Origin of the sequence: Bacillus infantis, from assembly GCF_020171945.1 — a bacterium.
Classification (GTDB): Bacteria; Bacillota; Bacilli; order Bacillales; family Cytobacillaceae; genus Bacillus_AB; species Bacillus_AB infantis_A.
In genome coordinates, this window is the sequence record NZ_JAIVAP010000001.1 from 511,912 (window position 1) to 567,219 (window position 55,308).

Genomic DNA, 55,308 nt, shown 5'->3' on the forward strand with positions numbered 1-55,308 from the left:
TTGTAAAAGGCACCCCACTTCCCCGGTTATTGTATCTCCCTTTGATTCTAACGTTCTTACAAATACCCCTGCCTTTGTCTCAATCCTTAACGTCTTCAGTCTTTCGCTTATTTCAAACATTTCCTCTTGAAAAGGATGAAATGTCCTTGGGACAGTGCGCCGGAACCAGATGAAGAAGCTGTCCCCCTCCCATTTAACGAGGTGCAGATGCCGCTCTTCAGCATCCATGGAGTTCAAGTACTGTTTAGCGATATTCATGGAAACAAGCTTTTCCTCTAATTCCCTCTTCCATCCGGATATCCAATTCATCTTCTCTTCTTCTTCACCCTGCAAATAGGATTGTATTTCTTCTATTTTTATATCAGCCTGCCGGAGAGAATGGATGACCATTGCCTTGTGTATCTGTTCTTCTGTATAAATACGATAGCCTTTTTCACTGCGGCCTGCTGGCTCAATCAATTTTTTCCGGTCATAAAAACGGAGAGTGCTCGGAGGAAGCCCAGTACGCTCAGCAAACTTCTGTATATTCATTTCCATTGCAGTACCTGCTTTCTTTTACGAAGGATATGACCAGACATTGATCATGTTCCCATCAGGGTCATAGAAATGGAAACCGCCCCACCCTGCGGTTGGATTGCCCGCAATTTCTGATGGACTCAAACCATTTTTCGACAAAAGCTCATATGTTTGATAAAATTCATCAGGCCTAAGATCAAAATAATTCCTCGCTGAAGGGCTCCCTTTTTCAAAAGCATCGATATCAGCCTTTTCCAGCCATACACTGTCAAGGAATACTTGTTTATGCTGAATCCAATCGTAAGCATCTTCCAGCTGCATATGAGCAAACTCGCTCCCAAAGCGTTTGGCCAGTTTAAATCCTAAGTGTTCCTCATACCAGGAGATTGCATCATCCAGATTTCTCACGGCAATTCTTGCATTAACAGGACCGAATCCCGTGATTCTCGCATCCGGAAATTGACCTGCTTCATCGGGATTATACACAGCTGTGATTCTCGCCTTTTCAAAGGCAATTATATCAAAACTCTTAAGTCCTCCTGGGAGCTCAGCTATCGGAGTTACTTCAATCCCCTCATTCTTAAAATAAGTGAGGGACCTGTCAATATCCAATATTTCAAAACATAGCCTCAATTGACCTTCAATGCCGCTCCCCTTTTGAAAGTGCTCAAAATTCCCTTCAAAAGATTTCAGTGTGACAACCCCCAGTCTTGGCATCTTCATAAAGGCTTTTTTGCCGACCGGCGAAATCACCTTATCCAGGCAGCTCCAGCCAAAATGCTTTGTGTACCACTCCACCCCTTCCTCGAATCCATCCCATGAAACCATAATAAAGCCGCCATCCCAACGAAATGTCATTTTGCAGACCTCCTCCATTAAAATACGGAAAGTTCTTCCATACCTAATACTAAAGCTTAAAGTTAGTTTAAGGTCAAACATAATTTTGAAAAATCTTAAAATGTTTGTTTGCTATTTTAAAATTCTTGCATTAGAATACAAATAGTAATCATTACGTTTTAATATGATGCGCAGCTATTTTTTATCGGTTAAATCGGAATGATTTCTACTTACATTACATAATTGGTTTAGAGAATAGGAGATAAAACGATGAAAATGAAAAAATGGAAAAATGTCCTGCTCGGCACTATGCTTGTCTCCTCTGCTTTCCTGGCAGCCTGTTCAGGTGCAGATAATGAAGGCAAGTCCGGTGAGGGAAATACCGGAGAGAAACTTCAAGTTTTCACCACAATTTTCCCTCTTGAGGATTTTGCAAAAAAAATCGGCGGGGATGAAGTTGAAGTTGAGAGCATTTATCCGCCGAATATTGATGCCCACTCTTATGAGCCGGATATTAAAACGATGACAAATATAGCAGACGCAGACCTGTTCATCTATACAGGTGCCGGTGTTGAAGGATTTGCAGAAAAGGCTGAAAAAACACTGCAAGGCGAAAAAGTGAAAATTATAAAAGCGGCTGAGGGAATTGAACTTTTAAAAACGGCGGATGAGCATAGCCATGATGAAGAAGAACACTCTCATGATGAGGAAGACCATAAGCACTCTGAAGAAGGGCATTCTTATGAAGAAGAAGAACACGGCCACTCTGAAATGGGCCACTCCTATGAAGGAGAAGGCCATGAGCATTCTGAAGAGAGCCACTCCCATGAAGAAGAAGACCATGGCCACTCCCAGGATGACGGGCACCACCACGGCGATCATGACCCTCACGTTTGGCTTGATCCATTAAAGGCTATAACACTGGCGGAAAATATAAAGAACAGTATGACTGAATTAAAACCTGAAGCAAAAGAACAGTTTGAGGATAACTTTAAGGTTCTGAAAGAACAGCTTACTTCATTGGATGCTGAGTTTAAACAAACGATAGCAGAAAGCAATACAAAATATATTCTTGTATCCCATGCGGCTTATGGCTACTGGCAGGAGAGGTATGGTCTTGAACAAATCGCGATCGCAGGCCTTTCCCCTACACAGGAGCCCAGCCAGCAGCAGCTTGCAAAGATTATAGAAGAATCCCGGAAGCATGAACTGAATTATATCCTGTTTGAACAGAATGTTGAATCTCGTGTTGCAAAAGTCATTCAGGATGAAATCGGTGCGGAAAGTATGACTCTTCATAATCTTGAAGCGGTCACCGAGGAAGATATTAAAAATAAAGAAGACTATTTCTCCATCATGGAGCAGAATTTAGAAACCCTTAAAACAGTTTTGAACTAACAGACCACCTTTTGATCACAGTTTTATTCTCCCAGAAACACTGCTATAGCTCCCCTCCCTTTTAGGTGCGGGGATTTTTCATTTTATTCATTCCAGCAGATTGTTTGTACCGCTTTTCCATCCACAGAAAAAAATTCGTAACAATCTTTGCAGTCAAAAGGACAATTAAATACCCTGCAAACAAATGAAGATAATGTGTGTTTCCATACATGCGAAAAAGGCCAACTGCAATTAAGAATGGCTTGAAGACAAACGCTAAAAATACTGCTGTGAGGATGGTATACACATAATAGTTCTTTCCTTTGTTTAAAGTCCACTGATAGACAAGCATAAAAACGACAGGTATTAAGCTCGAATCAATGGATATTCCAGGCGTCACTGGAATCAATGGAAACGGGTAATTCCAAAAGCCGCTGTTTTTGCCGTACCAGTCTGTATAATTGAAAAACACATGAATGCTGTAACCATAAAAACCAAGCAGAAAAATCTTGCTTCGATCTATTTTGAAATAAAGCACAATGAGCGGAACAAAGAAAAATGCCGCCATCAGCCAGTACTCAAAGGATGTATACAGCGAATAATCCATCCAATACGAATTAAGGGCGTCCTGCCCTTTTTCGTTAAGCTCGACAATTTTATCAAATTCCTTTACCCTTTTATTCTCCATTACTTATCATCCTTATGAGTTGCTTAATGAATATTTTTTTGAAGGCTGTTTTAAAATTAATTATTCTGTTCTCCATAACTATAATATCAATCAATTTTTTCAAAAATATTCCTCGAACAGTTTGGTATCCAGTACTATGGCATATGGGGGCACCATGTTAAGCAGTGCCCTCTTATCTGGCAGAAAAAAGGCCACATGCATCTGTATTAGTCAGATGACATGTTTAAATACATTTAATTAGAGAAAAATTAGAGAGTACACATAAATAAGTCAAATTTCTTCATACAGCAAGGAGGAAGATTCATGAGCAGCAATAAAACAGCTATCATAACAGGTGCGGGAAGCGGAATAGGACAATCCACTGCCGTTCGTTTAGCAAAAGAAGGTGTCGATATAGCAGTTGTCGATATTAGTGAAAAAGGCGGAAATGAAACAGTCGAGATGGTTAAAGGACTGGGTGCTGCTGCTATCTTTATTAAAGCAGATGTCTCCAGGAAAGAAGAAGTTAAGAATTATGTAGACAAGACCCTTGAAGAATTCGGCAAGATAGATTACTTCTTTAATAATGCCGGTATTTCCGGAAGCGGACAATTTTTTCTTAACACAAGCGTAGAGGAAATTGAGCAAATTGTTGGCATTAATTTAATGGGAGCGCTGTATGGTGTACGCTATGTTGCCGAAGCGATGCTCAGGAACGGCGGAGGTTCAATCGTAAATACAGCTTCAAGCGCAGGTGTGATCGGGCAGGATTCTGTTGTAACATATTCGGCTACCAAGCATGGAATTGTCGGCCTCACGAAGAGTATGGTCGCAGAGTATGCAAAAGATGGCTTGAGAGTGAATGCCATTGCCCCAGGACCCACGGAAACTCCCATGGTGAAAGAATTTTATGCAGCAAATCCCGAAATGAAGGTGAATGCCACCGGCGGCATACCGCAAAAAAGATTAGGAACACCGGAAGAAGTCGCAGAGCTTGTTGTTTTCTTATTAACTTCAAAAGCAGAATATATTAATGGTGAAGTGATCCGTATTGACGGTGGCTTTACAAATACTAAATAGCACCAGGACTATTAGATAGATGCAAAATGAGCAGGGGGATTCCCTCTGCACTTTTTTGTCCGATTATGGAATATCCCATTCAACTGTCACCAGCTCTTTTCGAATACTGCCGGTCTGCTTCCCCTGCACTTCAATCTCTTCGCAAAATGAGGAAAGTTTGGCCTTGTGAGTATCCTTGCTGGTGCAAATGCCTTAATGAGAGTCACAGTCCCTAATTGATATGCATGGCAAAAAGACCGGCTGCCCCTCGGAGCAGCCGGTCTTTCCTATGTCGCACCGTTATCGGCAGCCATCTTCCCGATTAACAAGTCCGACTATATCTTTAATCGTATAATCTTTCAGATATAACCCAAGATGCTCTTCTGCACCGATGAAAATGCTGAAGAGAACTTTTTGCATGTTGGCTCCTACAATGCACTGCTCGTTGGATTCCGGACATTTGGGCTGCAATGCGCCCTCAGAGGTTATTTTATAGATATCCCATAAATTGACATCATCCAGCTCTTTTGCAAAAATAAATCCGCCTCCGGTGCCTTCCTTGGACTTGATGAAGCCATTCCTTTTTAACAGGCTCAATACTTTGCGGATTCGTACAGGATGGACCCCGGCGCTCTTGGAAATTGCCTCGCTTGTAGACATCCGGTCCAGCTGCAGCGCAAGATAGGCTAAGCTGTGAATGGCTAGGGTAAAGTCGCTGTTCATGGATAGCCTCCTAACTAAGCAGTGTTCCCGGCCCTTCTGCTCTTTTGAATTTCAGTAGATCAATTGGCCAATTGCTGCTTTTGCATGAAAGAGAAAGTGCGCAGCTTCCTTGGAAGAAAACTTCGGATTTCTTCATCATTATATCCCACCTGCAGCCTTTTTTCATCCATGATGATCGGCCTTCTCAGCATCTGAGGATTGTCGGCAATTAACTGGTACAGCTCTTTCAGTGGAAGAGAATCGATTTCCATATCCAGCTGCTGATAAGCTTTTGATTTAGTTGAGATGATTTCTTCTGTCCCATTTTCTGTCATGCGCAGAATGGATTTAATTTCTTCAACAGTAAGGGGTTCGTTAATGATATTCCTCTCAGTATACTCAATTTGATGCTCTTCAAGCCATGCCTTAGCTTTGCGGCAGGATGTACAGCTGGATGATACATATAGATTGACCATTAATCATGCACTCCTTTTATGAAGATTTAATGTTATATTGTGATTTTTATTTATCCATATTAAAGTGTAAAATAAAATGTTACAGTTATAGCAGAAAAATAAGGAATATTTCTGATTCCTTACTGTAATTTTAATATTTACAGTTGAAAAAGTCAACCTGTTTCTTGCTTAGGGAGCTGGTTATTTATTCATTAAATTCAGCCCCCCGGCCTTTAGATTGCTGCAAAAGACGGTTTCATGAATACTACTTCATTACTCCTTAGCCAAGGCTTCATGGTCTGCTGCTGCCGGAGGAGCCTCAAACCAGCCATTTCTAATCATAAGCTGCATGCCATCCTCGGCAATTAAAGCAATTTCTACATTCATTCTGGTATATGCAGAAACAATGTCCCTTCTTTGACTGAGGGCGGCTGCTTCGCCATAATAACTGATCGCTGCCGACAAAAGGCCGGTAATATGGAAAAGCATCAGCTTATCGGAAAATGGTGAAACAGCTGAATCAGTCACCTCCGATTCAAAGACTTTGGGGACATGCAGATTCTCTTCTTTCAGTAATGAAGCAAGTATTTCAAAATGCTTTACACAAAGCCCTCTTGCCCTTTCCATATATGTTCTTATTTCTTTGGATTTGCATACCTGGCTGAAGCCAAGTTCCAGCACCATCTTTACCATTGTTTTCTGCATATTGAGAAAGACACCACTGATTTCAATCGCGTTGATGGGCCTCCGCTTCCCAAGCCAGCCCGTCAAATAGCCTTTTTTAATAAAATGCACTGTCTGTCTATTATGGAGGGTTGGTGCTTTATCAATGATTCCTTTTTGCAGCGCAATTTCTGTAGTCCGATCATACAGATCTAAGCCCTCTGACGTACAGCGCATAAAATATTGCCTGATATCCTTTCGTGAGCAAACTGACGTTGCCCCGGCATATCTGGTCAGTCCATGTAGTGACATGATATGTAAATAAACGATTTTGAAAGTATCAGTGAACAATCCTGGTACATCTGCTTTAACATCTTCCTCAGAAAAGCCAACAGGTACTGGCTGGTTTTCATTTTTCAAAAGTAGTTTAATTTTTTCAAGGTGCCTCTCTGATAATTTCAGGGCGAAAGCAAATACTTCCCGGATATTTTCATCCTTGGCATCTTGCAGAAAATGCTTCAGCACACATCTTGATAAACTGTCATTCATGTATTGTGACCATACCACTGCATATTCTGAAGCATTCATCTTTGTATCATGCTGAATCTGTTTAATGATAATCCCCCCCGCCTTAATATCTTTATTTTTAGCATTTTTGCTATAATTATTTTTCTGATTTAAAAAACAGGTTGATTTTTCATCCTCATTTGCTTACTGCATAGAAAAAAGCCAAACCCTCAGATTTGGCCCTGCCATTTGTCATACCATATTCCCTGCTAAAAGTGCATCCAATTTTTTCAGCTGGGAAGAGAATCCCTCTGCCGCCCCCATATCAATGATCTGCCTGATAGCTGCTTTGGAAGGAAATTCAGTGACGGACACATACTTCGTTATCCCATCTTCTTCACTAAAGGTTGCCGTTATTAATGTTTTAGGCAAAGATTCGTTTATATTCCCTTCTTCATCTGAGAATGCATCTGTATGGACAATTTTCTCAGGCGCAGAAATTTCCTTAAAGACTGCAAGCCCCCACGACTCCATCCCATAAAAGTCCCCCTGGCTTTTGTCTTTGCAGGTCATAGCATAATGCCATATTCCGCCTGGTTCAAATTCGAATTTTTTATTCTTCGTTTCCCAGCCCTCTGGCCCCCACCAGCTTTCCAGCAGTTTGGAATCTGAGAATGCTTTAAATACTTCCTCCCTCGGTGCATCAAAATTCCACTCCATTACCAGATTATTGCCCTCTTCCCTCATAACCAGTTTTCCGCTCATTTCTTGCGCCTCCCTTTTCGAATGTTCCGCGCTGTCTTTAACTTCTGTCCGTTTTTATATTCAACAGACAGGAAACAATTCCTTTCAGACAGGCTTCAATACATTTCGACAATCTGCTGTCAGAGTGGCACCTGCACAAACAGTGCGTTCATACTCCAAAAGGATTATGAATACATCCAATGGTATAAATGCGATCCTAATAAAAGTTAATCATTAAAAAATGCCGCTTTCATAAATAATAAGCGGCGTAAAGCTTGGACGAATTAAGATTAGTATTTCTCATAGTTGGGTTCTCTGCTTTTTGCTTTTGCTATACTTCACCGCGCCTCCAGAAATGAAGAATACAGTGACCATGATGCAGGAAAAAGTATAGATTCTCTCGTCTTCTATTGGTACAAGCTCAGTAAGAAACAGCCATAAGGCAAAAGGGACAATGATTGCCAATGCCCCGGCTGCCACCGGGTCCAATCTGATGAAAAGATTTTCGCGTATTTTAAAAGACGGCTCTAATGCAAACTCCAAAATAATGCCAAGAGCCAATGGAATGATTATAAACATCTGATTTTCCTTTCCATATTTCCAGAGATCCGGCCCCTTATTAGCAATCCGGATACAAAGGTCCTTTTTTCTTGGCTGTAAGGATCAAAACTCCGGCGGATATAAGAAGGCCTGAAATAATTAATGTGGGCAGACTCAAAACACCAATAACAATAAAATTGATCCCTGAGCTTTCGGATTCTTATATAGAGTTAGAATGCCTGCCAGGTTAAGGAACAGCATAAGGAGCCAAAAAACGAGAAATATAATAAGCACTGCCTCGACAAAATTCATAGTCCCGCCCGCTATCTCCCGGGCTGCAGCAGTTCCATCCTGCCCTGCCACTTCCCGCACTTGTGGTTATCGTTGTGACAGACAAATTGAGTTATATAGAATAACCATTGCCTTTAAATAAGCGGGCCTTTATAAGGAATTTTAGGCATATTGATAAAGTCATATGCGGCAATCTCATCTGCCCTGGTCAGGTAAGCATGCAGGCTTTCCACCAGCATTAAATTCGGAATGCTCGCTTCTTTTTCTTTTATCAGTATTATCGGCTTTTGCATTGCATACGCATAGCCCAGTTCAAAGGCAGTTCCGCTGTCCACAGAGTTTTCTTCATAGTCGTGAATGGCAACTACCACGTCAGAACGCCGCAAAAACCTTAAATCATTTTGGAAAACAGTCTTCCTCCAAGTATCAGATGCAAAAGTCAGCTGCGGGAACTGATAAAATCTCGCCGAGAAGAAATCAGCCACATAAGGATTCTTCTTCAGCGCATTCTCCAGCCTCCCGATTCTTTCCAGCTGCTCCTCATTAAAAAAGGGGCTGGCGATAAAAACCCTTATCGTCCTGAAAAACTGATTTTTTTCCATCGTTATTCCTCCGCATTTTTTGTATATATATGTTCAGGAGGACTGTGATTATGTTAAATCCTTTTATTCGTCTTCCTCATCATGCAAATCTGCCTGTTTCAGCCGCAGCCTGTAAATGTAAAAGGAAGGTATTCCTCCGCACACAGCGGCAATAAAACCGAAGAGCAGACCATCACCCCATCCATAGCCCGGTGTTATACTGATCAGATAAGAAATGATGGCAGCCACTGCCAGGATGGCTGTTAGGCTTACAATGAATGGCTTTTTCGGATCTTTTCCCTGTCTTTCATGCTCCACACTCACACTCATGGATAGATAAGCAAATACAACCGAGGTTCCGATAAAAACAAGCCAAAGCGGATTTTCACGCATAGCTTCCATGCCGCCTTGCAATAAATCGTATGCAAGAATGCAAAGGATCCCCAGCGTCTGGATGATATAGACTATCCGTACATGCTCTAAATTCCTCTGCTTCAAACGTTCATCCGTAATTTTTTTCATTAAAGGTCCTCCTCTTCCACCCAGAATAATTCGTCCAGCTTTGACTGGACTGCATAGCAGATCTGGAGGCACAGCTTTAAAGAAGGATTATACTTACCCTTTTCAATTAAGCTCACCGTCTGCCTGGTAATCCCCACCCGGTCCGCCAGCTCCTGCTGGGTCAGCTCTGCCTGCAGCCGGGCCAGCTTCACATTATTTTTCATATATTCTTCCTCCAAACAGAATGTAACATATATATTCCTTTTTGTAAAATATATATTCCATCTCCAGATAATACGTGCTGCCAAAAAAAGAGACAGGCTCGCCCTGTCTCTTCATACTTCTGCTATTCTTCTTCTCCACGGTATTCGAGAATATCGCCCGGCTGGCAGTCCAGCGCCCTGCAGATACTGTCAAGTGTGGAAAGCCGCACTGCCTTTGCTTTGCCGTTCTTCAGTATTGAGAGATTGGCCATGGTGATTCCCACCCGCTCGGACAGCTCTGTAACACTCATTTTCCTTTTTGCCAGCATAACATCGATGTTAATGATAATCGCCATTCCTTCACCTCAGATAGTCAGTTCATTTTCATTTTTCATAGTAAGCGCGCTCCGCAGCAGCTCCTTCAGGACAGCTGCAAATACACTGATGACAAAAGAACAGAAAGCAATGGCTGCACCCATCAGCAGAACTCCTGGATGAAGAGCACCGGCAGCTCCGACTCCGATGATGCCGGCAGCGTAAATCAGTCCCAAAGCAATGCCGCAGTTCCTGATGCGGCGGAGCGACTGAACAGAGAGATCGGAAAAAGCAGTCTGTCCTTCAATATATCTTAGTAGATTCCATGCTTCGTACAAGGCTATATAAAATGGAATGGCAGCCCCATACATGCCTAAAAGAACCGGCCATTTCAAATAAGAAAATTCAGGGTTCTCTGCAGCTGCATCCCCTGCAAGTTCAGGCAGAAGAAAAATGCAGAGGATGGCCACGATCAATCCCATAATAAGGATGGCGGCTTTCAGAAAACTAGTTATAGCTTTGTTCATAAGGTACCTCCGGTTTAAGGATAATTATATTAATAGTAATACAGTTTTTATCGTATTTCAATAAAAATCAAATACATTTCAGCAAAAATTCAATGTTTTTTAATATAAAACAGTTGACTTTATTTATTGATTTGCGATAAATTATTACTATATATCAATATTGGGGGCAGTTCATTATGACATCTTTTTTGTTTTTGGGAATCATCGGAATTACTTTATTGCTTATTTTTTTCAAAAAGAACCCTTCACTTGAGGGGAGGGCAGCCAATCGGATGATGGTTAATTTATTGAGTAATACTTCCTGGTACCAAATCCAATGGAAAGCTGGTTTGTTTTTATTTATTTCCAATGCGCTTCTGTTTTCAGCAACACTGCTGATTTTGTATGTGCTGCTGTTTATTAATATACCTTATATACACCTGGTAATCATGTTTCTGGCAACAGCCTTTAGCATCCGTTTATGGCTCAATATGAAACTGGCATGGAAAGGCTCTAAAAAGGGACGTTTAAAAGTGGGGCTGATCGGAAGCAGCTTTTATCTATTTTTATTCATTTTCTTTCTTTATCAGTTTGCAGCAGCAGAGTCTGAATTTCCTGGGGATGACCCCTTTATGCGGGCCATTGGTTTCTTATTCGGAATGATTGTGGCAGCCACAGCATGCATTTCCTGTTTATCGGTTATTAGTATTTCTGCACCTGCAAAATGAAAAGGCAGACTTTATGTCCGCCTTTTTGCATAGCAGGTAAAATAATGGCCTGTTCTGCTTTTTAATGGATGCTTCTCTTTTTAAATCGTCCGCCTCTAACTTCTGTGATGTCAGCAATCGCTAAAAAAGCGGACGGATCCAGTTCCTCAAGGATGCTGGTGAGCTTGGATTCTTCAAGTCTGTTGATGATGCAGAAGATTACTTTCTTATCGTCACCTGTGTAAGCGCCTTCCCCTTTCAAATACGTAACGCCGCGTCCCAGCCTGTCATTGATGGTATCGCCGATAATATCAGCTTCTTCACTGATGATCCAGACTGATTTAGATGCCTCGAGTCCGTCAGCGACAATATCAATCGCTTTTGCGGCGATGACATAGGCAAGTATAGAATACATGGCCCGGTCCCATGTGTAGACAAAGCCTGCAGAGCCCAGTATGAAGAAGTTGATGAACATGACGATTTCCCCTACAGAAAAAGGGACACGCTTGCTGATAACGATTGACAGAACTTCAGTCCCGTCAAGCGCTCCGCCATTGCGGATGACAAGCCCTACGCCAATTCCGAGAAAAATGCCGCCGAAAATTGTGGCTAAAAGAATATCCTCTGTAAAAGGAGGGATTGGGTGAAAGAATGAAGCGAAAAGGGAGAGCATGATGATGCCGTAGATGGCAGAAAGCGAAAATGTCTTGCCCATCTGCTTGTAGCCCAGATAGATGAAAGGCAAGTTCAAAACGAATAAAAATAATCCCAGCTTGATTCCAGTTATATGGGAAAGCATAATGGATATACCTGTAATTCCGCCGTCGATTACCTGGTTGGGGATCAGGAAAATTTCAAGCCCGGTAGCCATCAGCAATGCACCAAGCGTTATAAATACCATGCGCTGGATAATCTTGAGCCTGGAAAGCTTTTTATGGCCCTTCTTTAATGATATAAGTTCTTCCAAGTGGCACACCTCTATATTGTATTTGTTTTCAATTATACCTTAAGTCTGCTAGTTTAGAGGTGTTTGAGGATCGGTTGATGGTTCACCGGGCATGCTTTCAATTTTAAAAAAACCGCATAATCAGTCTTGCCACTTCAGCCGGTCTTACAGGCAAATCTGCCAATGAACCGATATCCAACCAAAGCGGCTCATATGTGCCGCGGACCCTTGCCAGATCGAATTCTTCTCCTGACCCGCTTCCAAAAATACCAGCCATCATCTCTGCAAAATAAAAAAATTGCTGTCCATTATAATCATGACGGACCAGCAGTCTTCCAACCTTCACTTCAATTCCCAGCTCTTCAAGGATTTCACGTGCTGCTGCCTCCTCAGGCAGCTCTCCCGGCTCTGCCCCTCCGCCAGGGAACACATAATATTCCTCACTTTCCCTGATCCGCTTAATGAGTGCCAGTTTCCCCTCCTTAATGATTACCGCCCTGCCGCACATTCTCAATTCGCTCCACTTCCCTTTCGTAGAAAGACTTCCTAGACTCCTTCTCCTGGAAGCTACATTTTTAATTTCAATTAAAATAGAGGTCTAGCTCTACCGACTGATACCACTATTTTTGATTTTTTCTGAAATAGTGATCTAGCTCTTTCCACTGGAACCACTATTTTTGATTTCATTGAAATAGTGGTTCTAGCTCTTTCCGCTGGAACCACTATTTTTAATTTTCTTTGATATAGTGGTTCTAGCTCATCCCACTGGAACCACTATTTTTGATTTTCATTGAAATAGTGGTTCTAGCTCTTTCCGCTGGAACCACTATTTTTAATTTTCTTTGATATAGTGGTTCTAGCTCATCCCACTGGAACCACTATTTTTGATTTTCTTTGATATAGTGGTTCTAGCTCATCCCACTGGAACCACTATTTTTGATTTTCTTTGATATAGTGGTTCTAGCTCATCCCACTGGAACCACTATTTTTGATTTTCCTTAAAATAGTGGTTCAAGCTCTTTCTCCAATTCCCTAACACATAGGTTTTTTCCTCTGAACGCGTTCCCCACAGTAATAATCGCAATTCATTTACTAGTTTCTGCTCCAATTCGAAAATTAATCAGACAAAAAAGGACCTAAAGGCCCTTTTACTGTGATACGATGAATTTCTCTTTAAATGAAGGACTCAGCTCGCTCCATACATCGAACAGATTGCCGTCCGGATCTCTAAAGACAAAGTTCCTGCCAGCATGTCCCCTCTCTTCGATCTCGCCTGTATGGACTCCATGTTCACTGAGCTCCTGGTGAACAGCTTCCAGGGCATCCACACCGTCCACTTCAAACGTCAGAGAAAACCTTTCCGTTCCGGAAGCATCTGTGAAATTGGCAGATTGCGATTCTGCTGCTTTAACAAGAAAAAAGCTCTGGTTTGCCAAATTAAGGATAGCTTTGTCTTCATCAATATAATTCAGCTCTGCCCCAAGCTTCCCGGCATACCAATCTGCAGATGTCTGCACATCCTTTACCGGAATATAAGCAGTACCTACTCTCCAAATCTTTTTGCTCATGAGAACCCCTCCTGGAAAATTCAGTATATACATAGATTCTCCATCCGGAAGCAGGATTCCTTTTTATTCTGCTGCATTATTTGCCTTTTTTCTGGATGAAATTGATATCCAGGCTGCCGTATGAAGAATGATGACCAGGACTGCACCAATCAGAAACAAATAAAACGAGGCAGTTCTCCCTTCAGTATAGCTGCTGTATGCCACCGAAAAAGAAACTAGTGACATAAAATACCCGATAAAAATCTGAAATGGCTGTATATGTTTGAACATTGCAATCCCTCCTGCTGACTGATAGTATTATACCATAATTTCCCTTATATCGAATTGAACAGCATTGGAGGTATAGTATGTATATTGGAGATTGGATGATTATGATAGTCATTGTTTTGCTGACTTTGCTGGGTGTATTCTCTTTTACCCTTTTTATAAGGAGGATGGTGTCCCGTTCAGCGGCCTCCTATTCTTCAGATCAGGAGCTGCATGCCAAGCTTGATGAAATCATCAGATTGCTGAAAAAGCTGGAAAAAGATTAATAACTGTCTTGCCCCTCCATAATCCGGGGGGGTTTTCTTATTTACCTTACAAAAGCTAAAATGAAATGAAACATTTTTTTATAAAAACACAAACCTGAACAGCGGGTGCCCCGTCTAATGGTTGGAAGGGAGCAAAAGACCGTGGAAGAAACTTTATCAGAAATATTATTGGCAATGGACAGGGAAGCTGCCATCGACCAGATCATGCAGCTATATGGCCAGGATATCCTCCAGCTTTCCTATACATATGTAAAGCAAAGGGATATAGCAGAAGACCTGACACAGGAAATCTTCATTAAATGCTATAAAAACCTCCATCAATACAACCGCAAATCGATGGTGAAAACCTGGCTTTGGCGGATTGCAGTCAATCACTGCAAAGACTATCTCAGAAGCTGGCACAACCGTCATATTATCCTTTCGGAAGAACAGGCAAAGTCAGGCGGCAGCCTGAAGGATGAGGTCGAAGCAGCCGTGATCAGAAAAGATGATGATTCACAGCTTGCTTCAGCGGTCATGGATCTGCCGGACCATTACCGCGAAGTCATCTACCTTCATTATTTCGAGGAAATGAGCATGAAGGAAATAGCGGCCGTCACCAGCATCAACCAAAATACAATCAAGACACGCCTGAAGCGGGCAAAGCAGCTATTAAAAGAAAGACTGGAGGAGCTATGATGGAAGAGCGCCTGAAGAGATTGAAAAAAGCGATGGAAAATACTGTTTTCCAGGACCTGTCATTTACCGGCAAAACCCGTGAAGAGGTAAAGGCAAAAGCAAGAAATCTTCAGATAAAAACTGATGAAGATGTCATCCTTGCCGTCCTGCAGCTGCTTGTCCATGAAAAGACAGGCTACGAATTGACCAGAAGCATCATCGCAAGGGGAGTTTCTAACTTTGAAGAAAACGAAGGCTTCCTCTATGCCCTGCTCCACCGGCTGGAGCGGAAAAATTATCTGCAGTCCAGCTGGCAGGAGTCACGCAAATACTACCAGCTGAATGACAGGGGCAGGAAGCTCCTGGAGCAGTCAGAGAAAAAATTGGCCGGCAGGCGTACAGCCCTGCAGGAATTATGGGAGGGCTGAAGTAATGGCAACTGAGAAAGAAGGCTTCCTCTCGGAGGTCAAAAAGCATATAAAATCCAAAGAAGCCAAGGTTTTTATCCATAAAGAGCTGGAGCACCATCTCCAGGAAACCAAAACAGAGCTGATGTCAGAGGGAATTGAAGAAACAGAGGCGGAAGAAAAGGCAGTCCTGCAGATGGGCAGCCCCGCAGAGCTTGGGATGCAGCTGAATAAAATCCATAAGCCGAGGGTGGATTGGATGCTGATCGGACTGCTGGCAGCGGCTTTTGGGATGGGGCTGCTTCCATTATTTAATATCCATTATGAAGATTATGATGTTGCATTTGTTTCAAAGCAACTCTTCTATATTGGCCTTGGTTTACTGACTGCACTAGCTGTCATGTTCTTTGACTACCGGAAACTTCAAAAGTGGAGCTGGCACTTGCTTACAATTGGGGTTTTATACCTGGTTTTATTGCTTATAGCTCCATTTTCAATCAGAACCATTATAAACGGGGTCCCCTATTTCATAATACCTGGAATCGGAGCATTCGGCGGTATGACGATACTGCCATTATTCTACCTCTTCTGGGCAAGCTTTTTTTCAAAAGAAAAACCAAATCTATGGATAGGCTGGCTTATATTTGGTATTACTTTATTTCTATTCTTATCTTTGCCGGGCTTCCCGATTGCCATGATGTACGGATTCCTTGTCATGATATTGTTTATCAGAAGCGCCGTAACACGGAAAACCATCCTCGCAACCATATCATCTGTCGGAGGCATCCTAGTCTTATTGGGCATATTAGCGTGGTTTACAAGCAAAGAGTATCAAAAAGTCCGCTTATTCGCTTTCCTTAACCCAAGTGAATACTCAGAGACTTCGGGATTTATGTATATTAAGATAAGAGAAATGCTGGCTGAAGGCGGCTGGCTTGGCAATCCGGAAAAAACAGCATCCATTCCAAATTTGCATTCCGATTATGCCTTTGTTAATATCACCTATTTTTACGGATGGCTGATGGCTGGCCTGTTAATTGTCATTCTTGCCCTTCTTTTGGCCAGGATGATATCTGTCGGCGGCAAGATTAAGGACCCTTACGGCAAACAGCTTGTCACAGGGGCAATCGCCCTCTATTCTGTCCAGTTTCTTTATAATGTCGGGATGACATTAGGGGTCCTCCCTATCATCTCTATTTCATTGCCGTTCATAAGCTATGGACTAACACCCTCAATCCTTAATGCTTTTGTCATAGGCATCGCCCTCAGCGTATATAGGCGTAAGGATTTTACTGCAGCAGTCCACAGATAATAATAAAAAAAGACTTCTTAAAAGGAAGTCTTTTTTTCATGATATGTTTGGTGCAATTCTTTTTATTTTTCACAGTATCGATTTATTCCGCTTTATAGCTTCTTCCTTCTCATCCACTGGGTGGCTGCCCACTTGCTTCCTTTAATTACAGGCGCCCCGCCATGGAGAGTCAGATCATTTAAATCCTGATTATCATAGAAGTATTCAAAATAAACTGCCGAGCCTTTTTGAGGGTTCACTGAAAAATTCAGCTTAGGGAAATATGTTTCCCCGCCTTCCTCGACATCATTCAGATACATAACAAGCGTGCTGATCCTTGGATTGCTTGCCGCTCTGCTGGTGGAAGAGAAAAAGTCAAAATGAGCCTTATATTCCTGCCCGATGTGATAATTCAGCATCTGCAGCCCCTCACCGTGTTCCACAGGAATGTTCATAATTTGCGACAGCCTTCTTTCAATCCTTGCTACCAGCTCATTTTCGCCTTCTTCAAAAAACATGCTGCTGCTCGTCCTGATATCGTCCACTGTGCGGGTGTTTCCGATTTTTGAACGCTTCAGCTTATCCTCGGACATCCTGATCAATCCGTCACATTCCTCATCACTCAGCACATTCCCCAATATTACAATCAGCGGTTCCTCTATTTTGGCAATGATATGAATCTCTCTATCTTCCGTTTTAATTTTATTACCAATATGATCAAAAATAGTCTGTTCTTTTATATGGGTTTCGTTTGCATCTATTTTCAACTTTCATCGTCCTCTTATTCAATTTTTAAATTTCTGAAATATTTGATAAATCAAAACCTGGAACCGCTGATATTGAGTATGCTGGCGTACTGGAAGCCCATCTTGAAATCTACTGAATTTCAACTTTATTTTACACTGATGCTGCATTAATTTCTATCATTTTATTGCTGGAAAGCCGATAATATATGCTTCAAAATTCAATCAGCATGCTGCATACCATACTTTTCAGGAAGCAGCTCCATCACATTGCATTTAACAAGTTTTCCCTGATAAGTAATAATAACATCCGCTTCTTTTCCATAGTCACTGATCAACTCCCGGCACATTCCACATGGAGCAACCACCCAGCAGTCCTCCATGTCTTCATGCGGATGAGGATGGGCGACTGCTACAATCGTCTGGAATTCATGCTCTCCTTCAGAAATAGATTTGCCTATCGCTATCGCTTCCCCGCAAACCGTTATCCTTCCTACATTCGCTTCAACATGGACAGCTGCAAAGGTTTTCCCAGTGGTTGTCCTGACAGCAGAACCTATATGATGGCGGCCATAACGGTAATTTTTCTTTATGACTTCCTCAGCGGCCTGGATCAGCTCATAATCTTCCTTCACTAGCGGTTTTGTCATAATCATTATCTTCTTTCCCCCATTTCCTCCAAGCTATTAATTATGAGGCCGAATTCCTCTGTCTCTTTGAAAATGTCTTTGACATATAAGGATGTGTGTCTTTTTCAGCCATAAAGCGAAACCCCATTTTATTAAATGCCACAGCAAGGCAAGTGCCTATCACAGCTGATGCAAAAAGCTCGCTGGGCTTTTTGACAAGTAAATCCCTGACTGGAGCGGGAATCACCATTCCCCCATACGGATGGTCAAAAAATCCTATCATAATATAAGAGGCAACAGTTCCCAAGGTTAAGCACCAGGTAATAAAAAATGCCTTCCATGAAAACGGAGAGCTGTCCCGGGAAAATTGTTTCTTGGAGCCCCGCAGCAGTGCAGCCATCCCCAGGAGAAATAAAGCCTCGCCCAGATCGATTCCTTTAAAAAAGGTAAAAACAGCTCCGCTTACAAGTACCATATAAGTCAGTATATAAGATGCTCTCACTTTCAGATAAATGCTCCTTGATAAGAGAAGCAGAGAAATCCCAGCTGTAACGGATAGCTGAAATGACAGGTTCAGCAGTGATTCAGAGAAAAGTTTTTCTGCAAACAGCATTTGTTCCAAACCTGCAGGAGCCCCGGCAGATATAAGCAGCAGTACCCCGCTAATGAACACCAGTACGGATAATGACCAATAGCTAAGATTTGCCACCAAGTAATTTGAAATCAAATTGTATTTTTTTATGAACCGGCCTGCCCTGGATTCCATAAACAGTTCTTTCGTCTGGACGGCTACTTCAGTAGATGCCAATATCAGTCCAATTATAAATGGAACTATATAATAAAATATCCGGTAAAACACCAATACGAGCAGAACACTGCCATCTTCAAGCCCGGCCTGCTGAAGGCCGATCATCACAATGATATCAAAGGCGCCTGCCCCTCCTGGCACAAGGCTCAAAGAACCTGCGACTGCACCAGCGACAAATATGGCTAGCACCAGATTAAAAGGAAGGCTAAAGCCTAAAACAACAGCTATTCCCCAAAGAAAGGCAGCCGCTGAAAACCATTCAAGCACGGAAGCCAGAACCGCCATCCCTGCCCATTTTCCTTCCCATGCCGTATTATTATTTCTTCTGACATAAAGGAAGATAAGATAGATTGGCAAAAAAGCAGCCATTCCCCAAAAGCCGGCATTCAGCCATGGATAAGCTTCCAGCACGGCTCCTTTGCCGTGGAAAGAAATTATTGAAATCAAAGACATTACAGACAATCCTGTCAGCATAAATGGAGTCAGCCAAATAATGCCGCCGAGAAGGCTTTTCGGATTTTTTGTATAGCCTTTGAGCAGAAAAGCGCGCAGGCTGGCACCAGCCACTCCGCCAAAGCCAACTACATTATTGATCGAGTTGGATATCCATGAAATCTTGGCTAAAGCCGGCAAAGAGATCTCCAGGTTCAGCTTTTTTGCAAGAATAGCATCATATGCTGTCAGTGCAGATACCGCTATCAGCCCTATCAGGAAAATTGACAGCAGCTGTGCAGGCGACAAACTTTTTATATCTATCAGCAAACTGGAGGGGTCAATTCTTCTAAGCTCGTTTTTCCCCTCATGGTAAATGAACAAAATGAGAATAACCGGCAATAGATACTTTGCCGCTTGGATTGCAAATTTCTTATTGAACATACGATAAGCCTCTTTTAATCAATTTGTCAGATTTTCTGGACATTTCCATCATATCGCAACTTCATCATAGGTTCACCCTATTTTTTTACATATCCTTCTATAAAACAATCCTATTTTTGAAACTTCTGCCTATTTTTTCCGTACAAATGATAAGAGGAGGGAAGTTTTTTGAAAATATTTCTGTGGATCGGCGGCGCCGTATTCCTTGCCGCCTGTATAGTAATTGCTATAGGAGCCTGGCTCTACATAAAGAATGTAAAGAAAGACGAACCGGATTACCTGATTAAATTCATTAAAGAGAATAAGGATAAAAAAGATGTTTCACTATTAATCAGCCATAATAAAGAAATATTAGCGAAAATTCATCCTGACAAAGCTCTGCCTTTGGCAAGCACCGTGAAATTCATTGTAGCAGTAGAATACGCGAAACAAGCAGCCGCTGGAAAAATCAACCCTGAACAGCAAGTCAGCCTGAAGGAGCTTGAAAGATACTATGTACCCAAAACAGACGGCGGCGGCCATAAAGCATGGCTATCTGAATTAAAAGCTAATAGTGCTTCACTGCAGCAGGTGGCGAAAGGCATGATCGCGTACAGCTCGAATGCGAACACAGATTATTTGATTGAATTGCTTGGACTTCACAAAATCAACTCAAATCTGGAAAGCTTGAATTTACAAAATCATGAACCTCTTTACCCGCTCGCCAGTTCCTTATTCATTCCAATAAAATTAATGGAAGAAAATAATCTGTCAAAAAAAGAAGCACTGGCCAAACTGAAGGTAATGCCATTACGTGAATACAGAGATATGGCAATTGACATTCACAGCTCCTGGCAGTCCGATCCCCCAACATCTGAAGAAAAAGCGCAGCTCCTTAAAAAGCTTGATATGGACTTTCAGCAGGTCTGGTCTGACAGGCTCCCAAGATCGACGGCTGCAGATTATGCTTCTCTTATGGAGAAACTGAACAGCAAATCTTACCTGGCAGAAGATATACATACTTATCTTGATCCTGTTCTCGAACAGCTGATGGAAGACTCCCGCAATCAGGAATGGCTTTTGCACGCAGGCCAGAAAGGCGGCTCAACTGCTTTTGTCCTAACAATGGCCATGTATGCGACAGATACAGATAACAATCAGACTGAAATTGCTTTTCTCTCAAACAATCTAAGTCCCAAAGAGCAGGCAAAACTCACACGTAATATGAACAGCTTCCAGCTGAAGCTGCTGAAAGATGAAAATTTCAGGGAAAAAGTACGCCGGGAGCTAAAAAATTTAAATTAACAACAAACTCTCCTGGGGCCGCTATAATTTTATTGAGATAACGGTTCTAGCTCTCTCCGCTGCAACCAATATTTTGGTTTTTCAGAGTAATAGCTGTCCTAGCTCTCTGTGCTGGAACCGCTATTTTGATTTTTCAGTGAAATAGCGGCTCTAGCTCTCTCCGCTGGAACCATTATTTTGGGTTTTCAGTGAAATAGCGGCTCTAGCTCTCTGTGCTGGAACCGTTATTTTGGTTTTTCAGAGAGATAGCGGTCCTAGCTCTCTCCGCTGGAACCATTATTTTGGTTTTTCAGTGAAATAGCGGCTCTAGCTCACTGCGCTGGAACCGTTATTTTGGTTTCTCAATGAAATAGCGGTATCGGCTCCCTCCCTTCCTTCCAATTTTTACTACTTTCAGAGAAACCATTTTCTTACCTCCCCCCTGAATCAAAAAAACAATATTTCGAGGATCTTTATTTCAGCTGAAAATCCGATGCTGCCGCGCACTTTTTAAATCGGCCTAGCACTAATCGAAAAAAATTTAATCAAATTGTAAATAAAATACTTTTTAAAGTAATAAAACAAGGGAATAAAATGAATAGATTACTACTCTACAAAATTTGAATTATCGGAGGGAATAACCATGAAAAAGTCGACAATGAACATGGCTGCAGGAATCCTGCTATCTGCTGGCGGAGCTGCACTGGCCATTGCGGCAATGAAGAAGCGCAGTGAAGAATCTGCCACAAATACAAGTACCTTTTCATACACAATCAAAGACGGCGTCATAGAGGACACGAGCATGCGGAACAGTGAGAGGATTGATCAGATTGAAAGTGTGGATGCCGATAAAGTGGATGCTGAAAAAGGACTCACCCAGTATGACTCAGCCTTAAGGGCAGAATGGGTAGCCAATGGATTCCCACAGACCCGGATGGAGATAGAACTGGAGGAACAGGACATCTAATGAAGGCCTAAAAAAGGACTGGCAGAGTCCTTTTTTTCTGGGATCCATAAGCTCTTTGCTCTCTTCTTAACCATTTATAACAAAACATAAATACCAGCTTAATATTTCCCTATTAATATAGAAATCAGCGGGGGCAGCATGCGTGGCTGCCATGGCATTTGGCGAAGGAGGAGCCAGGTGCAGGGACAATCCTTTAAAGGGGGCTGGAATTTATGTTTGAATTTGCTACAAGGCTGCTGATTCTTACGCCTTTTTTGATCCTGTTTCCTTAATCGCTGCTGTCAGATACAGCCATTATTCTTTCGCGCATTTTCCCCTTTTTATGGAAATTACATAGATAATCTTCTATGATTACTTTGTGGCTGCCCACCATTTTCTCCGGAAACTCATCTGGGTGGTAAAATTTAATATTCATCGATTCCTGCGGATCCATTTTCATCTCACCACTAAACGCTTCAGTAAAATATGCAATAGTGACTGCGTAAAATTGATCTCCATTTTCGGCCGTCACAAAATAATTCTTTCCCGAATAAACATTAATCAGCTTTAGAGAACCGGCTGTCAGGCCTGTTTCTTCCCATATCTCCCGCCTGCATGTTTCTTCTGCAGACTCCCCAAGTTCCATCAGCCGCCAGGCAGGCCCCATGACCCTGCCGGAAACACACTCTGCTGAAGCAGCAGCTGTCCCCTCTTATTAACCAATATCCCAACACAGCCTGTCAGAATAAGCGGCCTGTGGCCAACAATCTTCCTTAAATCTTCTATAAGCCCATTAGTGCGCCCCCATTCATGGTTTTTGTTTCTTAAAGCTTTTTTTTTATTGTAAAATACTCCCACGGGAGAGATCCCCTTTATGTTATATTGAAAAAAAAGCAGGAGGGCCTTGTTATGAAAATCACCAATACAATTCCTTTTTTTCTCGAAACAGAACATCTTTCCGCTGACTCTTTCAAGGAATACCATCGACAGTATCCTGATATTTTTGCACAGTATTTTCAGTATCACTGCAGGAATCATGAAGAACGCCTTCCTAGAAGCATTGAGCAGCTGCAGTCTCAAAAAAGCCATATTCAAAGAGTGCCGGAAAACATAATTCCCATTATTCAGGAGACAGCCACTCGGTTCAAAAAAGCTTATGGAGTCGGGTTTCCAATTGAAGTCAGCCTGATTGCCGGCTTTTACGGGTCAAATGCCTATACTTGGCGGCAAATCATCCCCAATATCACCTTTGCTCTGGAGCAGCTGACAGATGATAAAGAACATTTAAGAGCCATCGTTTCCCATGAATTCGGCCATGCTGCACAAAATATCCTCAGTGATCATGCTGGAATGAAGTGGAGGACCGTTACATGGGATAGTCCCCTCATCTGGATTAACCAGGAAGGCGCCGCCATCCATTTTTCACGCAAAATCGCTCCAGGCCTTCCCTCTTCCGTCTATTTCAGCTTCAATAATCAAAGTGATGGCTGGTTATCCTTTGCCAAGTCCCATGCCAATGAGATCAAAAAGGAATTTTACGAAGATTTCCAAAAGCATCAGCCTGAAGATCTATATAGGGAATGGTTTTCCATCCGGGGCGGTCAAACATTCGGGTATAGCAGGTTAGGCTACTTTATTGGAGATTTATTTTTCCGAAGCCAGATTGAACGGCTAGGTGAAGAAAGAGCGATCATTGCCTGGTGTAACACTGGTTTCCTCGATCAAGTGCAGATTTGGCTGGAAAGCAAAAAATCACTTTCAATCTGAAAGTGATTTCTTTGCGGCTACTTCAAGAATCTCAGCAGATCACCATTCACAACATCATCGGACATGCCAAGCTCTTTTCTGGCTTTTTCCAGATAAGGTTCACACTTGCTGATATCCGCTTCTTCCGCGGAGTCTACTTTCAAGCAGCTCCCGCTTTTATAAAGATAGTCCTCTGCAATGAAGCTTCCATCCCGGAATATGACTGGCTGATCGGGATTCCGGGAAAAAAGGTTGCGGCTGAAGCTGTAATCATCTTCAGGATTGATGCCGAGCAAATGAAGGAGCGTTGCTCTAATATCGATTTCGCCGCCTAGTGTAGATATCATTTTTCCTTCCTGCCCTGGAATATGGATGATCAGCGGGATCTTTTGCAGCTTCATCCGGTTGACAAGCGAATCTTCCTGCTCTAAAAGCTCCAGTACACCATGTTCATATTTGTCGGAAATGCCGTAATGATCCCCGTACAGCACAAACATCGTATTGTCGTATTCTCCACTGTCTTTCATTTCCTGGAAGAAGGTCTTGATCGCTTCATCCTGGTATCTCACTGTTGTGACATAGCGGTTTACCACCATCTCGCTTGTCTCAGCCTCAGGAATCAGCCGGTCCTCTTCCTCGAGCAGGAATGGAAAGTGGTTCGTTAATGTTATGAAGCGGGTGTAATACGGCTTTTCAAGGCTCTTTAAGTGCGGAATTGACTGCTGGAAGAACGGGATATCCTTGATCCCGTAGTTCACTGAATTTTCCTCTGTCACCTCATAATCACCTTTAGAGAAGAACCGGTCATAGCCAAGCGCCTTATACATGTCTTCCCTGTTCCAAAAAGAGGGCTCATTACCATGGAGGACCGCTGCCTTATAGCCTTTTTCATCTTTCAAAATATGCGGAAGACTTTTGTACGTATTCTCAAATTTCCGGACAAAAGCCGAGCCGCTGGACAAGGGATACAATCCATTATCGACCATGAACTCAGAGTCAGATGTTTTACCCTGGGCGGTCTGGTCATATAGATTATTGAAATAAAAGCTATCCTCTGCCAGCGAATTAAGAAACGGAGTGATTTCCTCACCTTTAACCTTTTGTTTAAGGACAAAGCCCTGAGTCGATTCCATGCTGATTAGGACAACATTCATTCCTGCGGCAGCGCCGAAATAATCGGATGGCTCCTCTGTCCTGCCGTTTACGTACTCAGCAGAAGCCTTGGCATCAGAGGCATCTGCAAATGCCTTTTGCAGGGGATATGATGCCGCTACGCCAATATCATATAGATGATACGGATACAGTCCTATATTTTTGACAAGCTGCGGACGGTTATATGATTCTGTGAAAAGATGCGGCGCATTTACAAGCCCGATCACTCCAGTCATGAAGAAAAGGGCGATGCAGGCAGCACCATACTGCCATGCCGTTTTTCCTGTCACTGTCATTTTTGTCAGCTTCTTTTTCCTGATTAAAAGAAAATATAATAGCAAATCAATGAACAGCAGCAGATCCCAGGGACTGATCAGTTCCAGGGTGCTCGGTCCGAGGCCGCCGACGTTTTTGAATTGGAAAAGAATCGGTACCGTGACGAAATCGGTATAAAAACGGTAATATAAAAGATCGGAATAAAGGATGCCAGTCAAGACCAGCATCATCAGCCATATTCCAGCAGGCTTCACTTTCCTTTTCCAAAATAGGCCGCCCCCGGTCAATAGCATCAGCAGCCCCAAGGGTGAAGTCGTGATTAGCATTACTTCAAGAAGGCTTGCAGCATGCAGATTAAAGCCGATGAAAGATACGACAGCTGTTTTGAGCCACATAAAGAGGACGGCTATCCATACCGGCGTCAAGTTCTTAAACTGTTTCATATTGATACCGTTTTTCGTTCTGTATTTCAAAAGCCTGTTCAAGGATGTTCAATGCCTCTGCCGCTTCTTGTTCGCCTATGCTTCCCATGAAAGCTGCCTGAATCCAATTCCTTTTCAGCAGATATTCACTTTCATAGCTGATCAGCACCCCTTTACTTTTGCAGTAATCACCTATTTTTCTGCTTGATTTAGTTTCCGGTACGAGTATTGTAATGATGCCCGGAGAGTAGCTCTCATCTCCAAGAACTTTCCACCCGTTCGCCTTCAGCCTTTCCCTTGCCTGCTTTCCAATCCTTGCTGTTTTTTCATAATCGGTGAGACTGCAAGCTTTGTTAAGCGCCTTGACGAGATTGGAAGAATGGGTATAGGGGATGCTTTCATGGTCCTGAAACATTTTCAGGTCCAAATATCTTGGTATATGACTGCCTCCAAGTATTTTCTCCCTGTGAAAAACAATCGCCAGACCAGGATAGGATCCGAATCCTTTGCCGCTGACCGATGATGCAAGATAGACTCCCTTCAGATCAACTGGCACAACACCTGCCGAGCTGCAGGCATCCACACATAGCTCAATCCCCCGGCGTCTGCATAGCTCCTTGAGTGAATCTATATCATATAAATAGCCTGTCGAAGTTTCACAGTGGACAGTCCAAATCCAGCTGATAGAAGGATTATCATTGATTGCCTGTTCAATTTCATTTAAATCGATCGGCTCATTCCATTCTTTTTCTATAGACTGAAATGATAGCCCCTGCCTTTTTGCATGGTCTATCAGCCGGAAGCCAAATTCCCCATTGGCAAGAATCAGCCCTCTTCCCGGAAAGCAGGAAAGCTGTGCAGCAACAACGTCATTGGAAAGGGTCCCTGTACCTACTACGACTTCTGCATGGACTGCCCCTGTCATGTGGCATAGACTGCTGCGGAGTTCATGAAGTTCTCTTTTAAACTCTTCGCTTCGGTGGGAAATGGCGGGATCTGAGAACGCCTTTTCAGCCTCCGGATGGATCGAAACCGGGCCTGGAAGCAAAGAAATCCTCTTCATCGGCTCTGTCTTTTTCGCCATCAGGCGTATAAAAGCTTTTGTCGAGCGTTCAAAATTTTCTTTCGTTAAATACATTGGCTGGAATCGAGCACCCTCTTCCCCTGTCAAAGGGCCGAAAGGGATGAAGCCAATCCTCCGATACAGCTTCAGCTGCCGGACCGTACCGGAAATAAGGGCCATCGTGTACCCCTTCTCTAAGCAGAACTGTACAAGCCTTTCGCACAAATGGTAAAAGACACGGCTGCTTCTGTAGGCTTTCTTGATTGATAACAGACGTACCTCGCAAGCTGTTCCCTTTACGGGGAGGCAGTCTTCAAGTGACTCAAGCTTATAATCAAGAGAAAAAGGCCTTTTGGCACGAATGGCAATCATGCCAACGACTTCCTCTCCCTTTTTGGCAATCATATATGTATTTTCCTGATGAAATTTATCAATCAATTCATTTTCATCATTTTTGCTGTGCTGCGGAATTTCCTCTACAAATGTTTGATAATTAAGCTGATGGATTTGTTCAAACTCGCTCTGTTCACTGGCAAGCTTATACGTTAAACTTTCCACAGTTAACCTCCTATGTAAGACATGATGATCCGGTTAGAATAGCTGAGCAGATAGGTTACGATAATTAGATTATAGACTACCTCGTAATACTATATATAATTTAACGAATAAAAAGAGTAAAAAGTTTCATTTTCTAACATATTTCTTCTTTTAGCCTTTCTATTAATATTGCAAACCGCGTAATAAAAAAAGAACCCGCTGTAAATCTGGGTTCACGATCTTTAAGGCGGCAATCTATTTTTTCCCGCCCCCGTTGTTCAGATAATTCGGCCTATACCGGTCATCATCCCTGGCAGAATACACAAAGCTTATCCCCATTGCAAATGTACCGAACATAAATCCAAATATATACCCGGCAGAATGGAATCCAGATACAAAGCTGACAATCGCCGCAGCAAGCAGAACCAGCAGAATAGACAAGAAAACCTTTCCCATTCTCAGCCCCTCCTTTTCCTTAATATACCATATCATATTTTTCAATAAACTTCCTGTTTAAAGTGCCTTTAAGTGACCCAATTCGTTATAGTACTCAACAAGCCACTCTTTTTCTTTGTATTTAAGGCTGCAGAAGCAGGCATTTTCAAGCTCCGTTATGCCAGAACCGATTACGCCTGAAGAAAGCAGTGACAGCAGGGCATTTATGGATGCTCCATGCGAAACAAGGATCACTCTTTTTCTGTGGTAATGCAGGCTGATTTTATCAAGCCCTTCCTTAAGCCGGGTGTTTTGGGCCTCTCTGCTTTCCATTTCCGGATAATCCCTGTCTGGAAAAAGAGCGTGCCGCTCATCAGCTGTAAGACCTTCGGCTCTTCCAAAACTTCTTTCAATGAATTCATCCATGATCACCAAAGGCTTCTTAAGCTTTCCGTTGATGATTTCCGCAGTCTGCCTGGCCCTTAAAAGGGGACTTGAAATGATAATATCCCAATTTTCATTGGCGAGACGATCCCTGCATGCTGCTGCCTGTCGGACACCCATCTCGTTTAACTCAATATCAGTCCTTCCCTGGATTTTGCCTTCAGCATTCCAGTCAGTCTGGCCATGGCGTACAAGGCAGATGTCAGTCATGTTCACTGCCTCCTGCAATTGAAGAGCACCTGTTTTGAGCGAGTCTCTTCCCCATAATAACGTAGGCAGTTCCCATCTGGTCAGGAAAAAAGGATTCCTTTACTGCTGTCCACCCAAGTGAGCGATACAATTGCCGGGCGGCAAAGTTATCATATTGTGTAGTAAGGATAGCTGTCTTATTTGATACTTTCTCCAGAAGGTTTTGTTCAAGAAGGCGGCCGATCCCCTGCTTTCTGCTGTCCGGATGCACGGCCAACTCCACCAGTTCAAAACAATCCTCCAGCCAGGTTAGTGTCTCTTTTTCCGAAAGCTCCCTTTCAATCAGTCCCCTGTAGTATTGACCTTCCAGTGAGTTGTAGCCATATGCGAACCCTGCCAATCTGGAATCACCCTCTAAAGCCATATACCCCTGGAAGCCGCCATAGCTTCCATGCCGTTTCAGTCTATTAAAAAAAGAGTCATCCTCTTTATTCCAGACCAGGTTATAGAGGTTTGCAGCTTCGACCAGGCTTCCTTCTTTGTTTTCCATTTTTTTCAGATAAAATTTCTGCTTATTAACATTCATGACTAATCCTCCCTCCCCTCATAAAAGCAGACACCCGTGCCAGCATCCTAATTTTTTGAAAAATATTCCATAGGCTCACTGCAATGTTTATAACCGTTCCTTCTATAAAACTCGATCCCTTCCTCACTCGGCCAGACGATGACGAATTCGTAATGATTTTCTTCTATCCACTCATTAATGGCCGTGATCAGCCTGCTTCCAATTCCTTTTCCGCGGTATCCTGGCACAGTATAGACATTGGTCATATAGGCGAAAGGATATGTAATTCGTCCAGGTCTTGGCACCTTTTGGATTCTTTCCAAGTATATATGTGATATTATTTTTCCCTGTTCTTCCGCAATCCAGATATACCATTGGCTTCCTCCAACAGCTTCCTCCAGAAATGTTCTGCATTCTTTCTGAAATTCCGGATAATCTTTTTCCGAAAAATTCCCCTCCTCATAATCTTCGAGCGTAAAGTCCCATCTCATTCTAATCAGCTGATCTATATCCTTTTTTTCTGCAAGCCTTATTTGCATTTTATAGCCTCCATATTTTCATTGAATACTGCTTCTTCGTCCGGCAGTATTGTTCCTTTATTTTAAAAAATACAGTGAATATTGGCAATTTTGTGCTAAAATAAATTCCATTCAAAAAATCTTATATAAAAAGGAGGCAAAAAAATGATCCATTTTTTCAACTATAACTGGCAGGTCAGGGATGAGTGGTTCCAATGGTGTGAGCAGCTGGAAGAGGATGAACTGCATAAGAAGCGGAGGGGCGGAGCCGGGAGCATACTTCATACACTGCTGCACATATCGGACGTAGAGTACAGCTGGATCCGTGCTATCCAAGGTCTGGGCGATACCATCGTTGATTTTGAAGAATATCGCAGTCTGACTGAGGCCAAGCAGCTCTCCGACTCTTTCCGGAGGAATATCAGAAGCTATTTTGCCAAGGGTCTGATAGAAGCGCCTGATTTTATCGTTTCCGTTCCATGGGATGATGACATTTTTAGCAAAAACGAAATCCTCCATCATATCATTGCACATGAGATCCATCATATTGGCCAGCTATCTGTATGGGCACGGGAACTGGGACTTGCGCCGGTGAGTGCGAATTTATTAGGCAGGGACTTGAAAACTGCCAGTTTCATAGACTAAATCTGCCAAATAACCATGACCTCTCTTTTTTACGTTTTAAAAAGAGAAAGGGTTTCTTTTTCAGAAAAATATTTTCATATTTATCGTTCCTCATCAATTCTGTGTCTGAAAGCAAATAAACGCCCCTGCAGGCGTTTATCACTCTCGGCTGGATCGCTCGTCATTTCACTGATCATGTTTCTGACATCCTCAATCATACTGTTGAAGGTTTGATCTACTGTGTCCAAAAGGGTGTTTTGACCTCTTTCCGCCGGCACGCCTGCTTGTTTTTCTTGTTTGTGCATGTATATCACCTCCCAACCATAGGATGTGTCAAAAAAAGCACCATAATGCACGGGAAAAATTCAGGGTGCCAAACTTCTGTTCATTTAAATAAGAGGCATTTGTCAGCATCATTATAGGCACTCTATGTATGACTTTCTTAAAGATTATATTTTTCTTATATTTAGGATCCTGGCTTGATTCAGCCTCCGCATTCTCACTTCGTTTTTACCATCTTCATTAGTTTTTACAGTGATTAAATCCAATCTATCATTCTCTGCTGGACATACCCCGCCCTGCTGGCGTATACTAGGCATATTTATGCAAGAAATAGCAGATTGCTGGAAAGAAAGGTTTGAGATCATGCTTCAAAATCCAACAGGGAGAGAAAGGCTTGCCCTGGCTTTTCTCCTTAGTTCATTAGGAATCTTAGGGCCGTTCAACATCGATATGTACTTACCGAGCTTTCCGGATATCGGCAGAGACCTGGATGCCTCTGCTTCCCTTGTACAGCTCAGCTTGACCGCCTGTCTGATGGGGCTCGCTGCCGGCCAGATGATCGTCGGGCCCATCAGTGATGCACAAGGCAGGAGGAAACCGCTTCTGATAGGGATTTCCCTCTTTAGCATTGCCTCATTATTCTGTGCTCTTGCCCCAAATATCACTACTTTTGTAGCTGCCCGTTTTTTTCAGGGGCTAACCGCTTCAGCGGGCATTGTCCTGTCGCGGGCAGTCGTGAGGGATGTGTTCAGCGGTACAGAGCTGACGAAGTTTTTCTCCTTATTAATGGTGATAAATGCTACCGCTCCGATGATTGCGCCTATGACCGGCGGCGCACTCCTTTTACTGCCATTCGCCAGCTGGCATACCATTTTTTACTTTTTATGTGCGCTTGGACTGGCTATCGTCACAATCATTTCCATACGCCTGCCTGAGACGCTTCCTGCTGAAAAACGCATTCCCAGCAGCCTGGGAGGCACAGTCAAGGCCATGGGCGGCTTGTTTAAGGACCGCTCTTTCATTGGATATGCCCTGATTGTCGGTTTTGTACATGGAGGAAGCTTTGCCTATGTATCCGGTACACCATTTGTTTACCAGGGAATATACGGCGTCTCTCCCCAGGTATTCAGCATTCTGTTCGGAATCAATGGGATTGCCATCATCACCGGGAGTTTTCTGATCGGCCGCCTCGCCGGCATTGTACCAGAAAGGGCCCTGCTTCGGACAGCCGTCTGCATCGCTGTCAGCGCGACTGCATTATTGCTCACTATGACCATCATTAAAGGGCCGCTGTTTATGCTGGTCATCCCTATCTTCATTTATATGACGTCCATAGGTATGATCCTTACCAGCTCCTTTACGCTGGCATTGAAAAATCAGGGGCACCGCGCAGGGAGCGCGAGCGCCGTCATTGGCATGATGCCGCTCCTCTTGGGCAGCCTCGTTTCCCCTCTTGTCGGAATCAATGAAGCATCCGCCGTACCGATGGGAAGCATTTTATTCACCACTTCCTTCATCGGGTTCATTCTGTTCTTCACATTAACGAAAGAAAAACAGTCCAATTTAAAGCTTAATCCGGAGGGGTGAATCCCTCCTTTTTTTTAATTTTGCTGGTGTTCCATTTTAAAGATGCCCCTTCAATTTTTACTCATATAAATGCTTCTGCAGAGGAATTCTACATAAATTGTTAACTTTTCTACAATAAAAAGAAATGATTCTACATAAAAAAGAGAGAATTCTACATTAATTTGAAGTTATTCTGCCAAAAATACATATTTTCCCAAAAACATACCGCTTAGAATGCCACATGCCCGTCTGTACAGCAAGAATGAATATATTCATGTTGAACTGCAGATGACTATGTTAAAAGGTTTTTCTGAAGGGTGATGTAAATGGATTTGAATTGGATATGGAAATCGATATTGATCGTATTGGCAGGCACCCTGCTGCTCAGGATCGCCGGCAGAAAATCAATATCCCAAATGACACTTGCCCAGACTGTAATCATGATTGGAATAGGCTCCTTATTGATACAGCCGCTCGCCGGAAAAAATATTTGGACAACAATCATTGTGGGAGCAATTCTTGTAGTAACCCTGGTAGTCATGGAGCTTTTACAGGTAAAGTTTGATAAAGTGGAGAAATTCATTACCGGAAGAGCAAAAGTATTGATCAACAATGGGAAACTTGATGAGAAAGGCCTTAAAAAGGTTAGATTGACGGTTGACCAGCTGGAGATGAAACTCAGGCAGAACAATGTGTCCAGCCTGCAGGATGTAAAATGGGCAACATTAGAGCCTAACGGGCAAATTGGATTCGAGCTGAAGGAAGAAGCAAAGCCTGCATTAAAAAAAGATCTACAAATGCTTCAGCAGCAAATGAACCAAATGATTATGCTCCTGAAAGGGAGTGCAGTACCTATGCCTCCCAATGACTCATCTAAGCAGGATCTATTTACAGAAGTGGCGAGAAAATCCCATACTACAGAGCCGCCAAAGCATCTTCAGTAGATGGCGGCTAAAAATAGGCTTATAGTTATTCTTTCAACTGTTTATGTGGTCTTTTTTGCGGCCTTATGTATTTTTTATCTTTTTAAAGACGATTCCTCCCGCTGGCAGGTAGCTCTCGGAGGAATCATCGTAAGCGCACTTCCCTTATTACTGATTTTATTAAAAAAACCGTTCCCGACCGCCCTGGTCTTCGGCTATTTTTTGTTCGTATTCTGCTCCATCTATCTGGGGTCGATCAAGAGCTTCTATCTCAAATATGCCTGGTGGGATAGCACGCTTCACCTTTATAAAGGAATCTTTGCGGGCATAGCTGCCGTCTTTATCTTTAAGGTATTATCCGGGGGAAAAGGAAATTCCCGCTCACTTTTATTCCTTTTCAGCTTTTCCTTGTCTGCTGCAGCCAGCATCCTCTGGGAAATCTATGAGTTTGCCGGCGACCAGCTTATCACGGAAACGATGCAGCGCGGCGGAAATAAAGATACCATGATAGATCTCATTGCCGGCACTTCAGGTGCATTATTAGCAGGAATATACAATATCTTGAGGTTCAGGAAACTATAACGGCCGGCTCCAGAAGGAACCGGCCGAAAATTCAGCTTTTTAGTATATCTTCGATGCTGTTAAGCTCTTCGGCAGTAAATTCCAGATTATTCAGTGCAGCGACATTTTCTTCAATCTGTGAAACCCTGCTTGCACCGATCAAAGCAGATGTTACTCTCCCACCGCGAAGGACCCAAGCAAGAGACATTTGTGCAAGGCTCTGTCCGCGTTCGGATGCTAGTTCATGCAGCTTCCTGACTTTTTCAATTGTCTGCTCTGTTACCTGGTCCCCTTGAAGCGCACCGGTCTTGCTGGCAGCCCTGCTGTCCTCGGGTATCCCGCTGATATACTTATTCGTCAAAAGCCCCTGAGCGAGCGGACAGAAGGCGATTGATCCCACACCATTCTCCTCCAGTACATCCTGTAGGCCGTCCTCAATCCAGCGGTTCAGCATAGAGTAGCTTGGCTGGTGGATGACGAGCGGCGTCCCGAGCCTGTTCATGATTTTCACTGCTTCTTCTGTCTGTTCTGCGGAATAGCTGCTGATACCGACATATAAAGCTTTTCCCTGCCTTACAATAGAATCCAAAGCACCCATTGTTTCCTCTAAAGGTGTATCCGGGTCAGGGCGATGAGAGTAGAAAATATCCACATAATCCAGCCCCATCCGCTTTAGGCTCTGATCAAGGCTAGAGATGAGGTACTTCCTGCTTCCCCACTCCCCATATGGCCCAGGCCACATATAATAGCCAGCCTTCGTTGAAATGATCATTTCATCCCTGTAAGGAGCAAAGTCGGACTTCATCATCCTGCCGAACATTTCTTCAGCCGAGCCTGCTGGAGGACCGTAGTTATTAGCCAGGTCGAAATGAGTGATGCCAAGGTCAAATGCACGCCTGAGCATCTGCCTCCCATTTTCATATGTATCTGTTCCGCCGAAATTATGCCACAACCCAAGGGAAATGGCCGGGAGCCGGAGTCCTGAGCGTCCGCTCCGATTGTATTTCATAGAATTATAGCGTTTTTCATCTGCAAGGTACACCATCAATCTTCCTCCTTTAAGCAATACTGGCAGTTCATTATCATATTAAACGCTTTCACAGCGCTTCACAAAAAAACTGCCCGTGCCGATTTTTTTAAAATGAAAAAATAAAGATTAGCCGGAAACTAATCTTTATCTTATATCCAACACTTTATCTTTCGCTTTCTGTCGCTGTAAAAAGTGGTACAGCGCCCCAATCAGATTGGAGTCGTTTCCAAACCGGCACACCTCTGCTTTTACATCGAGCGAGTGGATATCCGATTTCATGCTTGATAGGACTCGATTGATTCTTTCGCAAAAATCATGGCGTCCAGATATCGCACCTCCGATAAGGATCTTTTCAGGATCGATGATATAGTGAAGATTCAGAATGCCGACTGCCAGGCGTTTGAAGAAGCGCTCTATTTCTTCCTGGATTTCTTTGTCTCCACCCTCTGCCATCTCAAACACTTTCCGGCCATCAAGGGTATCAGGATCCATTCCTTTTCTTGCTGCTGCAATATTGACAAGTGCCCCAGTGGCACCAAGATCGCTCCAGCTTCTTCCTAAAGGCTTGTCTAAATAATCCTCCATGATCATATAACCGAACTCTCCGCCATGGAAGCTCGCTCCATGCCTGACTTTTTTGTCCAGTACAATGGCCCCGCCGATCCCCGTCCCGATGACGATGCAGATATAATCCCGGACATCCTTTGCAGCACCGATCCAGCCTTCTGCAAGGCCGGCACAGTTTGCGTCATTTTCCAGCTCTGCCGGAAGCCCTGTCCTTTTCTCCACCAGCTCCCGGATATTGGGGCCATGAACATATGGGACGGCGCTTGCGCCATGAATAGTACCGCTTACTACATCGACGGCCCCAGGCATGCTCATCGCAATTCCTTCTACAGGGCTGATAAAGCTGATTTCTTCGACAGCTTTTCCGATCGTTTCAATAAATGCTTCTATACCTTCCTTTGGAGTCGGGATTGATGACTTTTTTATAATGCTGCCCGATTCATCCATCAAGGCATATTTAATGGATGAGCCCCCTACATCAAATGCTGCATAATTTCGCAATGCTCCTACCCCCATATATCCTTCCGCCAAAGGATCATTTTCCTTCTATTACAGATGTGTTCCGCAGGATTCCCTGATAATCAGCTCAGAGTCAATCAGGGCAGGCCTCGGCTGGGATTTGCCGTTGATGAGATCGTTCAGCATATAAGCCGACAGTTTCCCGAATTTCTCTTTATCCTGTTTCACAGTCGACAGCTTGGGATCGCTGTAGCGGCAGGCGGCAATATCATCGCAGCCAATCACCCTGATATCTTCTGGAACGGTAAGACCCGCTTCCTTGATGGCCCTTAGTGCTCCGAGCGCCATTAAATCGGAGGCTGCAAAAACAGCTTCAGGCTTCCTTTTCCCTTCAAGGATCCTTTTCATGCACTCATAGCCGCTGTCTTCATGATAATCTCCGTATTGAATCCAGTCTTCCCTGATTTCCAGGCCGAACTGGTTCATAGCCTCCAGGAAACCCTTCTTCCGCAAATTGGAAATGACAGATCCCTTCATTCCTCCGATGAAACCAACATCCCTGACCGAATTGAGGTAAAGATGCTCAATGACCTTTCGGGAAAGATTCACGTTATCAGTCATGACAAAGGCTGATTTCGGGCCGGACAGTTCAATGTCGATTCCGATGCATGGAAAATCAGCCTTAGCGAGCTCATGTACCGCTTCCTCCACTTCTTCTCCCGCAATAACGAGACAGCCATCCACATTGAAATGTTTGCATCTTGCCATATAGCTCCCATTGTCCTGCCGGAAGTTTTCGTTGGAGAACATGAGGATATCATAGCCCAGCATGCCGATATTCTTTTTAAAAGAAGAAATGACTTCGTTGAAATAAGGGTGGGTCATGTCAACATTGATCTTGCCGGCATAAATCAGGCCAATAAGATTGGATTTTTTTGTGGCAAGCGACCGTGCTGAAAAATTTGGTTCATAATCCATCTCAAGGATAACATCCATAACCTTTTTCTTTGTTCTTTCGCTGATGCCTCCGTAATTATTAATGACCTTTGAAACGGTTGCGGCAGAGACGCCCGCAATTTCCGCAATATTCTTTATCGTTAGGCTCATGAGAATCCCTTCTGCTTCCAAATTATGTTCTATATTACTAGATTACTAGCTGTTTCCTTCCGTTTCAATCTCCAGATAAGAAAGCTCCGATTATTTTACAGAGCCTTCTGTAATGCTGGAAATGAAAAGCTTGTTAAACATCAGGAATATGACCAATAGGGGCACCGTAGCCCAGAATACACCTGACATGATCATCCCAAAATCAATATTATGTGTGTTGCTGAGATTAGCGAGCGCTACCTGGATGGTATACATCTCCGGATCCCTGAGCACCGTGAACTGCCAGAGGAACTCGCCCCATACTGCAGTAAACACAATGATTCCAAGAGTTGCAAATGCAGGCAGGATGATCGGCAGGACAATGCTTCTGTATATCCTGAAGTTTGAGCAGCCATCCAGCTTGGCAGCTTCTATTAATTCATCCGGCACAGCTTCGTTCACATATTGCCTCATAAGGAATATCCCCAGAGGATTCAGGAAGAACAGGAGCATCACCCCGGGAAGCGTATCCAGAAGTCCAGCTTTGGAAATCAGGAAATATTGGGGGATCAGGCCGAGCTGCGGCGGAATAATCATTGTTACCAGGATTGAAATGAATAGAATATTCTTCCCGGGAAACTTGAATTTAGCAAATGCGAAACCGGCCAGCGAACTGATGGCCAAAACCACGAGCGTAACTACAACACAAATGATAAAGGAATTCCACATAGCGTTGAAAAAATCAATATTGCTCAGTACTTTCTTGAAATTGTCCACCAGCAGATTCCCAGGTGTTAAAGTAGGCGGAATGGTGTTGTATGCAGAGCTTGGACTTGTCGCCATTACAAACATCCAGTAAAAAGGGAAAAGGGAGACTAAAGAAGCAATGCCCAGAAACAAGTAGATCGGCAGATTCCCTTTTCTGGGTTTCTTTTTGGCAGTGTTCATGCTCATTTTGTTGCCCTCCTTTTGCCCCGACCATATCCGGATGTCAGCATAGTATTGATGGTTGCAAAAGCAGCGATGATGACAAGCAGAATGATGGCTGTTGCAGATGCTGTGCCAAATGATTGAAGCTTGAACGCATCCCGGTACAAATACATAACAATCGTCATTGCTTCATCCCTCGAAAATGCCCCGGCACCAAGGAATACAGTAGGCTCTGAGAACAGCTGGAGCGCACCGACAGTAGAGAAGAAGACAGTCAGGAGAATGAAAGGCTTCAGCAGCGGAAGTGTAATGTAAAACAGCTGCTGCGTTTTGCTTGCTCCATCGATTGTTGCCGCCTCGTACAAGTCGTTCGGAATACTTTGGATCCCCGCCAGGAAAATGATCGTATTATAGCCGACCCATCTCCAGAAAACCATAATGGAAATCGCGATTTTTGTTCCCCATTCGGAAGCTCCCCAGTTGACCGGATCAAAGCCGAAAAGGCCCAATACATAGTTGGCCAGCGAGGTTTCATGATTGCTGAAGAGGACGCTGAAGATCAGGGCCACTGCCACCATGGAGGTGATGTAAGGCATAAAAATCGTTACCCGGAAAAAATTTTTAAACCGGATGAACGTGAGATTGAGCAGAAAGGCCAGGATGATTCCGACAATCAGCTGGGGCGCTGTTCCTAAAAGCCCCATCACAATCGTATTGTAAACCGATTTCCAAAAAAGCGGATCTTCCAGTACTATCTTGAAGTTATTCAGGCCGGCAAACGTCATTGGGCTTAGCCCGTTCCATTTCTGAAAAGCCAGGTACAAGCTGAATAGGGCCGGATAAAGGCCGATGATGGCAAAAATGATAAAAAAAGGTGCTATATATAAATAGCCGGATATCATATCTTTCTTTGATTCAGACAGACGCTTCTTTGTTCCACTCATGCGGGCTGTACTCGCCTTGCTTTCTTTGGCAGCTGTTTGCATGTTTCCGCCTCTTTTCTATGCATAAATCAGGAAATGGCTCAAAGCCATTTCCCCTTTAATACCTTATCTTCCTAATAAGTCTTTTGCCCGTTTGATGGCAGCTTTCCATTCTTTTTCAGGATCTTTGCCATTCTGGACATTCTTCAGGGCATTTACAACCTCCTGATGAACCGGGAAGTATTTTTCGCCTTTAAATACAGCACCTTCGATATCCTGGGCAGCGTTTGCAAATACTGACGAAGTTACCTGGCCGCCGAAGAATTCATCTTCATTGGATTTGAAGTCATCCATGTCATAAACAGATGGTGCAGATGGGAAGAGGCCTTTGCTCTGGAAAGATTCAAGCTGCTGTTCAGGCGCAACAAGCCACTCGATGAAGTCATAAGCCGCCTGTGCATTTTTGGTTTCCTTCGGTACAGCTATATAAGAACCGCCCCAGTTTGCAGCGAATTCCTTCGGCAGTGTGGCTACTCTCCACTTGCCTACTGCATCCGGCGCATTGCCTTCCATCCAGCCCTTCAGCCAGCCAGCTCCAAGCTCTGCTGCAAATTCGCCTTTATTGACTGCGTTGGACCATTCTGGAGACCACATGTCATACTTTCCTACAATGCCTAATTCATTGAGCTTAACCGCATAATCATAAGCTTCCTTGACAGCATTTCCATCTTCTTCAAGAAGAAGCTCTCCATCAGGATTCAGATAAGTACTTTCTGCTGCATCCAAATATGCACGGTAGGCCATTTCGATGCTGTCGACAAATGGCTTTCCTGTCTTTTCCTTCAATTGCTGGCCAGCTTCCTGGAAAGCTTCTGGCGAATTGATGAGTGACTCAACCTCGGCAGGCTCTGTCGGAAGACCGGCTTCCTCGAATAGGTCAACACGATAATACAAGGCCTTTGGTCCGATATCGGTCGGCATGCCGAACAGGAAGTCTCCATCCGCATTCTCCCCGCCCTTCCATTTCCAATCCAGATACTGGTCCTGAACATCCTTGGCACCTAAATCATATAAATTTTCAAATCGGTCCTGGGCAGCCTTGAACCGGTCAAACTGGTCAATTTCCAGCATAGCGATGTCTGGCGCACCGCTGCCGGCTGACAATGCAGTAAATAAGGCATCATGGTGATCTGCGGTCTCTGATGATTTCACTTTGATTTTGACATTCGGATTTTCTTCTGTATATTTCTTTGCAAGCTCCTCATAATTGGTTGCTCCGAAAGTCCAGAAGCTCAAGGTTACGTCGCCGCCGCCATCTGATCCTCCGGATGAAGTTTCCTCGCCGCTGCATGCTGCAAGCGATAATGCAAGAACTGATGATGCTCCGAATGCCGCTATTTTTTTTAGGCTATTCCATTTCAAGTGAATCTCCCCCATTATTGTTAAGTAATTTGAACCATCCTTTTGAGAACCTGCCTAATTCTGCCTTCAGCCACCCCCTGCAAAAGAATTCCAGAACCTGTTTAACTTTAATAAGTATGGAAACCGGTTTCCGTTTTCTGCGGAAACCGCTTTCATTTGTTATTATAAGAGCCTGTATTTCAGAAATCAACTATATTTTAGAAAATTTAGTTAATTATTTTTCGGAAAATTAGATTAAAATAATGATATTTCCTTGATTTTTTTTAAAATCACTCTATTATTCTGCAGTAATCAAGTGTTTTACCCTCTAAATAGAAACCGTTTTCCAAAATAAAAAGAGAGCATAACGCCCTCTTTTTATTAGTTGGCCTATAATGTTTCTCCATTGCTTTTTATTACTTCGCTATACCAATAAAAACTCTTCTTTTTAGTTCTTTGAAGGTCATGCTCCCCTTCTTCATGCTGATTGACATATACAAACCCATAACGTTTCTGGAATCCGTTCAGCCAGCTCAGCAGGTCAGTAAATGACCAGACGCAATAGCCAAGCAGCTCCACTCCATCGGAAATGGCTTCCTGCATGGACTGGATATGAGAGCGGATAAAAGCAATCCGATATTCATCATTCACCGTGCCATCTTCTTCAAGCTTGTCGAACTCTCCCAGTCCATTCTCACTGATTAATACAGGAAGCTGGTATCTGCTTGTGATCCGGCGGAGTGCTACACGCAGCCCTTGCGGATCAATTGTCCAGTCCCAGTTCGTTTTTTCCAGGGACGGGTTGTCAGCCGTTCTATATAAGCCAGGAATACCTGAGGCTTTAGTGGTCCCTTTTTTGCCGGTAGTATTCATTTCACCTTCTGCTGTGCCGCCTTCCAGCGGATTCGCTTCAAAGGTTGCTGTCTGATAATAATTCAGTCCCATAAAGTCAGGCTTACCTGCCTGCAAAAGCTCCCAGTCCCCCGCTTCCACTACAGGGGCGAGCCCTTCATTCTCTAAATAGTTCCAGGCTGTTTTCGGGTACTTGCCCCATGCGTAGACATCCATCCACCAGTGGCTGTTCAGCTCTTCTGCGTTTTCACTGGCAATGATATCCTTTGGTTCAGGAGAACGCGGGTAAGAAGGCGTGTACGCAAAGCTGGGTCCAATTTTCCCTTCCGGCACAAGATTACGAAATGCTTTTATAACACTGGCATTGGCCAGGTTGGCATGGTGATTCACCTGGTAAAAAAGCTTGTCATCCTTGATTCCAGGCGGATGCATGGCATTACGGTAACCAAACATCGTGAAAATATTCTGCTCATTCAGGCTGACCCAATATTTGACCTTATCGCCGAAACGCCTGAACAGCTCTGTACTGTAAGCCGTGAAGTCTTCAATGATCCCCCGGGATTCCCAGCCGCCGTATTCCTCCTGCAGTGCCTGCGGCAGATCCCAGTGATAAAGAGTAACGATGGGTTCAATATCATGTTTGATCAGCTCATTAATCAGTGAATCATAAAATTCGATGCCCTTTTCATTCACTTTGCCCTTTCCTTCAGGAAAGATTCTAGTCCAGGCAACTGAAAAACGGTATGCCTTCAATCCCATTTGAGCCATCAGCTGCACATCTTCTTTAAAGTGCCGGTAATGGCCTACTGCCACATCGCCAGTCGTCCCTTTAAATGTCTTGCCGGGAATCCGGACAAATTTATCCCAATTGGAAAGACCTTTGCCATCTTCATTCCAGGCACCTTCTACCTGATAGGCTGCAGAAGCAGCCCCCCAAAGGAAATTCTGCGGAAAAGCCTTCAATTCTTTATGTATCATTTTCACTGCCCCTTTCTTTTTATTGAAACCGGTTTCCTAAAATAGTATAGCAAATTCTGATAAAACAATATATTCAGAAATATACTTCTGCATAATTTTTTATAAAAAAAGAACCGCTTAGGGCGGCTCTAAATAGTTCTGCTATGTAAAATATCATCTGTTTCTCTGCTTGCATACTCTTTTTTCAGGAGACCGTATACTATATGGTCTACATAATGATCATAGAGCCATTCTGCATCCCGTATAATGCCTTCTTCCGTGAAACCGTGCCGTTTTGGCAATGCCCGGCTTTTCATATTGCCGGCAGCAGCCCTTACTTCAATCCGGTTCAGGCCTGCTTCTGAGAATCCATATTCTATAAGGGCTGAAAAAGCTCTGTTCATGATTCCTTTTCCCTGATACTTCTCACCAAGCCAGTAGCCTATAACGCCGATTTTGTGAATCCCGCTGATTTCATTGAAACCAATCGTACCGGCAATCTTCCCCTTGTAAATGATGGCCGCAGCCTGGGGGTGATTTCCATTCTTCTCATACGCACTGAGAGAAGATTGAATAAAATCTGCTGAATCTTCTGCTGTCTTGGTATAATCCAGCCATCCCAGCCATTCTTTTAAATATTCCTTTGACTCGATTGTCAGATTAAAAAGTTCTTCAGCATCCTCCTGCTGATAAAGCCTGAGTGAAATTTCAGCATCCAAATCCAGATGAAACATGAATACTCCCCCTATGGTTTTCACTATTTTACCATAATTCCCCTTACTATATATAGATTTACCAAGAAAAAGGCTGACCATAAAAATGGCCAGCACCTGTTAAGTAATCATAATCTTTTATTTTACTTTGCTCTTATACCATTCTGCCGCAGCCTCTGCCTCCTGAGATGTCAGCTGATGTCCATAATTCTCCCAGTGCAGCTCCACATCAGCATTGGCATCCTCCAGAAGAGATGTAAGTTCTTCTGATTCTGCAGATGGGCAGATCGGATCGTTTTTACCGGCGGCAATGAAGACGGAGGTACCTGTCAGGTCAGGCAGTTCAACACCCCTTCTAGGCACCATCGGATGGTGAAGGATCGCACCTTTTAAGGCATCTTTATAGTGGAATAATAAACTGGCAGCTATATTGGCGCCATTCGAATAACCGACCGCAAAGATATTGCCGCGGTCAAACTCATATTTGGCAGCTGCCTCATTCAGGAATTCATTCAATTCATTCGTGCGGAACACAAGATCTTCTTCATCAAATACCCCTTCTGACAATCTCTTGAAGAAACGCGGCATCCCATTTTCCAGTACATTACCCCTTACACTCAGAACAGAGGCTTCTTCATCTATGATTACTGACAGCGGAATCAAATCTCTCTCATTTCCCCCGGTTCCGTGCAGGAGCAAAAGAGTCGGTTTATCCGGATTCGCACCCTTTCGAAAAATATGTTCCATTCCAATCACCTTCCAAAAATTGATTAATTGTATTGTCTATCTCTGATTTCCCCTATTTTTAGGATATTTAACCTTCCGGCATTTATCCTTAATTCGAGATAATTTTAAGATGCTTCTCTGATAATGTCAACAGCTGGGTATTCTCTAAATATTTCATTTGTAAAAATCATCCACTCTGCTGCCTGGTATCATGTTATAATTCCCTATATAATAGCTTAAAGGAAGTGTACGTTTTGTCTGCTCAATTAACTGAACCAAACAACCCATACAAAGACCTTTCTTCTGATTGCGGTAGCTGCTTCGGCCTTTGCTGCGTGGCTCTGCCGTTTGCAAAGACTGCGGATTTTGCCATAGATAAAAGCAGCGGTGCTCCTTGTCCGAATCTGCAGGATAACTTCCTCTGCAGGACGCATGAAACACTAAGAGATAAAGGATTTAAAGGCTGCACGGTATATGAGTGTTTCGGAGCCGGGCAAAAAGTCTCGCAGCTCACTTATGGAGGCAAAGACTGGCGGAAATATCCTGACTTGGCAAACGAGATGTTCGAGGTATTCCCTATCATGCAGCAGCTCCATGAAATGCTGCTGTATCTGACAGAGGCACACAGCCTTCAGGAAACACTTTCCATTAAACGTGAACTGCAATCTGCCATTAATACAATTGAGGCGCTGACACTGCTGGAAGCTAAGTCCATTACAAGCCTTGATGTTTATGCGCATAGAAGCATGGTCAGTGAATTGCTGAACAAAAGCAGTGAACTATATAGGAAAAATGTCCCTCATAACAGATCCCCTAAGTTAATATCCAAATTGAAAAAAAGCAGTGATTTTATCGGTGCCTCTTTAAAAGGGGAAGATCTCAGAGGGGCCAGCCTGCGAGGGGCGCTTCTGATAGCAGGAAATCTGCAGAATGCCGATTTGCGTAAATGCGATTTGCTTGGGGCTGATTTAAGGGATGCCAATATTTGCGGAGCAGACCTGAGGGGCTGCCTGTTTTTGACACAGGCACAAGTAAATGCTTCTATTGGGAACCTTTCGACTAAGCTGCCATCCGCTCTAAAAATACCTGCCCATTGGGACAGGTGATTTTTACAAGAATAGCAAACTGAAAAATCACAGAACCAGTTTACATAATATTATTATTAAAAACAAAAAAGGGGAATTCATATTGTGATTTCCCCTATTGCCTGTATTCTGCATTATATGAATTTTCACCTGAATGGACAGAAAGCAGTGTATCGGCATAGCCTACAAGACGATTGACAATTTCATCACTGACAGCGTACACAAACTTATGCCTGCCTGCTATGCAAAGTGCCGGATCATCCCAAATAATCGTCGTATTGATGTTAAAATGCTGTGTATCGTATATATTATAATGGATGATTGCCTTCCCTGCTGCTCCTCCCGTTTGCGGATCCTGATATCCCGGCAGGAACACATACCATTCCTCAGCAGTAGGGGACCGGAAATTTTTTGTGAATGATAGGCCTGCTATTGCGGTGCTGACTTCTTTCTTAGTCTCTTCATCCATTGCTTCAAACAAATTATTGCTCAACCAGATCCTTCCTTCAATGAAAAAGTGTTTACTTACACGATCTGTGTGCCTTACGGATGCAAGAACGGCAAAAACCCATTTCATCTTCGAATGGAAACCAGGACTCACAGCTTAAGCACCTTTTGTATAGCACCAGGTCAATCAGCAGATCATAGCCATAATAGGTTTTCAGCTTTTCGATCCTCATGAATCAGCCTCCCTGCTTGAGCATATGGGCAATATATGCAGGAAGGCACAACCTTGAAACTTGGGCTTTTTATATTTCGATAATGATCGGCAGGATCATCGGCTTACGTTTCGTTTCGGAGAATAAATATTGCCCGACTGCCTTCTTGATCTTCTGCTTTGTTGAATTTCTTTGATAATAATTCTCCTGCCTCAGATCATTAACCGTGCTTTTGACGATACTGTTCACTTTGCGCAGAAGATCTTCGGACTCACGGGTGTAGACAAAGCCCCTCGATATGGTATCGGGTCCAGATACAATCTTCCTTTCCTTTTTGCTGATAGTAAAGACAATGACGAGCATACCGTCCTCTGACAGCTGCTTCCGGTCGCGAAGGACAACCTCGCCTACATCTCCCACTCCCATTCCGTCAATGAGGGTATTTCCTGCTGGCACCTCCCTGGTCTGGCGGGCCGTGCCATCTTCAATATCCACCACATCCCCGTTTTTCACAATAAATGTATGTCCCTCTTCTACACCTGCAGACTCAGCCAGCAGCCTGTGATGGTGAAGCATTCTGTATTCACCGTGTATTGGAATGAAATACTTAGGCTTCATCAGAGTGAGCATCAGCTTGAGATCCTCCTGATAGCCGTGGCCTGAAACATGCATTCCGGTTGAACTGCCAGAGCCGTATATGACATTTGCGCCAAGCATATAAAGATTGTCAATTATCTTGGTCACACCACGTTCATTCCCGGGTATAGGACCTGCTGCAAGGATGACCGTATCGCCCGGCAGAACTTCGGCATCCCTGAAATTATTCGTCGACAAGCGGGCAAGAGCGGCCATAGGCTCTCCTTGGCTCCCTGTGCACAGAATGCATACTTTTTCAGGCGGAAGCCCATCTATATCAGCTCCCTGGATCAGCATGCCGTCCGGAATAGTCAGGTAGCCGCGCTCCATTGCGACGCCGACTACATTGATCATGCTCCTGCCCAGGAGGGCGAGCTTGCGGCCTGTCTTAAAGCAGGCATCCGCCACCTGCTGAACCCTGTTCACATTCGAAGCAAAAGTAGAAATAATAACCTTGCGCGGTGCCTTGATGAAGGCCTCCAGGATATGGTCACCGACAATCCGTTCCGACGGGGAAAACCCTGTCCTTTCCGCATTTGTACTTTCCGAAAGAAGAGCCAGCACGCCTCTGGTCCCTAACTCTGCCATCTTATGGATATCTGCATACTGCTCATTCATAGGTGTCAGGTCGAACTTGAAATCTCCTGTATGAATGATCAGTCCTTCCGGTGTATCAAAAGCAATTCCGAGGCAGTCCGGAATGCTGTGGTTGACCTTGAAAAAGCTTGCCCTGATGCTCCCGAGCTCCAATACTGTGTCAGAGTCAATTTGTATAAGTTCAGTATCAGCGAGAATACCGTGCTCTGATAATTTCAGCTCAATAAGGCCAAGCGTAAACCTTGTTCCATATACAGGGACATTCACCCTTTTAAGGAAATACCCTATGCCTCCAATATGGTCTTCATGTCCATGCGTGATAATCAGCCCTTTTATCTTTGCACGGTTTTCCTGAAGATAAGTAATGTCCGGGATGATTAAATCGATGCCCATCAGGCTTTCATCCGGGAATTTACCGCCGCAGTCAATGACTACAATATCGTCACCGGATTCAAGAACATACATATTCTTGCCAATTTCATTCACACCGCCGAGGGCGAATATAGATACCGCTCCATCCTTCATATGCAAAACCTCCTTTTCATTCAGCCCCTAGCCCGGCTGATTCCAAATTCTGTCCAGGTTCAATGGGACATACACCATTTCCCCATTGATCTGCTTATGTACGATTGGCTGCTGGAAATAATGGTCCATAGAGTATTTCTTTCCCTGATGCCTTGCTGCTATGTTTTGTCAGAGCAGCTTCTCCATTTGAATCTCTGATTGTTGCATCAAGATCCGCCCCCTTGTAAAACGTTTTACATCGTTAATATGACCTGAACCCGCTGATATTATTTCCATATAGCTGTAAAAAACATATGCTGTTAGAAAGTGGACATACTGCATTTTCTTTGGCCGGTTCCAATAGCTTTTGAGGACTTTCCCTAAATATTCGGCCGCCTGCTTTTTATGTTATTACCCTGTCATTGTTTTTGTCTCATAAAAAAGGCCGCTCCAATTAGGAGCAGCCCTCATTGATCATATTTATTTTCCTGGTTTCATTTTGATTATTCCGCCAAGTAAGCCAGCCCGCAGCTAATCCGGCCAGCATATTGGCACCCATATAAAAAAAGCATTCTCCCCATAAATCTTCGTTTTCTCTGAAATCAGCAAAGCCGGAGAAAACAGTGAAGCCGACCAATATTCCCCAGCCTAATGCCCATTTGAGCAGATAAAGGCCCCTGCCTTTAGGTTCTTCTGTTTTCTTCCATATTAGGAGCCTCTGCATCCTGGTGATATGACGCTCTTTATAGACCAGCCATTCAAAGAAAAAATAGCATTCCAGGCATTATTGTCAGCTTTCATTTATGCTGCCTTTACCGTTCTAGCCTTTCTTTTTGCACAAAAGGATCCACTGCTAAGGGGTTCGGTCATCATCTGTTCATTTTTGTTTTTCATCCTGGATTTCCTGTTTGACACCGAAAAGCGGCTATGGATCCTTTCCGGCTGGAATCGGAAAAAATAGGGGGATGCTGAAAAGTAAATTCCACTGCAGCCCTCAGGTTTATCCTGAATTTTAAGAAGGCAGTTCAAAGCCGCCTTGATTCCCCTCAGCCTTAATCACAATAATAATGTTGTTTCCTTCTTCGCTTTATGAATATTCTCCTCCAATCTATTCCCAGAAGAATCTGCCGAATAATCCCTGAGCTTATGTTCCTCTATAAGCTCCAGATTCCTTTTATTATTGGCGTATTCCAGTAAATGTTCCTTTATATTTGGATAAAGAATGATTTTGTGAAGCTCTGATAGCTTTACCCACCTTACTCCCGTTTGGTGCGGATCTGGATTTTCCGGCAATTTAGCTTGTGACCCTTTTTTTAATAAGCATTCAAACATGAGGCAGAGTGAGTGTGTTTCACCGAACCTGCATTCAGCTTTGTGCGGTGCATACTCGTAAACAAATGCAAGCGGACCTGCTTCAACATCCACTGATGCCTCTTCCTTTGCTTCCCTCACGGCAGCTTCCCTGACCGTTTCTCCCGGTTCGGCGCCTCCGGCCGGCAGATTATAATGAAGGCCGTTTTCGTCATTGAATTCAATCAGCAGGATCGAATCTTTTTCCATGATGACGGCACCTGCCCTGACTCTTATATGATGTGGCATATTATCCCCCTTTTTTAAGCATGTAAAAATCATGCTGGATTGTGAGAACTTTGGCTTTTCTGATTGAGTGGTTCCTTTAGTGGATATAATGTTTACTACTATTAGGAGAGGCTAATCATATGTACCTTTTACTGGTTATTCTTGTTTATATTTTATTTGCTGTCTATCTGGTCGACTGGGAGCGCTGGAATGAATTCTATCCAACCATCCAGTACTTCATCATCTGCAATCTTTTGTACAATTTCCTTTTCTATAATCATACGCTGTGGAGTTATCATGCAGTAACGGTTGACTGGCTTAACCATACACTGATTGAATTGGCTTTCACTTTTTTCGTACTGCCGATTGTGTTAATGATTTACCTTCGGTTTTTTCCTAAAGGCAAAAAGAGTTTTCCTTATATAGCTGTTTGGATCGCCTACTTTACGACAATCGAATATGTCTTTTACAAAAAAGGGCTTTTTATATACGATAACGGATGGAATGTCTTATGGTCTGGAGTATTCAATGTCATCCTTTTCTCAATGGTCAGGCTTCACAGCAAAAAGCCAAAGCTGGCACTAGCCTTATCCTTGCCCTTAATCATTATCCTTCTGTGCTTCTTCCACCCGCAAATAAAAGACTTAAAGTAAAAGTACGGGGTGCACCTAATGGAACCAAACCCAATATCCACACCAGTTTTTTTAATCGCATTGATCACCATTTACCTCTCCATGGCCATCTATCTCAACAGAAAAAAATAACGTGTCAGGCACCTCAGATGGACACTTTACGCCATTTTAACTTTTTGCAGTGCCAGGCACATATTATAAATGCCTTACATAAATGAGAAAGTCCTTCCATTCTCCATTCTCTAAGGCAAATTTCTTCCTTGTGCCTTCATAGTGGAAGCCGCTTCTTTCGGCAAGAGTGATGGATGGGCGGTTATCGGTGTTTATATGCAGCTCGAGGCGATGGAAGCCAAGTTTTTCATGAAAAGCTTTGGCTGCTGCTGACACTGCTTCTGTTCCATAGCCTTTTTTCCAGAATTGGTTATGAAGGGAGTAGCCCATCATCCCCCACTGATAGTCCATCCTCAGGATGGTGAACAGCTCGACTTTACCAACGTTAAGGTGATCTTTTTTTCTAAAGATGCCGAGATTTGTCATCTGATCCCTCGCAGCTGCTTCCGAAAAACCTCTGATCCACTTTTCAAACCACTCCCTGGTGTTATGCTCCATACTGACCGGCCTTCCTTCATCATACTTATAAAATGAAGGATTTCTATCAGTGAAGCCCTTATACCAATTTTCATAATCAGAAAGCTCGAACGGGCGTATGACTAGCCTTTCAGTCACTATAGGTGCTGTTTGCAAGTCCATTGATTCACTCTCCTTTCATTCCTTTCCTCTTCAATGAAAGACTGGCATATTCCTTCTTTTCTTAAGAGCAATTTAATACCAACTTGACAAATCGGATATATAGGGATTATAGTTGTACATAACATCTTTTATCATATTCTTTGGCCATAGCAGATAATTGAAGGGGATGAGCATTTTGATGATGACGAAGGAAGAATCTCGCAGAAACCTTATTCTCAATAAATTAATGGCAATTACACAATTCCAGGATAAAAAAGAACTCGTGGAAATGACCTGCACAGAGCTGGAAGGTCTGTATTTAAGCCAGCTTTTCGCTGCTTCTTCACATCCCCACAGCGGGCAAAAATCGATCCGGTTAATCGGGAAAAAATAAATAATAGCAAAGGTGGAGAGCTGCATAAGGCTCTCCACCTTTTTTAACTTACTTATGATCGCATATTCCCATTGTTCTAATAAAGGGAATGGTGCAGGCACAACTCAAAAAAACTCAACCAAATGCCTGTGCTGCCAAGGCAAATAAACGGCCGTCTCTTACAGGCATATCATCTCCATTGAAGATCATAATTGGAGGAACGGCTGAAAGCTCAAATCCGCTGTCCTTAATGAATGCGGCAAAGCCTTCCTGTCCTGATGGCACATCTATCCTCAGCTGCCCATTATGGCCGGATGCAAGCTGGTCCAGTAAACATATTGCTGTTTCAGTATTCTCAGCAGCAATGGGTCCAATAATCAGATTGACTGGTCCCTGAATGGAAAGTCCATAGCCTGTAAGCCTTCCATCTCCATTGAAAGAAAGAAGGCATTCTTTTGCCTGTGCGATCCTATTTTTCAGGAACACTGTTCTTCCATCCCCGAAAGCGGCTCTATCAAACTCTACAACACTTTCAAAAAAATCTGGTGTGAACCTTTTTATGTACGATACTCTCCCTTTTTCAACAGGGGAAGAAGGCATGTATTCCCTGCAAAGATATTTCTGGATGGTGTCCACTTCAGTAAAGCCCAGCCTTAGATAAAGCGGCCTTCCTTCTTCTGTGCTGACAAGCAAAATGGATGTTCCTTCATCCGCTGCTTCCAAACAGCTTCGGACCGCCTCTTTTGCAAGGCCCTCCCCTCTTGCGCGGGGATCAACTATCACCATTCCCAGCCATGCCAGGTGTGTGTTATAAGGTATGAGTGCAGAGCAGGAAACCAGCTTTCCATCGATCGTTTTATGTCCTAGTACGGTGCCGGAATTCAGTAACGTCAGTATTTCTTCCCTTTCATAATCCCAGCCGACAGAAGCTGATAGCTCAATCAGCCCGGATATATCTTCTTCATTCAATCTTTCCAGAGAGATATGCTCTTCAATCATATTCATTCCTTCTTCCTACCCTCTCTCTGCTGCTATTTCTTAGTTAAAGAAGGACATGATGATGACGGCAGCAATTGAAATAAGGAAAAAGCCGATGATGACATATTTTATTATTTTGATTGGCTTTGGAAGACTGCGCACATCGGCTGCGTCCGGCATTCCCTCAATTTTCTTCATATGATCAACCGCATCATTCATCGGTTCTTTCCCCGCCATTTTCTCATCTCCCATTCTATCTTATATAAGATATTCGCTGTTTCATCCTGCTTTCCTTCAATACTATGTATGCTTTCTAAGAGAATTCCAGATCTTAAGAATTTTATCTGTCTCCATAAAGGTCAAATCCTTAAGGCTCATTCCGCTCTCCATGAGTCTTTTGATGATTATAGCTCCGGCAAAATAGCCCAGCCTTCCATCAGTTTCTGTGCCAGTGAAGTATTTTTCAACCATCCTGCCATCCAGTGGGGCCTCAAGGTCTTTATATATTTCTTCATGCAGCCCTCCTATTTTCAATTGAAGGAATTGGTAATGTTTTTGGCACATCATTAACGCATTCGGCAGCCATCTTTCATCCTCCGTCCGCCCGGATATTTGAAGGGAAGTCCACACAGCCAGTCCTTCAGCAATCAGCAGCTGTTTTACAGTCAGACCAGCAAAGTCCTCTTTTTCCCTTAAGCGGTAAAAACGGGCCATATGGCTGAATTCATGGGGAATCAGAATACTTGGATCTCTTTCTTCCAGGCACAAGTCCAAGAAAGATATAAAGATCTTTTGACGGAGGAGCAGCTCCATCGCTGAAACCCAAGCCTGTGAGCATATATACAGAAAACTTCTCTGTAAAGCCAAAATACAAGCAGCATTCTGTTAATAGCTTCTCTGCCTGTTCCAGCTGAAAGTTGGAACGCCCCTTCTCAGAACGAAGGAGCAAATCTTTAAAATCAATCTCCTGTATGATGTGCTGGATCTGTTCCCGGTCTAATTTATATATGCTTAGAAAAAGAGGATCAAATGCGGCCTTGTATGTTTGATAATAAGTTTGCCATGCATGATAGCTGCCTCCGCTTCAGCTCTTTCTGCAGCAGCTCTAAATTCTTTTAAACCGTCAATAATAATCAATCCCTGCACCTCCTTCCCTTATTGATTCATGATTCAATCAGCTTTATCCTGCAAAAAAAAAGAGCTGCTGTGCAGCTCAGTCCAGACATTATTTTATCAGCTTATCCCGATCAGCTGCGTGAGGAGGTCTTTCCATCCAATCATGCTTAATAAGGATCTGGGCTCCGTCCTCGGCATATAGACCAATTTCAGCAAAAAGACGGCTATAATCGGCCGCAATATCTCTTCTTGGGCTGGCAGCCATTGCTGTTCCATAATTTCCTATTCCAGCAGCGGACATCATGTTCAACTGGAACATCATTAATTTGTCAGAAAAAGGAGGAACCTTACTGTCCGTTATTTCAGCATCCCATGTGACCGGGGCAGGCAGATCATTTTCCTGCAGATATCTGCTGAATATTCTTGTATGTTTTTTCGAGATTTCCTTTCCCCGCACAAAATACTGCTTCACTTCTTCATTTTTAATGCATTGTGCAAATCCTGTAACAAGCGCTCCGCCAAAATAATTGGTCTGTATATTGGCAAATAGATGTGTAATTTCAATGGCTGTGAGCGGTCTCTGCTTACCGAGCCAGCCTGCAAGGAAATGAGCATCCTTTACCATCTCTGATTCTGCAAGAGGAGGAATATAAGGCGACCGTACTTCAAGGCCTTTGGACAAAAGCAGATTTTTTGTTTCATTCATCAATTCCATTGTTGAAGATATACACGACATAAAATGCTCTCTGATGTCGTTCCGGTATGTTAAAGGCAGGATGGCTCCATAAGTCACCAGGGCCCCTTTAGTCATTTGCTCTGTATAAAACAGAAAAAAATCATCAGAAAACAGTCTCGGTGCCCCGGGGTGGACATCATTATCTGTAAAGCCGGCCGGCACCGAGTGACCTTCTTCTTGAAAAATACTTGATGTCACTCTGATATGCTGTTCAGCTAAGTCGAGGGCTTGTCTCAAAATTGTCCTTGTTTCACTATCCTCTGCACAAGCAATAAAATATTTATATACACACCTGAACATGCTGTCTGATATAAAATTTGTCCATAATCCGCCAGTTTCTGATGAAGTCAACCGAATATGCTGTTTTTCCAAAAAAATACCTCCATCTTATTGATGGAAGTATTTTTCCCTGGTTCATCCATAGTTATGAATTTAGGACGAACTTAATCTGTACCTTTAATAATCAACTTTATAAGCACATTTTTCCCTAAAGAGTCTTCTCCAATTCCTCCACAAGCTCGCCAAACTTCTTCATTGAATTTTCAATAGGCTCTGGTGAAGTAAGATCCACTCCCGTCCTCTTAAGCAATTCAAGCGGGTAATCGCTGCTTCCGCTCTTCAGGAACTCAATGTAAGACTCAAGCGTCTCTTTATTGCCTTCAAGTATCCTGGTGGCAAGATGGATGGCTGAAGCAAATCCGGTGGCATATTTATACACATAAAACGGGCGGTAAAAATGCGGAATACGGGACCAGCCATATTTCACCTCTTCATCAAAGACCAGTTCTTCGCCATTGTATTCACGGAAGAGCTTTTCATAGATTCCGTTGAAAACTTCCACATTGAGGGGCTTGCCCTGCTCTGCATATTCATGTGTGATCTTCTCAAACTCTGCAAACATAACCTGTGTAAAGAAGGTTCCCTTGAACTTATCGATAAAGTGATTGAGTAAATGCTTGCGCACATTCTCATCTTTCTCGTTATCGAGCAGATAGTTGATCAAGAGCACTTCATTGACCGTTGATGCCACTTCAGCAACGAAAATGCTGTAGCGGGCTGATATCTGCGGCTGATGCTGGCTGCTCAGCTTGCTGTGCACCCCATGGCCGCACTCATGCGCCAGCGTGAACAAGCTGTTCAAATCATCCTGGTGGTTCAGGAGTATATACGGATGAACACCGTAGACACCCATATTATAAGCGCCGGACCTTTTCCCTGGGGTTTCGCGGACATCGAGATAGCGCGCATTTTTAAAGTCCTTCAATGTCTCGACATAGTCCTCGCCAAGCGGTGCCAAAGCCTTCAGCATAATCTCATAAGCCTCTTCATACGGAATTTCCTGTTTCACCCCGCTTACAAGAGGGACACTCAAGTCATACTGATGAAGCTCATCAAGCTTGAGTTTTTCTTTTCTCAGCCTGTTGTATTCGTGCATTGGCGCAATATTATCCTTTGCAGATTGGATCAGGTTTTCATAAACTTCTTTTGGGACATTATCCCCGAAAAGCCCTTTTTCCAAAGCAGAAGGATAGCGGCGAAGCTTGGATGTCGATACATTGTTCTTTATCGCAGCAGAAAGGGTCGACGCAATTGTATTTTTAAGTTCGACATATGGCTTGTAATAAGCTTTGTAAGCCTCCTTCCGCTTTTCGCGGTCTTCATCTTCAATCAGCTTGCTGTACATGCCCCGCGTAAGGCGGACCTTCTTGCCATCGTCTTTTGTAACCATCCCGAACTTGATATCGGCATTATTGATCATGCCATACGTATTGCTTGGAGATGAGAGAGCTTCTCCAAGCTGTGAAAGAATTTCTTCCTGCTCTTTCGTCAGCACATGGGTTTTATAGCGAAAAGATTCGAGCAGGTCTTCTTCGAAATATTTCAGCCCGTCTTCTTCTGCGATATACCCTTTAAGCGTTTCTTCATCAAGGCTGAGAAGATATGGCATGAAAAATGAAGTGGCTGCCCCGACTTTTACCCCAAGCTGTTTGACGCGGTCCTGCAGGGCTTGGGCAGCCGTATCCCTCGTATCCTGATCCGCCTTAAACATGCTGTAAGCATATACATGTGTAAATGTATACGAAAGCTCTTCACTTAGCTTTAGATATTGGTAAAGGTCTCGTGCATCATTAATATTGCCGTCAAACTCTTTAAGCTTTTCAGCCATTTTCCCGACTTTCTCGAAATCCTGCTCCCACAGCTTTTCATCTTTATAAATATCCTCAAGATTCCATGTTTCTTCAACAGGCACATCCTGCCTGGAAGTGTATGCTGTCATACCCGTCACTCCTTCTGAAAAAATACTTCTATTTATTATGTACGGAAAACCCGCTGCGGCTATTCCCCTTCAGAAATAAGTATTTTATAGCCTGCCAGCTGGGGTCCTTCTTCATAGCTTTCCCTGCTGATGATATAAAACCCTGATTCTTCAGGATCGGCAATCACCAGTTCATCTGGACTTTTGTCCACCTGGGCGGCGTCCAGGCTGAAATATTTTTCCCCTAAAAGGGCATGATCGAAATTCATAAAAAAACCTCCTTTTGAAAAAGATATCAGAACATTAAAGAAATACCAAAGCTTATGCTTCATTTCCCTTTATTGCCTGTAACTTTCTTTCCCTTGTTTACGCCAGTATATATAAAGGGAAAAGGAATCCTGGCAGCAAAGAAAGGTGATCATAATGTATAAGTGGATCCTGGTGCTTGCCCTTGTTCTAACAGGGTGCGGCACGAGCATAGAAAAGAATGAATCGGGCAGCGGATCGGAAAATAATACAAACGGAGGAGGGAGCGGCATTATTGCAGGCAATGTAGAACCTGAGCTGCAAAAACAAAGCTCATTGAATTATATTTACACCATCAAAAACCAGACAGAAAAGGAAATTGAAATGAAATTCCCCA

General features: G+C 43.4%; 69 protein-coding genes and 1 pseudogene (2 of these 70 cut by a window edge). 19 read left to right on the forward strand and 51 right to left on the reverse strand.

Annotated features, from left to right (window positions below; genetic code table 11):
• Together LCM00_RS02675 and LCM00_RS02680 are read right to left on the reverse strand one after the other, a co-directional pair.
• Positions 1–537, reverse strand: partial view of a MerR family transcriptional regulator gene (locus LCM00_RS02675; protein WP_224897602.1) — the 5' portion only. It extends 225 nt beyond the left edge of the window; the window shows 537 of its 762 coding nt (coding positions 1–537); its start codon is at positions 535–537; its stop codon lies beyond the left edge, outside the window.
• Positions 538–555: 18 nt separating this feature from the next.
• Entirely contained in the window at positions 556–1,374 is an 819-nt protein-coding gene (locus LCM00_RS02680) for a VOC family protein (RefSeq protein ID WP_224897604.1), read from the reverse strand.
• Between the two features lie 249 nt (positions 1,375–1,623).
• Here LCM00_RS02680 and LCM00_RS02685 point away from each other — a divergent pair, with 249 nt between their 5' ends.
• Positions 1,624–2,751, forward strand: a complete 1,128-nt coding sequence (locus LCM00_RS02685) for a metal ABC transporter solute-binding protein, Zn/Mn family (protein WP_224897606.1) — start codon at positions 1,624–1,626, stop codon at positions 2,749–2,751.
• 61 nt (positions 2,752–2,812) lie between these two features.
• Here LCM00_RS02685 and LCM00_RS02690 read toward each other — a convergent pair whose 3' ends face one another.
• Entirely contained in the window at positions 2,813–3,418 is a 606-nt protein-coding gene (locus LCM00_RS02690; RefSeq protein WP_224897608.1) for a hypothetical protein, read from the reverse strand.
• A 303-nt stretch (positions 3,419–3,721) separates the two neighbouring features.
• On the opposite strand from LCM00_RS02690, the gene LCM00_RS02695 reads away from it, so the two are divergent.
• The gene (locus LCM00_RS02695; protein ID WP_224897610.1) at positions 3,722–4,477 is read left to right on the forward strand and encodes an SDR family NAD(P)-dependent oxidoreductase; all 756 of its coding nucleotides are present in this window, start codon (positions 3,722–3,724) and stop codon (positions 4,475–4,477) included.
• 279 nt (positions 4,478–4,756) lie between these two features.
• Here the strand turns inward: LCM00_RS02695 and LCM00_RS02700 are convergent, their stop codons facing one another.
• The 10 genes from LCM00_RS02700 to LCM00_RS02745 all read right to left on the reverse strand — a co-directional run bounded on the left by LCM00_RS02700 (position 4,757) and on the right by LCM00_RS02745 (position 10,485).
• Positions 4,757–5,179, reverse strand: a complete 423-nt coding sequence (locus LCM00_RS02700; RefSeq protein WP_224897612.1) for an RrF2 family transcriptional regulator — start codon at positions 5,177–5,179, stop codon at positions 4,757–4,759.
• Between the two features lie 59 nt (positions 5,180–5,238).
• On the reverse strand, positions 5,239–5,634 hold the full coding sequence (gene spxA / locus LCM00_RS02705; RefSeq protein ID WP_224897614.1) for a transcriptional regulator SpxA: 396 nt from the start codon (positions 5,632–5,634) through the stop codon (positions 5,239–5,241).
• A gap of 252 nt (positions 5,635–5,886) precedes the next feature.
• The gene (locus tag LCM00_RS02710; protein WP_224898150.1) at positions 5,887–6,891 is read right to left on the reverse strand and encodes a DUF3231 family protein; all 1,005 of its coding nucleotides are present in this window, start codon (positions 6,889–6,891) and stop codon (positions 5,887–5,889) included.
• A gap of 144 nt (positions 6,892–7,035) precedes the next feature.
• Positions 7,036–7,548 (reverse strand): SRPBCC domain-containing protein, encoded by a 513-nt coding sequence (locus LCM00_RS02715; RefSeq protein ID WP_224897616.1) that lies wholly within the window; start codon positions 7,546–7,548, stop codon positions 7,036–7,038.
• Between the two features lie 279 nt (positions 7,549–7,827).
• Entirely contained in the window at positions 7,828–8,106 is a 279-nt protein-coding gene (locus LCM00_RS02720; protein WP_224897619.1) for a hypothetical protein, read from the reverse strand.
• A gap of 386 nt (positions 8,107–8,492) precedes the next feature.
• The gene (locus LCM00_RS02725) at positions 8,493–8,960 is read right to left on the reverse strand and encodes a nucleoside 2-deoxyribosyltransferase (RefSeq protein ID WP_224897621.1); all 468 of its coding nucleotides are present in this window, start codon (positions 8,958–8,960) and stop codon (positions 8,493–8,495) included.
• A gap of 63 nt (positions 8,961–9,023) precedes the next feature.
• Positions 9,024–9,461: a hypothetical protein gene (locus LCM00_RS02730; protein WP_224897623.1), complete on the reverse strand. Its 438-nt coding sequence runs from the start codon at positions 9,459–9,461 to the stop codon at positions 9,024–9,026.
• Complete coding sequence (locus LCM00_RS02735) at positions 9,461–9,664, reverse strand: helix-turn-helix transcriptional regulator (RefSeq protein WP_101548009.1); 204 nt, start codon at positions 9,662–9,664, stop codon at positions 9,461–9,463. Before LCM00_RS02735 ends, LCM00_RS02730 begins: the two co-directional genes overlap by 1 nt.
• A 122-nt stretch (positions 9,665–9,786) precedes the next feature.
• Positions 9,787–9,999, reverse strand: coding sequence for a helix-turn-helix domain-containing protein (locus tag LCM00_RS02740; protein WP_101548011.1), 213 nt, complete (start codon positions 9,997–9,999; stop codon positions 9,787–9,789).
• A gap of 9 nt (positions 10,000–10,008) precedes the next feature.
• Positions 10,009–10,485, reverse strand: a complete 477-nt coding sequence (locus tag LCM00_RS02745) for a DUF2975 domain-containing protein (protein ID WP_224897625.1) — start codon at positions 10,483–10,485, stop codon at positions 10,009–10,011.
• 176 nt (positions 10,486–10,661) lie between these two features.
• Between LCM00_RS02745 and LCM00_RS02750 the strand changes: the two genes are divergently transcribed.
• Complete coding sequence (locus LCM00_RS02750; RefSeq protein WP_224897627.1) at positions 10,662–11,192, forward strand: hypothetical protein; 531 nt, start codon at positions 10,662–10,664, stop codon at positions 11,190–11,192.
• Positions 11,193–11,253: 61 nt separating this feature from the next.
• On the opposite strand, the gene LCM00_RS02755 is transcribed toward LCM00_RS02750, so the two are convergent.
• The 4 genes from LCM00_RS02755 to LCM00_RS02770 form a co-directional block, all read right to left on the reverse strand.
• Positions 11,254–12,138: a YitT family protein gene (locus tag LCM00_RS02755; protein ID WP_224897629.1), complete on the reverse strand. Its 885-nt coding sequence runs from the start codon at positions 12,136–12,138 to the stop codon at positions 11,254–11,256.
• 103 nt (positions 12,139–12,241) lie between these two features.
• Positions 12,242–12,625, reverse strand: a complete 384-nt coding sequence (locus LCM00_RS02760; protein WP_224897631.1) for an NUDIX hydrolase — start codon at positions 12,623–12,625, stop codon at positions 12,242–12,244.
• 640 nt (positions 12,626–13,265) lie between these two features.
• Positions 13,266–13,685: a VOC family protein gene (locus LCM00_RS02765; RefSeq protein ID WP_224897633.1), complete on the reverse strand. Its 420-nt coding sequence runs from the start codon at positions 13,683–13,685 to the stop codon at positions 13,266–13,268.
• Positions 13,686–13,748: 63 nt separating this feature from the next.
• Positions 13,749–13,955: a hypothetical protein gene (locus LCM00_RS02770; RefSeq protein ID WP_224897635.1), complete on the reverse strand. Its 207-nt coding sequence runs from the start codon at positions 13,953–13,955 to the stop codon at positions 13,749–13,751.
• 77 nt (positions 13,956–14,032) lie between these two features.
• Between LCM00_RS02770 and LCM00_RS02775 the strand changes: the two genes are divergently transcribed.
• The 4 genes from LCM00_RS02775 (at position 14,033) to LCM00_RS02790 (ending at position 16,594) form a co-directional block, all read left to right on the forward strand.
• On the forward strand, positions 14,033–14,218 hold the full coding sequence (locus LCM00_RS02775) for a DUF4083 domain-containing protein (protein WP_224897637.1): 186 nt from the start codon (positions 14,033–14,035) through the stop codon (positions 14,216–14,218).
• Positions 14,219–14,359: 141 nt separating this feature from the next.
• Complete coding sequence (locus tag LCM00_RS02780) at positions 14,360–14,896, forward strand: sigma-70 family RNA polymerase sigma factor (protein ID WP_101548429.1); 537 nt, start codon at positions 14,360–14,362, stop codon at positions 14,894–14,896.
• On the forward strand, positions 14,896–15,303 hold the full coding sequence (locus LCM00_RS02785) for a PadR family transcriptional regulator (protein ID WP_224897639.1): 408 nt from the start codon (positions 14,896–14,898) through the stop codon (positions 15,301–15,303). The genes LCM00_RS02780 and LCM00_RS02785 overlap by 1 nt, the downstream gene beginning before the upstream one ends.
• Positions 15,304–15,307: 4 nt before the next feature.
• The gene (locus LCM00_RS02790; protein ID WP_224897641.1) at positions 15,308–16,594 is read left to right on the forward strand and encodes an FtsW/RodA/SpoVE family cell cycle protein; all 1,287 of its coding nucleotides are present in this window, start codon (positions 15,308–15,310) and stop codon (positions 16,592–16,594) included.
• 92 nt (positions 16,595–16,686) lie between these two features.
• Here LCM00_RS02790 and LCM00_RS02795 read toward each other — a convergent pair whose 3' ends face one another.
• From LCM00_RS02795 to LCM00_RS02805, 3 genes are all read right to left on the reverse strand, one after another.
• Positions 16,687–17,340, reverse strand: coding sequence for a 2OG-Fe(II) oxygenase (locus LCM00_RS02795; RefSeq protein WP_224897643.1), 654 nt, complete (start codon positions 17,338–17,340; stop codon positions 16,687–16,689).
• 197 nt (positions 17,341–17,537) lie between these two features.
• A complete protein-coding gene (locus tag LCM00_RS02800; RefSeq protein ID WP_224897645.1) occupies positions 17,538–17,972 on the reverse strand; it encodes a cytidine deaminase in 435 nt (144 codons plus the stop codon).
• A gap of 34 nt (positions 17,973–18,006) precedes the next feature.
• Complete coding sequence (locus tag LCM00_RS02805; protein WP_224897647.1) at positions 18,007–19,629, reverse strand: lysylphosphatidylglycerol synthase domain-containing protein; 1,623 nt, start codon at positions 19,627–19,629, stop codon at positions 18,007–18,009.
• A gap of 168 nt (positions 19,630–19,797) precedes the next feature.
• On the opposite strand from LCM00_RS02805, the gene LCM00_RS02810 reads away from it, so the two are divergent.
• Positions 19,798–20,913, forward strand: coding sequence for a serine hydrolase (locus LCM00_RS02810; RefSeq protein WP_224897649.1), 1,116 nt, complete (start codon positions 19,798–19,800; stop codon positions 20,911–20,913).
• A gap of 622 nt (positions 20,914–21,535) precedes the next feature.
• The gene (locus LCM00_RS02815; protein ID WP_009793433.1) at positions 21,536–21,859 is read left to right on the forward strand and encodes a hypothetical protein; all 324 of its coding nucleotides are present in this window, start codon (positions 21,536–21,538) and stop codon (positions 21,857–21,859) included.
• A gap of 268 nt (positions 21,860–22,127) precedes the next feature.
• Here the strand turns inward: LCM00_RS02815 and LCM00_RS02820 are convergent.
• Positions 22,128–22,624, reverse strand: a pseudogene (locus LCM00_RS02820) (NUDIX hydrolase).
• Positions 22,625–22,747: 123 nt separating this feature from the next.
• Between LCM00_RS02820 and LCM00_RS02825 the strand changes: the two are divergent.
• Positions 22,748–23,605, forward strand: a complete 858-nt coding sequence (locus LCM00_RS02825) for a hypothetical protein (RefSeq protein WP_224897651.1) — start codon at positions 22,748–22,750, stop codon at positions 23,603–23,605.
• A 17-nt stretch (positions 23,606–23,622) separates the two neighbouring features.
• On the opposite strand, the gene LCM00_RS02830 is transcribed toward LCM00_RS02825, so the two are convergent.
• The 6 genes from LCM00_RS02830 to LCM00_RS02855 all read right to left on the reverse strand — a co-directional run bounded on the left by LCM00_RS02830 (position 23,623) and on the right by LCM00_RS02855 (position 29,206).
• A complete protein-coding gene (locus LCM00_RS02830) occupies positions 23,623–25,455 on the reverse strand; it encodes an LTA synthase family protein (RefSeq protein ID WP_224897653.1) in 1,833 nt (610 codons plus the stop codon).
• Entirely contained in the window at positions 25,442–27,055 is a 1,614-nt protein-coding gene (locus LCM00_RS02835; RefSeq protein ID WP_224897655.1) for an aminotransferase class V-fold PLP-dependent enzyme, read from the reverse strand. The genes LCM00_RS02830 and LCM00_RS02835 overlap by 14 nt, the downstream gene beginning before the upstream one ends.
• Before the next feature lie 234 nt (positions 27,056–27,289).
• Entirely contained in the window at positions 27,290–27,490 is a 201-nt protein-coding gene (locus tag LCM00_RS02840; RefSeq protein ID WP_101548043.1) for a hypothetical protein, read from the reverse strand.
• 57 nt (positions 27,491–27,547) lie between these two features.
• Positions 27,548–28,123: a histidine phosphatase family protein gene (locus tag LCM00_RS02845; RefSeq protein WP_224897657.1), complete on the reverse strand. Its 576-nt coding sequence runs from the start codon at positions 28,121–28,123 to the stop codon at positions 27,548–27,550.
• Positions 28,116–28,688 carry a GNAT family N-acetyltransferase gene (locus tag LCM00_RS02850; RefSeq protein ID WP_224897659.1) on the reverse strand — a complete coding sequence of 191 codons (573 nt, stop codon included), beginning with the start codon at positions 28,686–28,688 and terminating at the stop codon, positions 28,116–28,118. The genes LCM00_RS02845 and LCM00_RS02850 overlap by 8 nt, the downstream gene beginning before the upstream one ends.
• 47 nt (positions 28,689–28,735) lie before the next feature.
• Positions 28,736–29,206 (reverse strand): GNAT family N-acetyltransferase, encoded by a 471-nt coding sequence (locus LCM00_RS02855; protein ID WP_224897661.1) that lies wholly within the window; start codon positions 29,204–29,206, stop codon positions 28,736–28,738.
• 144 nt (positions 29,207–29,350) lie between these two features.
• Here LCM00_RS02855 and LCM00_RS02860 point away from each other — a divergent pair, with 144 nt between their 5' ends.
• Positions 29,351–29,830: a DinB family protein gene (locus LCM00_RS02860; protein WP_224897662.1), complete on the forward strand. Its 480-nt coding sequence runs from the start codon at positions 29,351–29,353 to the stop codon at positions 29,828–29,830.
• Between the two features lie 80 nt (positions 29,831–29,910).
• Here LCM00_RS02860 and LCM00_RS02865 read toward each other — a convergent pair whose 3' ends face one another.
• Positions 29,911–30,114 carry a hypothetical protein gene (locus LCM00_RS02865; protein WP_224897665.1) on the reverse strand — a complete coding sequence of 68 codons (204 nt, stop codon included), beginning with the start codon at positions 30,112–30,114 and terminating at the stop codon, positions 29,911–29,913.
• Between the two features lie 340 nt (positions 30,115–30,454).
• Between LCM00_RS02865 and LCM00_RS02870 the strand changes: the two genes are divergently transcribed.
• The 3 genes from LCM00_RS02870 (at position 30,455) to LCM00_RS02880 (ending at position 33,162) form a co-directional block, all read left to right on the forward strand.
• Complete coding sequence (locus LCM00_RS02870; protein WP_224897667.1) at positions 30,455–31,678, forward strand: Bcr/CflA family efflux MFS transporter; 1,224 nt, start codon at positions 30,455–30,457, stop codon at positions 31,676–31,678.
• 305 nt (positions 31,679–31,983) lie between these two features.
• On the forward strand, positions 31,984–32,601 hold the full coding sequence (locus tag LCM00_RS02875) for a DUF421 domain-containing protein (protein ID WP_224897669.1): 618 nt from the start codon (positions 31,984–31,986) through the stop codon (positions 32,599–32,601).
• The gene (locus LCM00_RS02880) at positions 32,602–33,162 is read left to right on the forward strand and encodes a membrane-spanning protein (protein ID WP_224897671.1); all 561 of its coding nucleotides are present in this window, start codon (positions 32,602–32,604) and stop codon (positions 33,160–33,162) included.
• Between the two features lie 31 nt (positions 33,163–33,193).
• Here the strand turns inward: LCM00_RS02880 and mgrA are convergent, their stop codons facing one another.
• The 10 genes from mgrA to LCM00_RS02930 all read right to left on the reverse strand — a co-directional run bounded on the left by mgrA (position 33,194) and on the right by LCM00_RS02930 (position 42,806).
• Entirely contained in the window at positions 33,194–34,186 is a 993-nt protein-coding gene (gene mgrA, locus LCM00_RS02885; RefSeq protein ID WP_224897672.1) for an L-glyceraldehyde 3-phosphate reductase, read from the reverse strand.
• Between the two features lie 129 nt (positions 34,187–34,315).
• Positions 34,316–35,269, reverse strand: a complete 954-nt coding sequence (locus LCM00_RS02890) for an ROK family protein (RefSeq protein WP_224897674.1) — start codon at positions 35,267–35,269, stop codon at positions 34,316–34,318.
• An 18-nt stretch (positions 35,270–35,287) separates the two neighbouring features.
• Positions 35,288–36,304: a LacI family DNA-binding transcriptional regulator gene (locus LCM00_RS02895; protein WP_224897676.1), complete on the reverse strand. Its 1,017-nt coding sequence runs from the start codon at positions 36,302–36,304 to the stop codon at positions 35,288–35,290.
• 90 nt (positions 36,305–36,394) lie between these two features.
• Positions 36,395–37,237 carry a carbohydrate ABC transporter permease gene (locus tag LCM00_RS02900; RefSeq protein ID WP_374703140.1) on the reverse strand — a complete coding sequence of 281 codons (843 nt, stop codon included), beginning with the start codon at positions 37,235–37,237 and terminating at the stop codon, positions 36,395–36,397.
• The gene (locus LCM00_RS02905; protein WP_224897678.1) at positions 37,234–38,199 is read right to left on the reverse strand and encodes a carbohydrate ABC transporter permease; all 966 of its coding nucleotides are present in this window, start codon (positions 38,197–38,199) and stop codon (positions 37,234–37,236) included. Before LCM00_RS02905 ends, LCM00_RS02900 begins: the two co-directional genes overlap by 4 nt.
• A gap of 63 nt (positions 38,200–38,262) precedes the next feature.
• Entirely contained in the window at positions 38,263–39,573 is a 1,311-nt protein-coding gene (locus LCM00_RS02910; protein ID WP_224897679.1) for an ABC transporter substrate-binding protein, read from the reverse strand.
• A complete protein-coding gene (locus LCM00_RS02915) occupies positions 39,545–39,748 on the reverse strand; it encodes a hypothetical protein (RefSeq protein WP_224897682.1) in 204 nt (67 codons plus the stop codon). The genes LCM00_RS02910 and LCM00_RS02915 overlap by 29 nt, the downstream gene beginning before the upstream one ends.
• A gap of 179 nt (positions 39,749–39,927) precedes the next feature.
• Positions 39,928–41,367 carry a glycoside hydrolase family 1 protein gene (locus tag LCM00_RS02920; RefSeq protein ID WP_224897684.1) on the reverse strand — a complete coding sequence of 480 codons (1,440 nt, stop codon included), beginning with the start codon at positions 41,365–41,367 and terminating at the stop codon, positions 39,928–39,930.
• A 128-nt stretch (positions 41,368–41,495) separates the two neighbouring features.
• Positions 41,496–42,080, reverse strand: a complete 585-nt coding sequence (locus LCM00_RS02925) for a GNAT family N-acetyltransferase (RefSeq protein ID WP_224897686.1) — start codon at positions 42,078–42,080, stop codon at positions 41,496–41,498.
• A 117-nt stretch (positions 42,081–42,197) separates the two neighbouring features.
• Positions 42,198–42,806 (reverse strand): alpha/beta hydrolase, encoded by a 609-nt coding sequence (locus tag LCM00_RS02930; RefSeq protein ID WP_224897688.1) that lies wholly within the window; start codon positions 42,804–42,806, stop codon positions 42,198–42,200.
• 233 nt (positions 42,807–43,039) lie between these two features.
• Between LCM00_RS02930 and LCM00_RS02935 the strand changes: the two genes are divergently transcribed.
• A complete protein-coding gene (locus tag LCM00_RS02935) occupies positions 43,040–43,891 on the forward strand; it encodes a pentapeptide repeat-containing protein (RefSeq protein ID WP_224897690.1) in 852 nt (283 codons plus the stop codon).
• A gap of 94 nt (positions 43,892–43,985) precedes the next feature.
• Here LCM00_RS02935 and LCM00_RS02940 read toward each other — a convergent pair whose 3' ends face one another.
• From LCM00_RS02940 to LCM00_RS02955, 4 genes are all read right to left on the reverse strand, one after another.
• Positions 43,986–44,339, reverse strand: coding sequence for a hypothetical protein (locus tag LCM00_RS02940; RefSeq protein WP_224898152.1), 354 nt, complete (start codon positions 44,337–44,339; stop codon positions 43,986–43,988).
• A 52-nt stretch (positions 44,340–44,391) separates the two neighbouring features.
• Entirely contained in the window at positions 44,392–44,550 is a 159-nt protein-coding gene (locus tag LCM00_RS02945) for a hypothetical protein (RefSeq protein ID WP_224897692.1), read from the reverse strand.
• Positions 44,551–44,619: 69 nt separating this feature from the next.
• The gene (locus LCM00_RS02950; protein WP_224897694.1) at positions 44,620–46,287 is read right to left on the reverse strand and encodes a ribonuclease J; all 1,668 of its coding nucleotides are present in this window, start codon (positions 46,285–46,287) and stop codon (positions 44,620–44,622) included.
• A 433-nt stretch (positions 46,288–46,720) separates the two neighbouring features.
• Positions 46,721–46,990, reverse strand: coding sequence for a hypothetical protein (locus tag LCM00_RS02955; protein ID WP_224897696.1), 270 nt, complete (start codon positions 46,988–46,990; stop codon positions 46,721–46,723).
• Positions 46,991–46,999: 9 nt separating this feature from the next.
• Here LCM00_RS02955 and LCM00_RS02960 point away from each other — a divergent pair, with 9 nt between their 5' ends.
• On the forward strand, positions 47,000–47,227 hold the full coding sequence (locus LCM00_RS02960; RefSeq protein WP_224897698.1) for a hypothetical protein: 228 nt from the start codon (positions 47,000–47,002) through the stop codon (positions 47,225–47,227).
• 95 nt (positions 47,228–47,322) lie between these two features.
• Here the strand turns inward: LCM00_RS02960 and LCM00_RS02965 are convergent, their stop codons facing one another.
• Complete coding sequence (locus LCM00_RS02965; RefSeq protein WP_224897700.1) at positions 47,323–47,865, reverse strand: NUDIX domain-containing protein; 543 nt, start codon at positions 47,863–47,865, stop codon at positions 47,323–47,325.
• A gap of 119 nt (positions 47,866–47,984) precedes the next feature.
• Between LCM00_RS02965 and LCM00_RS02970 the strand changes: the two genes are divergently transcribed.
• Positions 47,985–48,497: a CBO0543 family protein gene (locus LCM00_RS02970; protein WP_224897702.1), complete on the forward strand. Its 513-nt coding sequence runs from the start codon at positions 47,985–47,987 to the stop codon at positions 48,495–48,497.
• A gap of 174 nt (positions 48,498–48,671) precedes the next feature.
• Here the strand turns inward: LCM00_RS02970 and LCM00_RS02975 are convergent, their stop codons facing one another.
• Positions 48,672–49,226: a GNAT family N-acetyltransferase gene (locus LCM00_RS02975; protein ID WP_224897704.1), complete on the reverse strand. Its 555-nt coding sequence runs from the start codon at positions 49,224–49,226 to the stop codon at positions 48,672–48,674.
• A 175-nt stretch (positions 49,227–49,401) separates the two neighbouring features.
• Here LCM00_RS02975 and LCM00_RS02980 point away from each other — a divergent pair, with 175 nt between their 5' ends.
• Positions 49,402–49,599, forward strand: a complete 198-nt coding sequence (locus LCM00_RS02980) for a hypothetical protein (protein WP_224897706.1) — start codon at positions 49,402–49,404, stop codon at positions 49,597–49,599.
• Positions 49,600–49,713: 114 nt separating this feature from the next.
• Here LCM00_RS02980 and LCM00_RS02985 read toward each other — a convergent pair whose 3' ends face one another.
• The 7 genes from LCM00_RS02985 to LCM00_RS03010 form a co-directional block, all read right to left on the reverse strand.
• A complete protein-coding gene (locus tag LCM00_RS02985) occupies positions 49,714–50,583 on the reverse strand; it encodes a GNAT family N-acetyltransferase (protein WP_224897708.1) in 870 nt (289 codons plus the stop codon).
• A 33-nt stretch (positions 50,584–50,616) separates the two neighbouring features.
• Entirely contained in the window at positions 50,617–50,793 is a 177-nt protein-coding gene (locus LCM00_RS02990; RefSeq protein ID WP_224897710.1) for a hypothetical protein, read from the reverse strand.
• A gap of 63 nt (positions 50,794–50,856) precedes the next feature.
• Positions 50,857–51,369 (reverse strand): DUF2268 domain-containing putative Zn-dependent protease, encoded by a 513-nt coding sequence (locus tag LCM00_RS02995; protein ID WP_224898154.1) that lies wholly within the window; start codon positions 51,367–51,369, stop codon positions 50,857–50,859.
• A gap of 198 nt (positions 51,370–51,567) precedes the next feature.
• Positions 51,568–51,693: a hypothetical protein gene (locus LCM00_RS24605; RefSeq protein WP_263623214.1), complete on the reverse strand. Its 126-nt coding sequence runs from the start codon at positions 51,691–51,693 to the stop codon at positions 51,568–51,570.
• Between the two features lie 88 nt (positions 51,694–51,781).
• Positions 51,782–52,780, reverse strand: a complete 999-nt coding sequence (locus LCM00_RS03000) for a DUF3231 family protein (protein WP_224897712.1) — start codon at positions 52,778–52,780, stop codon at positions 51,782–51,784.
• Positions 52,781–52,895: 115 nt separating this feature from the next.
• Positions 52,896–54,686 carry an oligoendopeptidase F gene (pepF, locus tag LCM00_RS03005; RefSeq protein WP_224897714.1) on the reverse strand — a complete coding sequence of 597 codons (1,791 nt, stop codon included), beginning with the start codon at positions 54,684–54,686 and terminating at the stop codon, positions 52,896–52,898.
• Positions 54,687–54,745: 59 nt separating this feature from the next.
• Complete coding sequence (locus tag LCM00_RS03010) at positions 54,746–54,934, reverse strand: hypothetical protein (RefSeq protein ID WP_009793387.1); 189 nt, start codon at positions 54,932–54,934, stop codon at positions 54,746–54,748.
• A gap of 154 nt (positions 54,935–55,088) precedes the next feature.
• Between LCM00_RS03010 and LCM00_RS03015 the strand changes: the two genes are divergently transcribed.
• A protein-coding gene (locus tag LCM00_RS03015; RefSeq protein WP_224897716.1) for a BsuPI-related putative proteinase inhibitor crosses the window boundary here: on the forward strand, positions 55,089–55,308 show its 5' end (the start). Its footprint extends 239 nt past the window's final position; only the first 220 of its 459 coding nucleotides appear in the window; the start codon lies at positions 55,089–55,091; its stop codon lies off the right edge, out of view.

Coding starts and splice junctions, on each gene's coding strand:
- LCM00_RS02695 (WP_224897610.1), top strand. CDS start 3,722: ATGAGCAGCAATAAAACAGCTATCATAACAGGTGCGGGAAGCGGAATA.
- LCM00_RS02725 (WP_224897621.1), bottom strand. CDS start 8,960: ATGGAAAAAAATCAGTTTTTCAGGACGATAAGGGTTTTTATCGCCAGC.
- LCM00_RS02850 (WP_224897659.1), bottom strand. CDS start 28,688: ATGAATGTTAATAAGCAGAAATTTTATCTGAAAAAAATGGAAAACAAA.
- LCM00_RS02715 (WP_224897616.1), bottom strand. CDS start 7,548: ATGAGCGGAAAACTGGTTATGAGGGAAGAGGGCAATAATCTGGTAATG.
- LCM00_RS02765 (WP_224897633.1), bottom strand. CDS start 13,685: ATGAGCAAAAAGATTTGGAGAGTAGGTACTGCTTATATTCCGGTAAAG.
- LCM00_RS02840 (WP_101548043.1), bottom strand. CDS start 27,490: ATGGGAAAGGTTTTCTTGTCTATTCTGCTGGTTCTGCTTGCTGCGGCG.
- LCM00_RS02735 (WP_101548009.1), bottom strand. CDS start 9,664: ATGAAAAATAATGTGAAGCTGGCCCGGCTGCAGGCAGAGCTGACCCAG.
- LCM00_RS02685 (WP_224897606.1), top strand. CDS start 1,624: ATGAAAATGAAAAAATGGAAAAATGTCCTGCTCGGCACTATGCTTGTC.
- LCM00_RS02700 (WP_224897612.1), bottom strand. CDS start 5,179: ATGAACAGCGACTTTACCCTAGCCATTCACAGCTTAGCCTATCTTGCG.
- LCM00_RS02790 (WP_224897641.1), top strand. CDS start 15,308: ATGGCAACTGAGAAAGAAGGCTTCCTCTCGGAGGTCAAAAAGCATATA.
- LCM00_RS02825 (WP_224897651.1), top strand. CDS start 22,748: ATGAAAATCACCAATACAATTCCTTTTTTTCTCGAAACAGAACATCTT.
- LCM00_RS02990 (WP_224897710.1), bottom strand. CDS start 50,793: ATGGCGGGGAAAGAACCGATGAATGATGCGGTTGATCATATGAAGAAA.
- LCM00_RS02845 (WP_224897657.1), bottom strand. CDS start 28,123: ATGACTGACATCTGCCTTGTACGCCATGGCCAGACTGACTGGAATGCT.
- LCM00_RS02800 (WP_224897645.1), bottom strand. CDS start 17,972: ATGATTATGACAAAACCGCTAGTGAAGGAAGATTATGAGCTGATCCAG.
- LCM00_RS02815 (WP_009793433.1), top strand. CDS start 21,536: ATGAAAAAGTCGACAATGAACATGGCTGCAGGAATCCTGCTATCTGCT.
- LCM00_RS02920 (WP_224897684.1), bottom strand. CDS start 41,367: ATGATACATAAAGAATTGAAGGCTTTTCCGCAGAATTTCCTTTGGGGG.
- LCM00_RS02760 (WP_224897631.1), bottom strand. CDS start 12,625: ATGTGCGGCAGGGCGGTAATCATTAAGGAGGGGAAACTGGCACTCATT.
- LCM00_RS02945 (WP_224897692.1), bottom strand. CDS start 44,550: ATGAGGATCGAAAAGCTGAAAACCTATTATGGCTATGATCTGCTGATT.
- LCM00_RS02985 (WP_224897708.1), bottom strand. CDS start 50,583: ATGAATATGATTGAAGAGCATATCTCTCTGGAAAGATTGAATGAAGAA.
- LCM00_RS02730 (WP_224897623.1), bottom strand. CDS start 9,461: ATGAAAAAAATTACGGATGAACGTTTGAAGCAGAGGAATTTAGAGCAT.
- LCM00_RS02870 (WP_224897667.1), top strand. CDS start 30,455: ATGCTTCAAAATCCAACAGGGAGAGAAAGGCTTGCCCTGGCTTTTCTC.
- LCM00_RS02880 (WP_224897671.1), top strand. CDS start 32,602: ATGGCGGCTAAAAATAGGCTTATAGTTATTCTTTCAACTGTTTATGTG.
- LCM00_RS02910 (WP_224897679.1), bottom strand. CDS start 39,573: ATGGGGGAGATTCACTTGAAATGGAATAGCCTAAAAAAAATAGCGGCA.
- LCM00_RS02940 (WP_224898152.1), bottom strand. CDS start 44,339: ATGGATGAAGAGACTAAGAAAGAAGTCAGCACCGCAATAGCAGGCCTA.
- LCM00_RS02975 (WP_224897704.1), bottom strand. CDS start 49,226: ATGGACTTGCAAACAGCACCTATAGTGACTGAAAGGCTAGTCATACGC.
- LCM00_RS02770 (WP_224897635.1), bottom strand. CDS start 13,955: ATGTTCAAACATATACAGCCATTTCAGATTTTTATCGGGTATTTTATG.
- LCM00_RS02905 (WP_224897678.1), bottom strand. CDS start 38,199: ATGCAAACAGCTGCCAAAGAAAGCAAGGCGAGTACAGCCCGCATGAGT.
- LCM00_RS02930 (WP_224897688.1), bottom strand. CDS start 42,806: ATGGAACATATTTTTCGAAAGGGTGCGAATCCGGATAAACCGACTCTT.
- LCM00_RS02745 (WP_224897625.1), bottom strand. CDS start 10,485: ATGAACAAAGCTATAACTAGTTTTCTGAAAGCCGCCATCCTTATTATG.
- LCM00_RS02960 (WP_224897698.1), top strand. CDS start 47,000: ATGACGCTCTTTATAGACCAGCCATTCAAAGAAAAAATAGCATTCCAG.
- LCM00_RS02865 (WP_224897665.1), bottom strand. CDS start 30,114: ATGCACAAACAAGAAAAACAAGCAGGCGTGCCGGCGGAAAGAGGTCAA.
- LCM00_RS02970 (WP_224897702.1), top strand. CDS start 47,985: ATGTACCTTTTACTGGTTATTCTTGTTTATATTTTATTTGCTGTCTAT.
- LCM00_RS02925 (WP_224897686.1), bottom strand. CDS start 42,080: ATGTTTCATCTGGATTTGGATGCTGAAATTTCACTCAGGCTTTATCAG.
- LCM00_RS02860 (WP_224897662.1), top strand. CDS start 29,351: ATGATCCATTTTTTCAACTATAACTGGCAGGTCAGGGATGAGTGGTTC.
- LCM00_RS02740 (WP_101548011.1), bottom strand. CDS start 9,999: ATGGCGATTATCATTAACATCGATGTTATGCTGGCAAAAAGGAAAATG.
- LCM00_RS02805 (WP_224897647.1), bottom strand. CDS start 19,629: ATGTTCAATAAGAAATTTGCAATCCAAGCGGCAAAGTATCTATTGCCG.
- LCM00_RS02830 (WP_224897653.1), bottom strand. CDS start 25,455: ATGAAACAGTTTAAGAACTTGACGCCGGTATGGATAGCCGTCCTCTTT.
- LCM00_RS02720 (WP_224897619.1), bottom strand. CDS start 8,106: ATGTTTATAATCATTCCATTGGCTCTTGGCATTATTTTGGAGTTTGCA.
- LCM00_RS02855 (WP_224897661.1), bottom strand. CDS start 29,206: ATGCAAATAAGGCTTGCAGAAAAAAAGGATATAGATCAGCTGATTAGA.
- LCM00_RS02775 (WP_224897637.1), top strand. CDS start 14,033: ATGTATATTGGAGATTGGATGATTATGATAGTCATTGTTTTGCTGACT.
- LCM00_RS02680 (WP_224897604.1), bottom strand. CDS start 1,374: ATGACATTTCGTTGGGATGGCGGCTTTATTATGGTTTCATGGGATGGA.
- LCM00_RS02690 (WP_224897608.1), bottom strand. CDS start 3,418: ATGGAGAATAAAAGGGTAAAGGAATTTGATAAAATTGTCGAGCTTAAC.
- LCM00_RS02995 (WP_224898154.1), bottom strand. CDS start 51,369: ATGGAGCTGCTCCTCCGTCAAAAGATCTTTATATCTTTCTTGGACTTG.
- LCM00_RS02900 (WP_374703140.1), bottom strand. CDS start 37,237: ATGAGCATGAACACTGCCAAAAAGAAACCCAGAAAAGGGAATCTGCCG.
- LCM00_RS02895 (WP_224897676.1), bottom strand. CDS start 36,304: ATGAGCCTAACGATAAAGAATATTGCGGAAATTGCGGGCGTCTCTGCC.
- LCM00_RS02965 (WP_224897700.1), bottom strand. CDS start 47,865: ATGCCACATCATATAAGAGTCAGGGCAGGTGCCGTCATCATGGAAAAA.
- LCM00_RS02785 (WP_224897639.1), top strand. CDS start 14,896: ATGGAAGAGCGCCTGAAGAGATTGAAAAAAGCGATGGAAAATACTGTT.
- mgrA (WP_224897672.1), bottom strand. CDS start 34,186: ATGGTGTACCTTGCAGATGAAAAACGCTATAATTCTATGAAATACAAT.
- LCM00_RS02950 (WP_224897694.1), bottom strand. CDS start 46,287: ATGAAGGATGGAGCGGTATCTATATTCGCCCTCGGCGGTGTGAATGAA.
- LCM00_RS03010 (WP_009793387.1), bottom strand. CDS start 54,934: ATGAATTTCGATCATGCCCTTTTAGGGGAAAAATATTTCAGCCTGGAC.
- spxA (WP_224897614.1), bottom strand. CDS start 5,634: ATGGTCAATCTATATGTATCATCCAGCTGTACATCCTGCCGCAAAGCT.
- LCM00_RS02750 (WP_224897627.1), top strand. CDS start 10,662: ATGACATCTTTTTTGTTTTTGGGAATCATCGGAATTACTTTATTGCTT.
- LCM00_RS02875 (WP_224897669.1), top strand. CDS start 31,984: ATGGATTTGAATTGGATATGGAAATCGATATTGATCGTATTGGCAGGC.
- pepF (WP_224897714.1), bottom strand. CDS start 54,686: ATGACAGCATACACTTCCAGGCAGGATGTGCCTGTTGAAGAAACATGG.
- LCM00_RS02955 (WP_224897696.1), bottom strand. CDS start 46,990: ATGCAGAGGCTCCTAATATGGAAGAAAACAGAAGAACCTAAAGGCAGG.